At 56.4% G+C, this 57,671-nt stretch carries 44 protein-coding genes (2 of these 44 running past the window's edge); 20 read left to right on the top strand and 24 right to left on the bottom strand.

Annotated features, from left to right (window positions below; translation table 11 throughout):
- The 4 genes from AVCG78_RS18270 to AVCG78_RS18255 form a co-directional block, all read right to left on the bottom strand.
- Window positions 1-309: the beginning of an aspartate aminotransferase family protein gene (locus tag AVCG78_RS18270; RefSeq protein ID WP_071206901.1), read on the bottom strand. It extends 1,152 nt beyond the left edge of the window; the window shows 309 of its 1,461 coding nt (coding positions 1-309); the start codon lies at window positions 307-309; its stop codon lies beyond the left edge, outside the window.
- Window position 310: 1 nt separating this feature from the next.
- Window positions 311-964, bottom strand: coding sequence for a class II aldolase/adducin family protein (locus AVCG78_RS18265; protein ID WP_071206902.1), 654 nt, complete (start codon window positions 962-964; stop codon window positions 311-313).
- Window positions 957-2,555, bottom strand: a complete 1,599-nt coding sequence (locus AVCG78_RS18260; RefSeq protein ID WP_071584491.1) for a xylulokinase — start codon at window positions 2,553-2,555, stop codon at window positions 957-959. The genes AVCG78_RS18265 and AVCG78_RS18260 overlap by 8 nt, the downstream gene beginning before the upstream one ends.
- Before the next feature lie 130 nt (window positions 2,556-2,685).
- Window positions 2,686-3,717: an AraC family transcriptional regulator gene (locus tag AVCG78_RS18255; RefSeq protein ID WP_071206904.1), complete on the bottom strand. Its 1,032-nt coding sequence runs from the start codon at window positions 3,715-3,717 to the stop codon at window positions 2,686-2,688.
- Between the two features lie 214 nt (window positions 3,718-3,931).
- Between AVCG78_RS18255 and AVCG78_RS18250 the strand changes: the two genes are divergently transcribed.
- The 3 genes from AVCG78_RS18250 (at window position 3,932) to AVCG78_RS18240 (ending at window position 8,480) form a co-directional block, all read left to right on the top strand.
- A complete protein-coding gene (locus tag AVCG78_RS18250) occupies window positions 3,932-5,305 on the top strand; it encodes an MFS transporter (RefSeq protein ID WP_234665021.1) in 1,374 nt (457 codons plus the stop codon).
- A gap of 12 nt (window positions 5,306-5,317) precedes the next feature.
- Complete coding sequence (locus tag AVCG78_RS18245) at window positions 5,318-6,763, top strand: coniferyl aldehyde dehydrogenase (protein WP_071206906.1); 1,446 nt, start codon at window positions 5,318-5,320, stop codon at window positions 6,761-6,763.
- 586 nt (window positions 6,764-7,349) lie between these two features.
- Window positions 7,350-8,480 (top strand): OmpP1/FadL family transporter, encoded by a 1,131-nt coding sequence (locus AVCG78_RS18240; RefSeq protein ID WP_234665020.1) that lies wholly within the window; start codon window positions 7,350-7,352, stop codon window positions 8,478-8,480.
- Window positions 8,481-8,539: 59 nt separating this feature from the next.
- Here the strand turns inward: AVCG78_RS18240 and AVCG78_RS18235 are convergent, their stop codons facing one another.
- Entirely contained in the window at window positions 8,540-9,706 is a 1,167-nt protein-coding gene (locus AVCG78_RS18235; protein ID WP_071206908.1) for an alanine racemase, read from the bottom strand.
- Window positions 9,706-10,995 (bottom strand): D-arabinono-1,4-lactone oxidase, encoded by a 1,290-nt coding sequence (locus AVCG78_RS18230; protein ID WP_071206909.1) that lies wholly within the window; start codon window positions 10,993-10,995, stop codon window positions 9,706-9,708. Before AVCG78_RS18230 ends, AVCG78_RS18235 begins: the two co-directional genes overlap by 1 nt.
- A gap of 204 nt (window positions 10,996-11,199) precedes the next feature.
- Here AVCG78_RS18230 and AVCG78_RS18225 point away from each other — a divergent pair, with 204 nt between their 5' ends.
- From AVCG78_RS18225 to AVCG78_RS18210, 4 genes are all read left to right on the top strand, one after another.
- Window positions 11,200-11,823 (top strand): TetR/AcrR family transcriptional regulator, encoded by a 624-nt coding sequence (locus tag AVCG78_RS18225; RefSeq protein WP_071206910.1) that lies wholly within the window; start codon window positions 11,200-11,202, stop codon window positions 11,821-11,823.
- 489 nt (window positions 11,824-12,312) lie between these two features.
- Window positions 12,313-12,834 (top strand): hypothetical protein, encoded by a 522-nt coding sequence (locus AVCG78_RS18220; RefSeq protein ID WP_071584492.1) that lies wholly within the window; start codon window positions 12,313-12,315, stop codon window positions 12,832-12,834.
- Window positions 12,835-13,023: 189 nt separating this feature from the next.
- Complete coding sequence (locus tag AVCG78_RS18215; protein WP_234665019.1) at window positions 13,024-14,469, top strand: acyl-CoA dehydrogenase family protein; 1,446 nt, start codon at window positions 13,024-13,026, stop codon at window positions 14,467-14,469.
- Between the two features lie 85 nt (window positions 14,470-14,554).
- A complete protein-coding gene (locus AVCG78_RS18210; RefSeq protein ID WP_071206913.1) occupies window positions 14,555-16,045 on the top strand; it encodes an MFS transporter in 1,491 nt (496 codons plus the stop codon).
- 190 nt (window positions 16,046-16,235) lie between these two features.
- Here AVCG78_RS18210 and AVCG78_RS18205 read toward each other — a convergent pair whose 3' ends face one another.
- Together AVCG78_RS18205 and AVCG78_RS18200 are read right to left on the bottom strand one after the other, a co-directional pair.
- Window positions 16,236-16,745 (bottom strand): flavin reductase family protein, encoded by a 510-nt coding sequence (locus AVCG78_RS18205; protein WP_234665018.1) that lies wholly within the window; start codon window positions 16,743-16,745, stop codon window positions 16,236-16,238.
- A 58-nt stretch (window positions 16,746-16,803) separates the two neighbouring features.
- Window positions 16,804-18,189: an NtaA/DmoA family FMN-dependent monooxygenase gene (locus AVCG78_RS18200; RefSeq protein ID WP_071584494.1), complete on the bottom strand. Its 1,386-nt coding sequence runs from the start codon at window positions 18,187-18,189 to the stop codon at window positions 16,804-16,806.
- A 251-nt stretch (window positions 18,190-18,440) separates the two neighbouring features.
- Between AVCG78_RS18200 and AVCG78_RS18195 the strand changes: the two genes are divergently transcribed.
- A complete protein-coding gene (locus tag AVCG78_RS18195; RefSeq protein ID WP_071206915.1) occupies window positions 18,441-19,376 on the top strand; it encodes a helix-turn-helix domain-containing protein in 936 nt (311 codons plus the stop codon).
- Window positions 19,377-19,454: 78 nt separating this feature from the next.
- On the opposite strand, the gene AVCG78_RS18190 is transcribed toward AVCG78_RS18195, so the two are convergent.
- The 3 genes from AVCG78_RS18190 to AVCG78_RS18180 all read right to left on the bottom strand — a co-directional run bounded on the left by AVCG78_RS18190 (window position 19,455) and on the right by AVCG78_RS18180 (window position 24,585).
- Window positions 19,455-20,252, bottom strand: coding sequence for a DUF3313 domain-containing protein (locus AVCG78_RS18190; protein WP_143049373.1), 798 nt, complete (start codon window positions 20,250-20,252; stop codon window positions 19,455-19,457).
- Window positions 20,253-20,407: 155 nt separating this feature from the next.
- Window positions 20,408-23,512: an efflux RND transporter permease subunit gene (locus AVCG78_RS18185; protein WP_071206916.1), complete on the bottom strand. Its 3,105-nt coding sequence runs from the start codon at window positions 23,510-23,512 to the stop codon at window positions 20,408-20,410.
- The gene (locus tag AVCG78_RS18180; RefSeq protein ID WP_071584496.1) at window positions 23,509-24,585 is read right to left on the bottom strand and encodes an efflux RND transporter periplasmic adaptor subunit; all 1,077 of its coding nucleotides are present in this window, start codon (window positions 24,583-24,585) and stop codon (window positions 23,509-23,511) included. Before AVCG78_RS18180 ends, AVCG78_RS18185 begins: the two co-directional genes overlap by 4 nt.
- Window positions 24,586-24,827: 242 nt before the next feature.
- On the opposite strand from AVCG78_RS18180, the gene AVCG78_RS18175 reads away from it, so the two are divergent.
- Both AVCG78_RS18175 and AVCG78_RS18170 read left to right on the top strand, forming a co-directional pair.
- Window positions 24,828-25,553, top strand: a complete 726-nt coding sequence (locus tag AVCG78_RS18175; protein ID WP_071206918.1) for a response regulator transcription factor — start codon at window positions 24,828-24,830, stop codon at window positions 25,551-25,553.
- Window positions 25,546-26,868 (top strand): ATP-binding protein, encoded by a 1,323-nt coding sequence (locus AVCG78_RS18170; protein WP_071206919.1) that lies wholly within the window; start codon window positions 25,546-25,548, stop codon window positions 26,866-26,868. Before AVCG78_RS18175 ends, AVCG78_RS18170 begins: the two co-directional genes overlap by 8 nt.
- A gap of 73 nt (window positions 26,869-26,941) precedes the next feature.
- On the opposite strand, the gene AVCG78_RS18165 is transcribed toward AVCG78_RS18170, so the two are convergent.
- The 9 genes from AVCG78_RS18165 to AVCG78_RS18120 form a co-directional block, all read right to left on the bottom strand.
- Window positions 26,942-28,021 carry an LLM class flavin-dependent oxidoreductase gene (locus AVCG78_RS18165; protein WP_012653613.1) on the bottom strand — a complete coding sequence of 360 codons (1,080 nt, stop codon included), beginning with the start codon at window positions 28,019-28,021 and terminating at the stop codon, window positions 26,942-26,944.
- Window positions 28,022-28,064: 43 nt separating this feature from the next.
- Window positions 28,065-29,000, bottom strand: a complete 936-nt coding sequence (locus AVCG78_RS18160) for an ABC transporter substrate-binding protein (protein ID WP_012653612.1) — start codon at window positions 28,998-29,000, stop codon at window positions 28,065-28,067.
- 57 nt (window positions 29,001-29,057) lie between these two features.
- Window positions 29,058-29,996, bottom strand: coding sequence for an ABC transporter substrate-binding protein (locus tag AVCG78_RS18155; protein ID WP_012653611.1), 939 nt, complete (start codon window positions 29,994-29,996; stop codon window positions 29,058-29,060).
- A gap of 53 nt (window positions 29,997-30,049) precedes the next feature.
- Complete coding sequence (locus tag AVCG78_RS27220; protein ID WP_081355275.1) at window positions 30,050-31,816, bottom strand: amino acid ABC transporter permease/ATP-binding protein; 1,767 nt, start codon at window positions 31,814-31,816, stop codon at window positions 30,050-30,052.
- Between the two features lie 45 nt (window positions 31,817-31,861).
- On the bottom strand, window positions 31,862-32,416 hold the full coding sequence (locus AVCG78_RS18140) for a GNAT family N-acetyltransferase (RefSeq protein ID WP_071206921.1): 555 nt from the start codon (window positions 32,414-32,416) through the stop codon (window positions 31,862-31,864).
- 3 nt (window positions 32,417-32,419) lie between these two features.
- Complete coding sequence (locus tag AVCG78_RS18135) at window positions 32,420-33,631, bottom strand: M20 aminoacylase family protein (protein WP_071206922.1); 1,212 nt, start codon at window positions 33,629-33,631, stop codon at window positions 32,420-32,422.
- Window positions 33,632-33,754: 123 nt separating this feature from the next.
- The gene (locus AVCG78_RS18130; RefSeq protein WP_071206923.1) at window positions 33,755-35,101 is read right to left on the bottom strand and encodes an LLM class flavin-dependent oxidoreductase; all 1,347 of its coding nucleotides are present in this window, start codon (window positions 35,099-35,101) and stop codon (window positions 33,755-33,757) included.
- A gap of 20 nt (window positions 35,102-35,121) precedes the next feature.
- A complete protein-coding gene (locus AVCG78_RS18125; protein WP_071206924.1) occupies window positions 35,122-36,117 on the bottom strand; it encodes an MsnO8 family LLM class oxidoreductase in 996 nt (331 codons plus the stop codon).
- Between the two features lie 626 nt (window positions 36,118-36,743).
- On the bottom strand, window positions 36,744-37,820 hold the full coding sequence (locus AVCG78_RS18120; protein ID WP_071206925.1) for a LacI family DNA-binding transcriptional regulator: 1,077 nt from the start codon (window positions 37,818-37,820) through the stop codon (window positions 36,744-36,746).
- Window positions 37,821-38,191: 371 nt separating this feature from the next.
- Here AVCG78_RS18120 and AVCG78_RS18115 point away from each other — a divergent pair, with 371 nt between their 5' ends.
- The 3 genes from AVCG78_RS18115 (at window position 38,192) to AVCG78_RS18105 (ending at window position 41,092) form a co-directional block, all read left to right on the top strand.
- A complete protein-coding gene (locus AVCG78_RS18115; RefSeq protein ID WP_071206926.1) occupies window positions 38,192-39,505 on the top strand; it encodes an MFS transporter in 1,314 nt (437 codons plus the stop codon).
- Window positions 39,506-39,582: 77 nt separating this feature from the next.
- Entirely contained in the window at window positions 39,583-40,524 is a 942-nt protein-coding gene (locus AVCG78_RS18110; RefSeq protein WP_197434934.1) for a dihydrodipicolinate synthase family protein, read from the top strand.
- 88 nt (window positions 40,525-40,612) lie between these two features.
- A complete protein-coding gene (locus AVCG78_RS18105) occupies window positions 40,613-41,092 on the top strand; it encodes a YhcH/YjgK/YiaL family protein (protein WP_071206927.1) in 480 nt (159 codons plus the stop codon).
- A 165-nt stretch (window positions 41,093-41,257) separates the two neighbouring features.
- Here AVCG78_RS18105 and AVCG78_RS18100 read toward each other — a convergent pair whose 3' ends face one another.
- The gene (locus tag AVCG78_RS18100) at window positions 41,258-41,452 is read right to left on the bottom strand and encodes a hypothetical protein (protein ID WP_041698435.1); all 195 of its coding nucleotides are present in this window, start codon (window positions 41,450-41,452) and stop codon (window positions 41,258-41,260) included.
- Window positions 41,453-41,942: 490 nt separating this feature from the next.
- On the opposite strand from AVCG78_RS18100, the gene katG reads away from it, so the two are divergent.
- Both katG and AVCG78_RS18090 read left to right on the top strand, forming a co-directional pair.
- Complete coding sequence (katG, locus tag AVCG78_RS18095) at window positions 41,943-44,126, top strand: catalase/peroxidase HPI (protein ID WP_071206928.1); 2,184 nt, start codon at window positions 41,943-41,945, stop codon at window positions 44,124-44,126.
- A 468-nt stretch (window positions 44,127-44,594) separates the two neighbouring features.
- Window positions 44,595-46,214: an ATP-binding response regulator gene (locus tag AVCG78_RS18090; protein WP_071207278.1), complete on the top strand. Its 1,620-nt coding sequence runs from the start codon at window positions 44,595-44,597 to the stop codon at window positions 46,212-46,214.
- Here AVCG78_RS18090 and AVCG78_RS18085 read toward each other — a convergent pair.
- The 3 genes from AVCG78_RS18085 to AVCG78_RS18075 all read right to left on the bottom strand — a co-directional run bounded on the left by AVCG78_RS18085 (window position 46,185) and on the right by AVCG78_RS18075 (window position 50,659).
- The gene (locus AVCG78_RS18085; protein ID WP_071206929.1) at window positions 46,185-46,847 is read right to left on the bottom strand and encodes a response regulator transcription factor; all 663 of its coding nucleotides are present in this window, start codon (window positions 46,845-46,847) and stop codon (window positions 46,185-46,187) included. The genes AVCG78_RS18090 and AVCG78_RS18085 overlap by 30 nt on opposite strands.
- Before the next feature lie 234 nt (window positions 46,848-47,081).
- Window positions 47,082-47,609, bottom strand: a complete 528-nt coding sequence (locus AVCG78_RS18080; protein ID WP_071206930.1) for an invasion associated locus B family protein — start codon at window positions 47,607-47,609, stop codon at window positions 47,082-47,084.
- Entirely contained in the window at window positions 47,609-50,659 is a 3,051-nt protein-coding gene (locus AVCG78_RS18075; RefSeq protein WP_174089734.1) for an autotransporter domain-containing protein, read from the bottom strand. The genes AVCG78_RS18080 and AVCG78_RS18075 overlap by 1 nt, the downstream gene beginning before the upstream one ends.
- A gap of 743 nt (window positions 50,660-51,402) precedes the next feature.
- On the opposite strand from AVCG78_RS18075, the gene AVCG78_RS18070 reads away from it, so the two are divergent.
- The 5 genes from AVCG78_RS18070 to AVCG78_RS18050 form a co-directional block, all read left to right on the top strand.
- Window positions 51,403-53,055 carry an ABC transporter substrate-binding protein gene (locus AVCG78_RS18070; protein ID WP_071206932.1) on the top strand — a complete coding sequence of 551 codons (1,653 nt, stop codon included), beginning with the start codon at window positions 51,403-51,405 and terminating at the stop codon, window positions 53,053-53,055.
- Window positions 53,056-53,079: 24 nt separating this feature from the next.
- Window positions 53,080-54,090 carry an ABC transporter permease gene (locus tag AVCG78_RS18065; RefSeq protein ID WP_071206933.1) on the top strand — a complete coding sequence of 337 codons (1,011 nt, stop codon included), beginning with the start codon at window positions 53,080-53,082 and terminating at the stop codon, window positions 54,088-54,090.
- Complete coding sequence (locus AVCG78_RS18060; RefSeq protein WP_071206934.1) at window positions 54,087-54,935, top strand: ABC transporter permease; 849 nt, start codon at window positions 54,087-54,089, stop codon at window positions 54,933-54,935. The genes AVCG78_RS18065 and AVCG78_RS18060 overlap by 4 nt, the downstream gene beginning before the upstream one ends.
- Window positions 54,914-56,635, top strand: a complete 1,722-nt coding sequence (locus AVCG78_RS18055) for a dipeptide ABC transporter ATP-binding protein (protein ID WP_071206935.1) — start codon at window positions 54,914-54,916, stop codon at window positions 56,633-56,635. Before AVCG78_RS18060 ends, AVCG78_RS18055 begins: the two co-directional genes overlap by 22 nt.
- Before the next feature lie 72 nt (window positions 56,636-56,707).
- Window positions 56,708-57,671, top strand: partial view of an LLM class flavin-dependent oxidoreductase gene (locus AVCG78_RS18050; RefSeq protein WP_071206936.1) — the 5' portion only. Its footprint extends 140 nt past the window's final position; only the first 964 of its 1,104 coding nucleotides appear in the window; its start codon is at window positions 56,708-56,710; its stop codon lies beyond the right edge, outside the window.

Raw genomic sequence — 57,671 nt, 5'->3', positions numbered from 1 at the left:
AGTATAGCGATTGCCGTCCGCATCCCACATATAAGCGCCATCGACTTTGGTGGCTGCAATGGGAAACGGATAATTGAACGCGAGATTATGCTGGACCCCGCCCGGAATAACCTCCGCCGCCCGTGCGGCCCAGGCCTTGGAGGTCTGGCATTTCTGTTCGAAATAATCGAGCACCTTGGGCATATTGGTCTTGGAGATGCCTTTGGGCGGCTGCTTGAGCAGAGCGTTCAGCCGGTCCATGAGGTCTTTGTTATCCGGCCAGGCGCTGATGCTGTAGGAAAGTTCAGAGTTACGAGCTGCCATGTTCATTTCAAGCTCCCTTGGTCTCAGCCTTGTCCAGAACGTTCAGAATGAACGCCTGGAGTTGCCGATCCAGATTGACGTGTTTGTTGATGCGTTCGCGCAGGTGGGCGGCGGCAGCGGCTTCGATTTTGCGGATCATGCCCGCGGCGGTCTTGAGATCGGCCCCCGCGCAGATGACGCCGTGACTGGCCAGAAGATATGCAAAGATGTCGGGCCGCAGGGACTTCGCAAAAATCTTTGCCAGCATTCCCGTGCCCGACGGCCTATAGGGAATAAGCGCGACGTGGGGACCCAGTGCCCCAAGATCGCTTCCCCTTGGCCAGGGCAGGATTTCATGCAGCAGGGCGACAGCGCTTGCGATAGGCTGGTGTGTATGAACACTGGCATGACGGTTAGGATGCATAAGGAGCATCCTGGCATGCAGTCCTTTTTCAATGGTCGGCGTCTTGTCGCCTTCGACAATGTCGAGGGTCTCGATATCGAGGATCACCACGTCTTTCGCCTCGACCGTGTAGTAGTCGGAGGCCGAGGGAGTAACCGCCATCAATTTTCTGTCGACGCGGACGCCGATATTGCCGCCGGTTCCGGCAAAATAGCCATTATCCGCGAAATAGCGGCACATATCGGCAATCTCCTGCCGCTGAGCCATGAATTTAGCCATGAATCTTGCCCTTCGATCCGTTCAGACGTTTGTAAAGCGGCGCCAGGCGCCGATGGAGTTCCGTGAAGATACCGAAGCGCTCGTCGTAGAGCCGCTGCGTTGCCGGATCAGGATCGTAGACCCGGTCGATCACCACATGGCGCGCGACGTCATCGAACTGGAGGAGGCCGAGCCCCACAGCCCCGATGAAGGCCGCACCGCGTGCATTGGCTTTCATCGGATCATGTGGCTGGCGGATCTGGACGCCCAGAACATCCGCGAAGATCTGGCACCAGGCGGGCGACATCGCGCCACCGCCGATCATGGTGATTGCCTCAGGCCTTCGGCCAAGAAAGCGGGAGACCGGCTTCATCATCCAGCGTGTATTGAGCGCCACGCCTTCGAAGACCGCCCTGACAAGGGTTTCGCGGTTATGCTCCATGCTCATGTTGAAGATCCCGGCCCGAAGGGTTGGGTCATCCACGGGGCAGCGTTCGCCGAAAAGCCAGGGCAGATACATCATGCCCGCCGCTCCGGCAGGTGTACGGGCGGCAATCTCATCGAGAACCCTGTAAGTATCAGGCGTCGGTTCGGAATCGATCAGGCCATCGTCATGGAAGACAATGCGGTCCTTCAGGAAGGCGATATTGCTCGCCCCGCTCGATTGCATGGCGATCATCAGATATTTCGACGCAACCGGACAAGGAACCGATGTGATCTGGTCCATCACACTGGTTTTCTTGAAAGGCACATGCGCCGAGATCCAGGACGATGACCCCATGTAAAGATGGGCATCATAATCGGCCAGCGTTCCAGCGCCAATCGCGGCGGCTGAATTGTCGATGGCACCGGCAACGACCGGCGTTTTCGGTGACAGGCCCAACAGATCGGCAACCGAAGGAAGCAGGGTTCCAACGATATCCGTACACCTGACGAGATCGGGAAATTTCGCCTTGTCGATACCGCTGGCACCGATCAACCCGTCATCATAGCGGATATGGTTGACATCGCGGTTGTCTGTCACCCAGGAGGTGAGAATGGAATCCTGCGTAGCGCAAAATCGGCCCGTCAGCCGCAGATTGAAGAAATCGAGAACGTTGAGAAACTTGTAGGTCTTCTCGTAAATGTCAGGGAAAGCATCGCGGATCAACAGCATGTGGCCCGCTGGGTCCTTGCCGGACAGAGCCGGGGCGCCGCCACATAGCCTCAACCATTTCTGCAACTTGATCGCGTCATAGCCTGCGACCTTCATTGCACCGCGCATTTCCTTCTTCAGATAGCGGGCGCCGCGCATATCGAGCCAGATAATCGCGTTCATCAGCACATTGCCGTCACGGTCAACGGCAACAGTTCCCTCACCTTGGGTAGATGAGCAGATGGCGACGATATTCTCACGCAGCGCGGCACTCTGGCTGAGCACATCCTGGCTTGCTTCGATGAAGGCGTTCCACCACTGAGAGGGATCCTGCTCTGCCCCGATCGTATCGATGACCTGGAGCGGCACCGACCGGAATGCCCAGGCAACCACGTGTCCGGTAATCGACACCAATCCGACTTTGCAGCCACTGGTGCCAAGATCGATCGATAAAACATATTGGTCAGACTTGGCCATCTATCGCCATGCATGCAGCCTGAATGCAATCCAGGTTGCTCCCCATTTTTATTGGATATTGCACCTATAATAGGGGAAAAACCAGCCATTTGCGTAGCGGTGAAGCTGTCCTTTGAGGGGTCTTTACCGGTCAAATAGGCGATAGATCCGCACGAAGCGCGCCAGGCGTGGTGCCAGTCCAACGGCGGAAAGCTCGCCGGAAATTATGAGGGTCCGAAAATCCGACCGCAAATGCGATCTGCTCGACAGACATGTTCCTGTTGCCCAACAGTTCGAGCGTGCGGTTCTTGCGAAGATCATCCAAAAGCGATTGGAAGGAAACCCCGCTTTCGGCAAGTCTGCGACGCAGGGTGCGCTCACTCATGCCTAGCGCGCGCGCCACCTTGGAAATATGCGTGCGACTATGCAGTTTCTGCCGGAGAACCCTTTCGACGGATTCGATGATTTCGGCAGCCTCGCGGCTTCTGGCCCGGTTATAGGCCATGAATTCAAGAAGCTGGCGGTGGCTAAGAGGATCGGATGTCAGCAGCGGTTGCTTGTACCAGGCGGCATCATAGATGAAGGCGTTTTCCATCTGGCCAAATCGGACCGGACAGCCGAAAACCCGTTGATATGCTTCCGTATGCGCTGGCGCAGGGTAAGCAAAGTCGACCCGGACCGGCTTGAAACTCTCCCCGACAAGGCCGTGGGCGACCCCCATGAAACTGGCAAAAGCCTCTTCCACCAGGAAAACATAGATGTCGGGATCGTGAAACCGGCTCGCCGCCGTGACGACGACACCCTCCGGACTTTCCCTGGTGTCGAATTCCAACATGCTGCCGGTGTCTTTTTGGAGATCGAGGCCAAGTTTTACCGCGTCACCAACGGTTGCTGCCGTTACCATCACATAACCGACCAGGCCCACAGAGGTAATCTTTTCGCGAATCCCGGTCTCCAATCCAAGCGCCTTGCCCTTGGTCATTTTCATGGCCCGCAGGATCGCCTCACGTCCCTGGCGAAAAGAAACCCGACAGGCTGGGTCGGCAAGATCCTCCATTGGAATGCCGAGGCCCGCCGTTAATCGCGAGGCGTCGAGACCAAAATCCGTGAGCGTCATCACGAGGCTGCGAATGAGAAACGCCGGGATATTGGCAGTCACGTAACGCGCATCGACTGTCTTCATCAGACCCCCCTTATGACTTAACCTTCACGTCCATTTCTGCTGCGACAGCCATGTCGGCACCCTGCTCCATTCTCCTCCAACAGAGCCGGTTATGACCGGAAATATCAGGGATTATGCGGCATTTGCCCCAACCGTACAATATTCCTCCGCATACTGTTGTCCATTCGGGCCGAGTATATCCGCTGCGCGGAGCATGAGATACAAAGACACCTCCATGACGACAGTCAATGCCAGGGAGGTCTTGGGAGATAGATTGGCCGGAGATGACACCACAGTGTCCCCGAACTCCCTTGTGGTGCAGTGTCGTCCTCCTATTCTGAACTTCACCGCGCTCTTTAAGGGCCGGACAATAATAACAGGCGGAACAATGGGTATGCGAAAAGCTGCCCGGCCTCTCTGGGGACCAACCTCTCCGGGGGCGTACTTCTCTGGGAGAATGACGATGCTTTTGTGGATACTCGGCTTGAGTGCTGCCTATGCGGTAGCGCTGAATGGGACAATGGTCATGCCCGTCGTCGTTCTATCGATGAGCAAACTGACGGGCTATAACGAAGCAATGGCGACAATCGTCGCCAGCGCAGAACTCGCGGGCATTGCGTTTTATGGAATATTCTTACCCAAACTGGCGCTCAGATCGTGGAAAGCCGTGGCGATTGGCGGCATTGTCGCGGTCATGATTGGCGAAGCGCTGAGTTTCTGGCTTCAAAACCCTTACAGCCTTGCCACTGCAAGATTTGCGACCGGACTTGGCGAGGGCGCCTTGTTCAGCCTGGTTTCGATGAGCCTTGCCTCGCTTGCCAATGCCGAAAGATACTGGGGCGCGCTTAGCCTGATTGGCGGAACCGCCATGGGGTTGCTGCTCTTCGTGGTATCACTCGTGCCACCGGAAGAAGCGGGAGCGCCTGTCTTTCTCATGTTGGGCGCGTTTACCGCCATCATGGCGCCGCTCCTGGTTTTCGTTGCCAGGCGCTCATCCCGGCTCCCTGTGGCAAGCAGTCACACCAAACTCAACAATGGGAAAATGCTGCTTGCAATGATGGTTGTATTTCTCGTTTATGGGGTGCAGGCGGCGCAATGGGCAGTCTGCGGTTATGTGGGGGAAAAAGTGGGGCTGAGCAATGGTGAAGTTGGCTTCTATCTCGCCCTATCGTCGCTGGTGGGCTTCCTGGGAGCGATCATTCCTTCTTTCACCCATGACAAGGCCAAAAGACTGCCAGCCGTGCTGCTGGGTTTCCTGATCATGGCGATGTCGATCTATTTCCTGTTCACCATGCTAACACCCCTGATTTTCGTCATGACACAGGTTCTGGTCAATATCGGTTTCTATATCGTGACCCCGTTTATCACAGGTATACTGACCGAAAACGACCCCGACGGGTCAGTGATGTCACGAACCTTAGTGGTTGCCGTCGTGGGGGGCACGCTGGGAACCGCAATTGCCGGGCCAATCTTTGAAGGCTACGATTCGAGCCTCTTCGCCTGGTCCTGTCTCTTGCCCCTGGCAATCGCGGCGGTCTGTGCAGCAATCATCTTTGGCCATCTGCACCGTAGCTTTCCAGCGACTGTAATAAACAAAATAGCGGAGTGAAACTTGTTCGATATGGCCATTGAAACTCTCCAGTCTATTCTGGAACGCCAGCGTCAATCCTTCCAGCATGACAGTTATCCGTCACTGTCCTTGCGCCGCGACCGCCTGAACCGGATCGGCCGATTGCTGAAGGAGAACCGGCAAGCGCTGTGCGATGTGGTTTCGCGGGATTTTGGTCATAGGTCCGATCATGAAACGGTGCAATTGGAGATTGCTCCGCTCATGAGCGCGCTTCGCCATACACGGTCCCATCTACGCAGATGGATGAAACGCGAACGCCGTGGACGCTCGATTGAGTTTCTGCAGCTTGCAAATTGGGTCCAATACCAGCCGCTCGGGGTGATTGGTATTATGGTGCCGTGGAACTATCCGCTTCTACTGGCCCTTGGGCCGCTTATCGATATTCTGGCTGCGGGAAACCGGGCGATCATCAAGCCATCGGAATTGCTGCCGGAAACCTCGGCTCTTCTTTCAAAGCTCGTCGAGGCTTATTTCGCCCCGGAGGAAGTTGCCGTTATCGAAGGAGGGGTGGAGACTGCCGCAGCATTTTCTGCCCTGCCCTTCGATCATCTGATTTTCACCGGTTCAACGGCAGTCGGTCGCAAGGTTATGGCGTCAGCAGCTGCTAACCTGACACCGCTCACCCTGGAACTGGGTGGCAAGTCGCCCGCACTCATCGCCCCGGATTATCCCATTGCCGATGCTGCCCGTGACATCGCCTTTGGAAAGCTGATGAACGCGGGCCAGACTTGCATTGCACCTGACTATGTTCTGGTCGAGAAATCAAAACTTGGAGACTTTGCATCCGCCCTGATCTCTCAGGCAGAGGTTTTTTATCCACGACAGGCGGGACCACAACATGCGGGGCCACAACACGCAGGGCCACAACACGCAGGGCAAGAACAGTATTCAAGCCTTGTCGGCGCTCGAGCGCATGAACGGTTGCTCAAAGGCCTTGAGGAATGCCGCGCCCGTGGGGCCAAACTCATCACTGCTGACATCGCCATGCCCTCTCAAGGGCGCGTGATCGCACCCACGCTGGTAATCGACCCGCCTGCGGATTGCTTGCTGATGGAGGAAGAAATCTTCGGGCCAATCCTGCCCCTTATTCCCTATGAGGATTTTGACACAGCGTTGAAATTTGTCCGCGAGCGCCCGCGCCCTCTGGCGCTCTATATCTTCACTGGAAACCGGGCGACCGAGAAAAATGCATTGACGAACACGATTTCCGGCAATGTCACCATCAATGGTACGCTTCTGCATATCGCTCAAAATGACCTGCCGTTTGGGGGTATCGGACCAAGTGGCATGGGGGCCTATCATGGGCATGAGGGCTTCAAGCGTTTTTCGCATGCCCGTGGCATTGCAAAAGTCCGTCTTTTCAATCCTGCACGCCTCGCCATGCCTCCTTACGGGCGTTTGGCACAATTGCTGGCCAGGTTTATGACCCGCAACTAATGTGAAGGGTCATTTTCCATAACTTCTCGTGTCATACCGGTGAATGTAGGGTCCACTGCGGCAGACTACTGCGTAAGCTATCGGTTTCCTTGAAGACGGATCATGGCCTTGCTGCTTCATTGGCTGAAACAAGTGCCTGAACCCAATACCGGACAAGCGGCATTGTCCTGCCCCTTAGGTAAGACTTGGCCTCATATGACACCAATATGACCAGGTTTTCCCTTGATGGAAATGCGGTCCAATTTATCGTTGTTAAATTGTGGAACCGCCATATGCTGAGCAATTTCAGTTCGCTTTGACGAGGGAGAAAGCAACGAATTACCAGTCTTTGATATGTTGCAGTTCGGCCATCCCTCCGCTGGAGGGATCGACCTGTTTAAAGACATGAATCGAGACAGGCACCGCATGAATAGCGCCCTAAACAATACCAAGGGGTGATCGATACTGAGAATGCAGGCAAGCATCAAACCGAAAACTGGGAAAAATAATTTCGGGAACTCGATGTCGTCGATGCTACATAAAAAAAGGGAACGAAATGAGCAGTCAATATTCTTGGCGAGCGCCTCAATTTGCGCTGGCAATATGGGTGGGTGCACTATCGTTTGCGCCTTGCGTTGCAGTCGCGGGCGGCTTCAGCAGAGGCGAGGCCGATACTGATATTCTGTTTACGGATGGAAACTATAGTTTACGGAGCGGAGCAATATATGTTTCACCAAGCCGCTCATTTTCAACCCTGAACGGCGCAAAGGCCTCTGACAAAGCCTATTCGGATGAGTTTTGGATACCAAGCGTCGCCGTCAAGGCAACACTTGGTTCCGGTATTGCCTGCGCTTTGACTTACACACAGCCATTTGGTGCATCCGCAACCTATGGAAGCGAGGCGCAAAACGCCGAATATACCACAGCTTCGAGCCAGGGATTGGCACTCGTCAATCCAACCTCAAAAATGCAGTTTTCGACGGATGAATACGGTGCAACCTGCGATGTGCGGGTGGACGCCGGGCCGGGCCGCTTTTACATGATCGGTGGCGTCTTTCTGGAAAGCTTCGAATACAAAGAAAACACCCTTTACGGTAACATTCGGCTGAAGGATGACGGTGCGTTAGGCTACCGAGTGGGCGCCGCTTACGACATTCCTGAATATGCCATGCGCTTCCAGCTCATGTACCGGTCGCAAGTCTCGCATGATGCGGAAGGGACATTCACGCCCTCAGCGCTGGCCGCCGCCGCAGGTGTGACAGACACTGCTCCGGCTAACGGAACCGGAACCCTACCGCAGTCGATCAAGCTCTCTGCCCAGACCGGCGTAGCGCCGGGTTGGCTGGTTTACGGTTCCTTGGCCTGGACAGACTGGAGCGTTCTTCAAAACTTCAGATATGACGTCACCGGGCTTGGCACAAGCAACAAGGCCTTCAATTACAAGGACGGCTACACGGTCCAGATTGGTGTGGGTCATGAATTTACAGAAAACCTGTCTGGAACGGTTAACGTGACCTGGGATGAAGGCGTAGGGACAGGAGCAGACATTACGACCGATACATGGTCGCTTGGACTAGGCGCAGAGTACAAAACCAAATTCGGTAAATTCGATCTCGGAACCTCCGTCTCTTACCTCACTGCCGGTTCACAGAGCGTCAGCGCCGGAGCGACTTATGACGCAACCGCCAAGCATGATTGGGCGGTCGCCGTTGGATTGGGGTATCTGATCGAATTCTGAGCATGTCAATGGTCGTTTGGAATAGAACCCAAGTCTAAAAGGATCACAAACCTCTTCCGTCAACCCGGCGGAAGAGTGGGCCAGGTTTCGATAATCCGGCCTTTGGAAAGAACGTGAATTCCATCGAAATGTTGCAGCACCGCCTCGCTCTGCGTCGGGCGAAAGAAAGCAAAATCATCAGGTTTCAAGGTGCTTTCGTAAGGCAGAGCCATCATTTGCTGATTGGATGAAAGCCCCCAGATCTTGTTTTCCCGCATGCCTTTGGGAAAAACCGGTTTGGCCATCCACTTGCCGCCATAGAGAAAACACCCCTTGCGCGGGAAAAGGCCGATAGCCTGCATTAGACTTGTCAGCAACGGAGGCCCCGGCAGGCGAACCTCCTCCACTTTCAACACAGGCGTGGCAATAAAGACGGCAGGCTGCACAGCCTCAAGAGACGGCATATCGAAATCCGTCGGCTTCAGGAAAGCCGAGCCCACGGAAACTTCATTCGCGGCACCGGCATCATGATAGGAAAGCGCAGTTTTACTGCCACCCGTATTGGCGATGGCGCACGTGCCATGCGGAAATACCGAAACAAATGCCCTGATGCGGGATATGACTTTCTCCCTTTCCGCAGCGCCTCCGATGAGGTGAGCAACCTCCGGGATATGCGCCTCATAGCCAACAAGACCCTCTATTCTCAATTCCTTTTGCTGAATGGCACGTGCGCAGATGGCAGCCAGCGCATCAGGCGTTTCGAATCCACCGCGATGCATGCCGGTATCCGTCTCAAAAGCTATTCTGATTGTTTGTCCAGCTTCGCGCGCCAGTGCCGCATATTGGTCGAGCCGGTCCGGGCTATCGATCAGAAACACCGTGCGTCGCAGAAGATCCTCCACCAGATGCGGAGAAGCGAGCCGCATCCATGCCGCAAGCGCTCTTGTAGGGAGCGGTTTGCCGTAAAGAATTTCTGCCTTCGGGAAGGCTTCCAATACGGCACAGGTCATCGGCAGATGGAAGCTCATCAGGCTCATCGTTCCGGCTTGTGTCAGAATGCGCTCGAGCAATGGGATTGATGACAGAGATTTATCAACGACCCGTAAGCCAAGACCCGGCGCGAGACCGCCCGCAATCGTGGCAATATTTGCATCGAGCCGATCTCGGTCGACAACAAGCACAGGACGAAACAATTCGGCTTGAGAAAGCGCTTCGGAGAGCATCCGAAAATAATCGGCATCAACCATTATCGAACCCCAAGCAGCGTCGCCATGTAAGGCGAGATAAAGCGATTTTCGGGATCTATTTCTGATCTGATCTCCATTGCATCCTTAAATCGCGGATAGATGCCGACCAGATCGGCAGCCCTGAGGTTATGCAATTTACCCCAATGCGGTCGCCCACCCCGCTTGCGGAACACAGCCTCCGCAGCAAGGAAGAACGCTGCCGGATTTTCACCGATGCCGTGATGAATGGCTATGGAACACGTGTCACGCTTGTAGAAGGGACTGAGCCAGAATTCGTCCCCTTTGACACTGCGGACTTCAATGGGAAAGTAGATTTCCGGAAAGCGCTTCTCAATCAGTTCGATGATCTCCGCCAGAGCTCCGGCTCCCTCTTCAAACGGCAGATGATATTCCATTTCATTGAACTTGGTCTGGCGGTCGGTGACATAGACCTTCATCCATTCACCCACGGCTTCCTCGTCAGACAGCTTCGCCATGGCATTGCCGATCAATTTGCGCCGCAAGCCGGGAAACCACCGCAGAAAGGTTCTGAGTTTCTTCAGCGTCGCAAGACCGTCTTCGTCCTCCGAGGTCACTTGAAAATCACCCGTTTCGTCAGTGATATCCAGTGTCTGAAAAAGCGCATGATTGGCAAAGGGAACAAAGAAAATCTCCGCCGATCGATGGGCTGACATCAGGGTTTCGAAGTTTTCAAGCGTATTACCAATCGACAGCATTGTCCGCTTGCGGCGTAGATTATAAGCCGGGACATTCTGAAAGGTAACGGCAGTCAAGGCTCCGAAACTACCAAGCGTCACGCCGGTCGCATGGATCATCTCGTCATCACGTCCGGCTGTAAATTCCCGGTGCGTGCCGCGACCATCGATGAACTGCATGCCTTTCAGCAGGGTGTGATAAGCCCCCAGGCCAAGGCCCGAGCCATGCGTTGCCGTACCGAGGGCGCCAGCGACAGACTGCTTGTCGATATCGCCCATGTTGGGCAGTGCTTGACCGATCCCGGCGAGCAATTCTGTGAGACTGCCAAGCTTCGTCCCTGCTCCAATCGTTGCTGTCAGAGCGTCACTGTCATGATCGATCAAGCCGGATAGAGCCGATAGATCGACAATTGTTCCAGGGGTCGAGACAAGCGGCGTAAATGAATGGCCCGAGCCAACGAGCCTTAGCGGTCCCGGCGCCGAGCGGATCACATCCTGTAGCTCCTCCTTGGTCCTGGGACGAAGAATTGCTTTCAGTTTGGTCTCCACGCTGCCCGACCAATTACTCCAAGACAGATTGTCGCCTGGAATCATCGTAACCTCCCCTGTTTATAAGAGTCCTCTTTGGCCACGCCGACAGGCAAGCCTTGAGGCCATAGTCATGCAACTCCAATCATTTTCGCTTTCTCGCTATGCATCGGCATGCCATTTATTATGGTAATTGAGAAAAGCTGACACTGTGTCAATTTTTACTTTGGCGTATGTCACAAATTTGTCAACTCGAAAGCGGAGCACGCTATGACGAGCGACCAAAAGGCATTGCGGAGGCAGCCCCGCCAGGAGCGCAGCAGAGACCGTATTGACGATATCCTTTCGGCAGCAATGCAGCTCATTGGTGAAAAAGGCAGCGCTGCTGTCACCATGCGCGGCATTGCCACTGCAAGCGACATGTCTCTGGCGACGGTCTATCATTACTTTCCAAACAGAACCGCAGTCATCGCTACGCTTTTCGAGCGATATTCAAAGGGAACGCGCGAAGTCATCGATACGGCTCTTCAGGACATCAAGGATGCGTCTGGTATTGGGGATGCTGCCGAAATGATCGTTGATTTTTACTATAACCGCCTTCGGGGCGATCCAGCCGTGCAGGACCTGCTGGATGCCATTCATGCCGACAAAGCGCTTCATGATCTCGATATCGAGGAAACCCATAAGCAAGCCGATCAGTTCAGTCGGAGCACACAGGGATTTCTGGCGGAAAGTTGCAGGCAGGAATATGCGCGCGCCGTCTATTTGCTGTTCCAGCTCGCCAGCGCTGCAATTCGTTTGGCTTTGCATGAGAGTGAAGAAAAAGGCGCCGTGATCATTGATGATTATCGGCGTCTTATTCGTGGCCGGTTCAGCCAATTCGAACAGCTATAAGATCTGGAATAGGTCGACCCTTCTGTGTTTTGACAGCAAACTGACGAACACCAAAAGGTGGACAATGTCTATGTCGGCGCGCCCATAGCCTCACCAGTAAACGCTCGGCACGGCGCTGTTTTCACGAGGGCCAACGCCGGCAAAAAGCGCTTGACATTTCTGTACTGTACCGTTTAGATCAGTTTCGGAGGGATTGATCTAAAAAGCGCCTTTGGGTGCGATCAATCAAAGGAGGAGTTCAAATGTCCACACAGTCGCGCAATATGCGCCCTATGCTTGGTAAGCCGTGCGTTGTCCGGCGATGCCCTTCAGCTGAAATGCCAGTCAATATAATTGACCGGATTGAATCGCGACGTCCGCGAAAAGCCTAGGACAAATCATGACCCACTATGCCGACGCCGTGTCAAGGTGAGCGGATTTGTGCGCCGACTTAGATGTCGTCATTGCGCTTTAGCGCCTTACAATACCAGAAATAAAGGACCCAAGACAGTGAGCGGATTCACAATTGTCAACGGCATCGCTGAGATCAGCGATCCTGCTATCTACACGAACTGGCTTGACAACGAAGAGTTCAAAGCCGCGGTCGCGGCGGATCCATCGCCAGAGCGCACAGCGATCAAGCGCTTGCTGATCGAGTTTGAAGCCGATCTTTCCCGGATCGTCCGCGACAATGTCGTGAAAGAGCGGGTCGTTGAGGTGATGACGAAGTACATCGCCGAGGACTACATCCAGCACGACCCGAATGCATTTGGCCATGGCCGTGAAAAACTCATTGAGCAGTTCCGACTGGTGCCGATAGCCGGCTCGACTCCGCCGCCCGTGGTGAGCGTCATTCTCGACGGAGAGGTCGGTTGCCTCATGATGCGCGAACTCGCGCCGGATCCGGTCGTGCCGGGTGCGGTTTACGAGTGGAACATCCTGACTGTCTTCCGGGTCCACAACGGCAAGATCGCGGAACATTGGAGCACCTTCCGCAAGGTCGTCCCCGGTCAAAACCCGATGGGGAATTGAGAATGTCGAAACCGATCGCAGCCCGGATCTAAGGACGCCTTGTGCCGGGGGTCGCAGACATCGCCGATGAGCGTTTGCCTTAGGAAAAGTGAAACCTGATTTTTCCGAAAAGACAAACGAAAACAAGAGAACCGAGAGTTTGTTCGGTTCAATATGAACTTGACAGACACTCGTAACGTGGAGCAACCGATGACCTTGCAAAACAAACCACCTGTAGGGGGTCTTCCTCCGGAGTTTCCACCGCAGGCAGGCGGCCCTCCTCACCAGCCGAAATTTCCGGACTCGCCGTATCTCAGCGACGTTGGGCGTCGGATACGCGACGACATCCTCGATATGCTGCCGCTGTTGCGCAAACATGCGGCTGAGAGCGAACAGCTCGGCGCGCTTGCGCCAGCGACGCTAGCGGCCGTCGATCGCTCCGGTGCCTTCAAGATCACCATCCCGGTCGAGCTTGGAGGCTATGCACTGGGCGCACGCGATGCTGCGGAAATCGTCAAAGCGCTCGGCCAGGGCGATGCTTCCGCCGGTTGGCTGGTCATCGTCTCGAGCGCAGCCAGAAACGCTCTGGGCTTCGATCCAAAGGCCCGCGACGAAGTCTTCGCCAGCATCCAAGACTGGGTTGGGCCAATCATGTTTGGTGCCACCGTCTTCGCGCCAAAGGTTGGCGATGGCCGCAAGGTCGACGGAGGCTACATGGTGAAGGGCAAATGGTCCTTCGGCAGTGGTTGCAAACATGCTGCCTGGGGAGCAGTCGGTTTCGAATATGACGACCCGGCAAGCGGCGCACGGCTGCGCGCCATGGGTATCCTGTCACGCGACCAATATGAAATCGTCGATGACTGGCATGTCATGGGCCTGCAAGCGACAAATTCAAACAGCGTCCGAGCCGACCAGGAGATTTTTGTTCCCGACTACCGCGTCGTACACACCAATGACCTGCCGCGGGTCATGGACTCATTGAAGGGAAAATATTCCGGGCTAGCCTTCAAGCACAGCCCGATTGGCGGCATGGTCGCCATGACATGCACCTTTGCGGCCCTTGCAGTCGGTATCGCGCAAGGCGCCCTCGACTCTTTCCTCGAACAGGCAAAGAAGCGACCGCCCTTCAACCTTCCCTATAAGACGATGTCAGAAATGGCCTCGATCCAAATGGTTGCCGGTAAAGCGCGGGCCGTCATCAATGGGGCGAACGCCGTGCTCTGGCGCCACGCCGACGAAATCGACCGGCGTGCGATTGCAGGCGAAGACTTCTTCCCCTGGAACGAACCCGAGATCACCATGGACCTCGTCCACCAGATCCACGAATGCCTGCGCGTGGTCGACGGGCTCCTACTCGCACTTGGGTCTTCGGCTGTCGTCCTCAGCAATCCGTTGCAACGCGCCTTGCGCGATATCCATGTGCTGGCGACGCATGGTGCGTTCCGGATCGATCCAATGGCAGAAATCAACGGACGCGACATGTTCGGTCTCGAACCTTTCCCGATGATTGCCGCCCTGAGTTCACCTCCTCCGGGCTCACCTCCTGCTGGTAAGGGTCCATCGCATATGCCTCCTCCGGGCATGACACCTCCAGCAGGCATGGCCCCACCACCAGGTATGGCGCCCCCACCAGGTATGACACCGGCGCGAGGTTAAGCCTCCCTACCGGTCGCCATCATCAATTTCGGATAGCGCGGTCATCACCGTCGGCGTCCGCCTTCACTGAGTTCAAGGAGTTCCGATGTCTCAAACGGATCTATCTATGGCGAAGGGGATTCCCACTACGCCCTATTCAAGTGGAACAATGCCGGCGCGCGATGGCGCTCCGCCGAAAGTCAGCTGGAAACAGTATATCGCCGACTTCGTAAAGGCCCCCAGCCGAGCAAAGGCCGCACTTGTCGGCAGTCTTCTTCTTGTGGCCATGGGGCCGGCTGGCCTCTCGGCACTCACTCCGTTCGTGGTGCCCGCATTCGCGATGAAAACCGGGACGCCGCTGCCGGAAGCTATGCTGATGTTTGTCGCTTTGCCGCTGATTATCGGTCCGCTCGTCCTGCCTTTCGCCGGACAATGGGTCGATCGGTTGGGTGCCCGACGTGTCGCTCTTCCCGGTATCGTCCTCTATGCACTTGTCACGGCGATCATACCACTTGCTGCCGGCAAGCTCTGGCTGATGGGAATACTTCTCGTTCTCGCGTCGATTTTTGGATTCGGGTCCAGTTTGGGTATAGCATTCAAGGTGATTTCCGAGTGGTTCCCCAAGCATCGGGGCGTCGGTTTCGGTCTTATCGGGGTCGCATCCAGCCTGTTCAGCGCCATCTTTTCTCCCCTGTTCCAGTGGCTCGTAAACGGCAATGCGCCGGTGTCACTACCAATGATGCCGGGCATGGGCACTGAAGCCCCATCCAAATCCGCAGCGATGGTTGCAGCCATCGACCCCGGCATATATGCCGGGCTCGGCTGGAACGGCGCCTATTATGTGATCGCAGTCGCGATCGCCGTCATCGGTATCCCCGCTGCCTTTTGGCTTATCTCCGAACCGAAGGTGAGCACGGCTGCGGAAGTGCCGAAGACCGTGGATGTCAATCTGCCCGGCGTCCCGTTCAAGGAGGCAATTCCGACACGCGCCTGGATCTCGATCACGCTGTTCATCGCATTTGCCGCCGCCGGGCCGATTGCCATGCGCCAGAACGCAGTGGACTTCTATGGCCAGACCGGCATCGATCCGGCGACCGTGTCTCTCGCGCTGTCTTTGTGCTTCAGTACGTCGGTTATCGGGCTGCTCGCCGCCGGAGCAGTTCTGGATCGGGCAAACCATCCATGGGTGGTCGCGGTTCTCCTGGCGACAGTGCCGATCGGTCTGGCACTTGCCCTCGTCAATAGCGGCAATCCTGCGCTTCTCTACCTTTCCATGGCGCTTCTCGGCTTCGCAACCGGCGCAGAATCCACTCTCGGTCCGACACTGATCGCCAGGTATTTCGGACTGAAATCCTTCGCCGCCCTGCAGGGTCTCAGCCTCGCAATCACCTCTCCGGCTCTGGCATTGGCCCCATTCCTCGTCAGTGTGGTCAAGACAAGTTCGGGCAGCTACGTCGGTCCACTGCTGATGCTAACTGCAATCGCCCTGGTCGCGGTCATTCTCGCAGCCATGCTGCCGAGATACCCGAAACCATGGGTACTCCACCAGCCCTCGGCAGACACAGGGCCCAACCGGGCGACAACGGCAACCTCGTAGGCCATATCTTGCTCAACCGGGCTAACCCAGCCGCAGGGCTTGTTTCACAATGCCAAGGGTCATTAAAAATGACCCTTGGCATTCCTTTAAAAATCCATCAAGCCACTGATGCGGCTGAGGTATTTTCTCTCTTCAAGGCGGCAACGCATTAGTATCTTCAATGCCTTGACTTAAGAAGCGACCATGCGGTTCACGCTACTTTCGCCAGGGGCATCATGTTGCGGTCGAAATAGATCAGCGGCAGCTTGTCCTTGTCACCGGATGCGACATGGACATTGCAGATGAAGATCGTATGCGTGCCTGACTGCATTGTTTCATGCACAGAACAGGTGAAGCGCGCGCATGCACCTTGAAGCGATGGCTGCCCAAGGTCGTCCTCAGTCCACTCACCAAGATCAAACCGCTTTTCCTGCGCAACCTTGCCGCCAAAGGCCATCGCGACATCCTGCTGGTCGGTGGCAAGGATGTTCAGCGTTAGCCTGCCATTCTGCTGCAAGAACGGATGCGCCGAAGCGGTTCCGTTCACGCAGACCAGCAGTCGCGGCGGCTCCTGGCACACCGAGCAGGCAGCGGTTACGGTCAGGCCCGCCCGCCCGGCGGGACCATCGGTTGTCACCACTTTCACGGCTGCGGCCATCATCGCCATTGCGTCCTTGAACTGCACGTCATCCGCAGCCCCTATATGGATTATCTCAGACATTCCGTCCCTCCAGAGTTGATAGGCGGGGAGCGCAGCGTCGGCAGGCTCCCCTGCGAAATTATTCAGCAGCAGCCTGGGTGGATTGGGAAAACGCACCGCGATGTGCCGCCCCGGGATGGTTATCTGGAAGACGCGGGCCGTGACCGAACAGTTTTTGCCGCAAAGGGCCTTCGGCATAGTCTCGCTGGGCAAGGCCACGATCCTGCAAGACCGGCGTGACGTGATCTATGAAGTCGATATAGGTGTCGGGGTGCAATTGGCAGATCATGTTGATGCCATCAATGCCCGCATCCTGCCAAAGCGCCAATTCATCAGCGATACTTTCCGGCGTGCCGACAATACGGCAATTGTAGGAAAGCGCGTTTGCGACCTCCTTGACAGTGGCCTTCTCGCCATTGGGCTTGCCCATCTCGATCATGCGTGCGTAACCTTGCAGGCCATCGAGACCGGACTCATCGACCGGCTTGTCCGGGTCGAGATTGGAGAGATCGACACCCATGTCGCGGCTGACATGCGCGGCAAGGCCTTCATAGCTGACCCATTCGTCGATCTCCGCAGCCTTCCGCTCCGCCTCTTCCATCGTGCTGCCGACGACGAAGGACAGGCCCTGAATGAACTTCAGGTCTTCGGCACCGCGTCCCACCTGCGCCGCCACCGCCTTGGTGCCAGCAATCCCGATCCGGGCACCGTCGACATTCGGATAGAGAACGAAAGTTCCTTCTGCGTGCTGCGCCGCGAACTGGCTGCCACGCTTTGAGGCACCGGCTTGGTAGAGCATCGGCGTCCGTTGCGGAGAGGGGCTGACCAGATGCGGCCCCTGAACCTTGTAACGGTCTCCGACATGATTGATGCGGTGCACTTTGGTATGATCGCTGAACACACCGCTTTCACGGTCCGCGAGCATCGCGCCGTCCTCCCAGGACCCTTCCCAGAGCTTGTAGAGAACGGACATATATTCGTCCGCCCAGTCATAGCGCTGGTCATGCGGAACGATCTTGTCATAGCCGAAATTGCGGGCGGCATTGTCCGTCACGCTTGTGACAATGTTCCAGCCGATGCGGCCACCGCTTATATGGTCGAGGGTCGAGGCCTTTTTTGCAAACGCGAAAGGATGCTCGGACAGGATCGAACTGGTGAAAACGAGACCAAGGTTTTTCGTGACGCCTGCAAGGGCCGCGCACAAGGTGAAGGTATCGTTGCAAGGCATATGGAGGCCTTGCTCGAAATAAGCATCCCACTTGCCATCATAGGCCGGATCGATGCCGAGAATGTCCGCAAAGAACATCGCGTCGAACCGCCCCTCTTCCAGTTTTGTTGCCAGCTTTGACCAGGTCTCGAACTCATTGAAGCTGGCGAGCTGATTTTTCGGATGCCGCCATGTCCCGTGGTAGATATGCGAGGGAACATTCATCGTGAAGCAATTGAATATAAGCCGTTTGCGCATGTCTGCTGCTCCTGTTGATCTTTGTTGCTCCTCCCAGGACAAAGACTATGAGACAGGTCGCGTTGCGTCTTGGCTGACAGTGAACACCGACTATGCTGACCGTGCAGAGAAGCCGTCAGCCTTTAGAATTCGCAGCACTGCCATTTGCCTGCGCGTTCCCAAAATTCACCATCGCCTCTCGTGAGTGCTCCACGAGCTGATTGGCATGATAATTGCCTTAAATTCGGGAATAATGCCCCGGAGGCGATGACATGGCAGTCTGGAACGCGAACGAAATGCCGGAGCGGGACCGCTTTCCCTATTGGCGGGAGGTTCTGTGCGAAGCCTATATTGCCCTCAATCCCATTCTTGAGGGCGAGCAGCGCTTCAAGGGAGAGGTTCGGGCTAATCTGCTCGATTGCATCAACGTGACAACCATTTCGTCAAGCCGGCAGAAGATACACCGCAGACGTCTGGATATCAGCCGTATGCCGCACGAAGTCTACTTTCTCAATCTTCAGGTAAAGGGACAGTGCCGGATGATGCAAGGATCGCGGGAAGCGCTGCTGGAGCCGGGTGATTTTTCGCTTGTGGATTCAACCGAGCCTTATCTCAACGATTACTGTAGCGATGACTGGACCCAATATTCCTTCCGCATCCCGCGAGCCATGCTGAAACCATTGCTGAAACAGGCAGACAAGCAAACGGCAATCCGCTTTACCAATGCGCATCCCATAGCGTCTGTTGCCATCGACTATATGAAATCCGTCGCGCAGAATGCGGAACACATCGGGACTGCCTCGACACCGATTGCAAATCACATCGTCGATCTCGTCGCCATGGCGGCAGGCGTGTCCACGACCGAAGAAGACCGCGCCCGTGGGACACTCAGGTCGCAACTTTCACGGTCGGTTATTCAGTTTATCGGCGCGCATGCCGCAGACCCCACACTGACCCCCGCCAAAGCGGCACAGCACTTCAAAATATCGGTCCGCTACGTCCACCGTCTTCTTGAGGAAAGCGGCGAGACCTTCAGCCGCCTGCTGCTCAAGCGGCGTTTGGAGCGATGTGCCGACGATCTCCGTGCCGAGGCCGCAATTTCGATCAGTGAGATAGCGTTCCGGTGGGGATTCAACGACCTTTCACACTTCAGTAAAACCTTCAAGCACCATTTCGGAGTGGCTCCTCGCGACTATCGGGGCCAGTAGGCGGCGCTTGCGGCACCGCCTACTGGCCGAAACAATCGACAATGGCGCCCATCTGGTTCACTCAACCAAAAGCAGACATCACTTGGTTGGATGATCTGTCCAGGACGGTGGAGCACCAACGACACCAGACAGAACACCACCGAGACCCGGCGCCCGCCCAAACACCTCACACGCCGCATTTTTAGGCTTTCCACCCAGCTGCGATTTCATTTTTTGGCCTGAGGGCAAGGAAAGGTCCAAACCAGAGGGCTTGCGGCCTTTTACGAGTATCTCTGAGAACTGGCTGGCAAATGAAGATGCAAGGCCATAGGCGTCACCGACTTCTGAAACACGCGCAGTATTGGTGATGGAATTTGCACCGCGGGACCAGACGATGGCCGCTCGTTGTTCCCCTTTTGCATCAACCGCTTCCGCCTCGACAGCCAGGCCTCCTAGTCCGATCGGCAGACGCGGGACACCCACGGGAAGAACAAAGGAGGTTCCCAGTGTGACTGCGGTCGACAGGCCCGCCACGGCTTTGCTGGTCGGGACTATGTCGGTTATTACAGCGTGAACAGTGAGATCAGCCGCCTCTCCGGGACCAACAACCCGGTATTTATCACTGAGATCGATACACATTGCGCGATCCAGAGCATTGGAGACCAGCCTGTCATTCCCGGCGTCATGGAGCCTCGAAGAGGCCAGCGGCGACAACCGTGTGGGAGCAATGGAAACCGTTTGCGCCGCCACTATAGCCGGGGTATCCGCGAAACTGCGCGATTTGCTGAAGCGACCTTCAACAGGCCCCAAGCCTTTATAGGACGACAGCGTACCGGACTGAGTGAGCGGAACGGAGCTACATCCAGCCAATGCCAGCACAAGAAGGAGACCTGCCACCGTCCCCTTTGCTGAATGACCATGGCAAATAGGTGAGTTGGGAGCTTTGCTATCGGCAAGGTATGTCTGCATTTTCGTGACTTTCATGGAATGGATAGCAGGGGAATGGATGGTTTTTCGAAATTGCGTTTCCGGCAGATGTCGAGCGATCGTCTTCACGGTTGAACCTCCGCTTTGCCGTCCGGATCAGTTTTCGATCGCGACTTTTGTTCGGCATTCAGCAACAACGACATCGCACAAGGCAGCAGCGTCAGGGTCAGCATGGTTGCCACCGCAAGCCCGCCAATGATCGCAAAGGCCATGGGGCCCCAGAAAATCTCGGCTGCAATCGGGATCATGCCGAGAATTGCGGCACAGGCGGTCAGAACAATCGGACGGGCGCGATGGATCGAGGCCGCGATGATGGCGTCTTTTGGCGATTGGCCAAGCGCGACGTTCTGGTCAATCTCCTGAATGAGGATAACGGCGTTGCGAATGATCATCCCGGACAAGGCGATGACACCGAGTTGCGCAACAAAGCCCATGGGCGTGCCGGTCGGCCACATAGCTGCAACCACGCCAATGAGACCAAAAGGCGCCATGAACACAGCCAAGGCCATTCTGGAAAAGCTCTGCATCTGGACCATCAACAGAACTGCAATGGCAAACAGCATCACAGGAATAACGGCGTAGATTGACGAATTGCCTTTCTCGGATTCTTCCGTAATGCCGCCTGCAATGATGGAGTACCCCATGGGAAGCTCTGAGCGCAGAGCATTGAGCTGGGCATCGGCCTGCATGGCGACTGTGGCGGCCAGTGCATTCTTTTGAACGTCAGCCTGAACAATAATCATCGGCTTTCCTTGCTGGCGCCAGATGATCGGGTCTTCCATCCCATAGGCGACCGAAGCGACTTGCCGAAGCGGCACATAGTTTCCATCGCCGGTGCGCAGTTCCAGATTGCCGATGGTCGAGACCGAGTTACGGTCAGCCTCAACCCCTTTGACCATGACATCAACGAGTTTGTCTTTGTCGCGAACCGTGGTGACTTTCGACCCCGAGAAGACCGCCGCGATCTCACTGGCGATGGATTCCGAACTCATGCCTAAGGCACGCGCTTCGATCTGGTTCACCTTGATCGTCACGCTTTTCTGCGGTTCGCCCGCCGTGAGATTGACGTCACGGGTATCTGGATTTTGACCGATGATCGCAGCGACTTTTGCCGACAGGGCACGGACCTGCTGATAATCCGGCCCCGAAACCCGAAACTTCAGCGGCCATCCGACGGGAGGACCGAGTTCAAGAGGCGACACGCGCGTGACGAGATCCGAAAAACGCTCATTGAGCACAGCTTCGATCTTGCGGCGGACGGCCTCCCGTTTTTCGACGCTTTTGGCGACGACGACGGTTTCCGTCACATTGTCGTTGTCGAGTTGCAGGTCCATCGGCAAATAAAAGCGAATAGAGCCTGAACCAACATAGGTGATGAAATGATCGATGTCGCGGTCGGTCCGCAAAATCGCTTCCAATTCGCGCGCACGAATGTCTGTTGCGGCCCGCGATGCATTTTGCGCAAGCGTGAGACTGACCAACAGTTCCGGTCTGTCGGAAGCCGGGAAGAATTGCTGTTTCAATTGCCCAAGCCCAGCAAGGGACAGGGCAAAAGCGGCAATCGCAAGCAGGATCGTCAGCCACCGATGCTTGAGGTTCCAGCCCAGTATTTTGCGATAGGTGGCCATGATGATACCCGTCTTCTTATGGGTATGCGCAAGGCTGCGGGGCAGTATCCAGGTGCCCAGGATCGGCGAAAACAGCACCGCAACGATCCAGGAGGCCGACAGCGCAATCAGGATCACCATGAACAGGGAGAGGGTATATTCTCCAGCACTTGAGGCGGCAAAACCCACCGGAATGAAGCCGGCAATCATCACCAATGTGCCAGTCAGCATCGGAAAGGCAGTGGTCTCATAGGCATGGGTTGCCGCAACCAGACGCGACTTGCCCTTTTCAAGGCAGGAGACCATGCTTTCGACGGTGATCATCGCATCATCGACCAGCAGGCCCAATGCGATGATCAATGCGCCCAGCGAAATTCGCTGAAGTCCAACGCCGGTCAGCTCCATACCCAGGAATGTCAGGGCAAGAACGATGGGAATGGAGGCCGTGATAACCAACCCGGCCCGCACTCCCAAGGATAGAAAAGAAACGGCCAGCACGATGATGATCGCCTCTATCAGAACTTTCATGAAACCGTTGACGGCATCCTTCACGACCGTCGACTGATCAGCGACCTGGATCATCTCGATCCCGTAGGGAAGCTTGGAGGCAATCGCGTGCATGCGATCTTTCAGTGCCTCGCCGAAAGAGAGAAGGTTTCCATCCTTTGCCATCGAAACGGCCAGAGCGATGACCTCCTTTCCGTTTACGCGCACCGAGGCGGCGGGCGGATCTGTGATCGAGCGGGAGATCGTCGCGATAGAGTCGAGCCGGAAATATCGGCTGCCAAGCTTTAACGTGATGTCTTTCAGGCTGTCTTCGGAGGCAAAGGCTCCGGTGACGCGAACCGAGATCTTTTCTTCACTGGTCTGGACGGTTCCAATCGGATTGACGGAATTCTGGGCTCTGATGGCTTCGATTGCGGCAGACGGATCGATACCCAGACTGGCCAGCTTGCTCTGCGAGAACTCGATGACGATCTGCTCGTCCTGGGCACCGAGAATGTTGGCCTTGCCGATATCTGGCAAGGACAGGATTTCCCCACGGACTGCCTCCACGCGGTCGCGCAGTTCACGTTGGCTGATCCCCTCTGCGCGGAAAGCATAAATGCTACCATAGGTGTCACCGAATTCATCGTCGAAGAATGGCCCCTCAACCCCTTCGGGCAATGTCGAGGTGATATCCGAAATCTTCTTGCGAACCGTGTACCAGATACCATCGACTTCAGCGGGCGGCGTGTCATCACGCAGGTTCACCATGATGACCGACTGGCCGGGCCTCGTATAGCTTTGGGTATAATCGAGATGTGGCGTCTCGGAGAGCTTCTTTTCAAGTTTGTTGGTCAACAGGTTCACAGTGTCTGCGGCACTGGCGCCCGGCCAACGCGCCCCGACGACCATCGTTTTAATCGTGAAAGGTGGATCTTCGTTGCGCGAGAGCTTTTGATAGCTCAGAATGCCACTGATGATCGCGGCAAACATCAGGAAGATAACAAACGACTGATGGCCAAGAGCCCATTTCGATAAATTGAACCGGGCATGCGACTGGGGGGATTGTTCGCTCACGATTGCGCCCCCTTCTCAACAGTAACCGCCTCGCCATCGCGCAATTTGCTGACCCCGGCCGTGGCGACGATGTCGCCATCGGCCAGTCCTTCTGAAATGAGCATGTTGTTTTCGCCATATCGTTCGATCTTGACCAGGCGAGCCTGGAGTGCCCCGGTTTCCGGCAGGTAGACGAAAACCGCCTGGTCCTGCCCCCGGCTGGTCAGTGCAGATGCCGGGACCTTGAAAAGACGCTTTGGCGAAAGGGTTACTTTGCCGGCAACCGCGGCGCCCAGAGGCGCGCCGCCCAACGCGCCATCCAGCGTGACTTTGACCCGGTAGGTCCGCGTCGCCGTGTCGGCGGAAGGCGTGACTTCACGAACCTTTCCTTTGGCGGTAAGGGTCGGATTAGACAGGAGACTGACCTCCACGTCGCTATCGTTCAGATTTTCGATCAACATCTGTTCCGGCACGTCGAAGACAGCATCAAGTTCAGTATCGGAATTGAGGGTCAGGACCGTTTGCCCCGTGGTCACGACCTGACCCACATTGATGGAGACGCCTGAAACGACCCCGTCTCGTCCTGCTTTCAGATCCGTATAGGAGAGGTTCTGTTGCGCGCTCGCCAAAGTCGCATTGGCGACTTCAAGCTTTGACTTCGCCGCTTGCAGATTGGCATCGCTCTGCTGGACCTGGGCGCGCGACACCGCATTCTTGGCAATAAGTTCCCAATTACGGGCTGCGGTCACATCCGCCAGCGCCAGATCCGACTTTGCCGCATCGACTTGCGCGGATGCGGACGCCACATTGATCACGGCCGGCGTCTTTTCTACCGTTGCAAGCACATCGCCCTTTTTCACGGAGGATCCCATCTCGACGCGAAAAGCCACCAGTCCATCGATCCTGAAGCTCATCGGCGTCTCATAACGTGGACGGATCTCGCCGGTCTGGCGAAAGACTTCCCCGATAAGTTCCGATTTGACTGTGACCCCTTTAATGGCGCGAGGTGTCTTTGGCGTGCTGGCTTCATCCGAACAGGCGGTTAGAAACACGGCAAGAACGCCTGTGGTACATAGGATCATTCGTCTCAGCATGAGCACTCCAGTGTTTGCTGGCGTGCCTCCGATAAAAGAGGCAGCAGATTGACTGCCGTTCTCTCCCACATGGATGATCGGTTGGGTGTTTCATTCTGTTAAGTTTTGTTAAAGGTCTGCCGTCAGGTCCGGTCGAGCCCAACAAATCTTAATATATAAGACGTCCGAAGCCGGAAATGATTATGGTAAGAGAATGTCTTGAAGGGGAAGCGACCCTTTTTACAAGCGACAATGGATAAGCGATGTCGGAAGCGCCCAAGATCCTGATTGTAGAAGATGACGAGCAGATTGCCGGCATGGTCCGCGATAGCCTCAACGAGCAAGGAATGCTCGTCGAGGTCGCCTCCGATGGCGCAGCCATGGACGCCAAGATGCGCGCACTGGAATTTGATCTCGTCGTCCTCGATGTGATGCTGCCTGGAGAGGACGGGTTCAGCATCTGCCGGCGGCTGCGAGGCAGCGGCGATATTCCCATCCTGATGTTGACCTCGGTGAGCAGCGATATCGACCGTGTCGTCGGCCTGGAAATCGGCGCTGACGACTATGTCACAAAGCCTTTCGTCCTCCGGGAGCTGACGGCACGGATCAAAGGTCTTCTCAGACGCTCCAGAGTGACCTCCCAGCGGCCAGACAGTTTACGGAAAAGCTTTTTCCGCTTCGATGGATGGCAGGTCGATCCGGCTCGGCGGCAGCTTCATGATCCAAGCCATGCGCGCGTTGCGATGACGACCCATGAATTCGATCTGCTGCTGGCCTTCTGCCAAAATCCTGGACGGGTGCTGACCAGGGAGCAGTTGCTGAGCGCGACCCATGCGGGCCTGGCAGGCCCGATCGAACGCAGCATTGATGTCCATATCAGTCGCTTGCGACAGAAGATCGAAAAAGACCCGCGTGATCCAGCGCTTTTGAAAACCGTTCGCTTGGGTGGTTATGTCTTCACTGCCACTGTGGAAGAGGTTCATGTTTAGGAATCTCCGTGCGGTACCAAGAACCCTTCGTGGCCAAATCACCGTTATCATTCTCTTGGCATTGGTCACCGTCATCGCGACCGGCAGGGCATTGGAAAATGTTGCGCAGAATGATTACGCCATTCCCAATCTGGAAAGCACCGCCACACAGGTCAGGACCCTCGCCCTTCTTTTGGCACAGGCCTCTCCTGAAGAACGCACCTCCATTCTAACCAATGCGCAACGCGCAGGCTTGGAGGTCTCGCTTCAACCGATATCGCTGGCTGACAAGTTCAAGACCTCCCCGGAGTTCCAGGGCTTTGCCGAGACATTGGTCGATTTTCTGTTTCCGCCTGATGGAGAGCCGCCCCTTGGCGGCTGGCGCGCTTTTTTGGATGGCCGTCGTGTGTTTGCCGAGAAAGTGGATGACCGGACAATGCTTGTATTTTTCGGTCTTCCCGATACGATTCTGACGACTTCGTTTCTCAGTCAAACGACATATTACTTTATCGCCGTGGTCGTCTTGATCGCTTTTTTCTTTGCCTTTGCGATCAGGGCGGTAACCGAACCGATCAAGAGAATATCCGAGGCTGCAATAAAATCGGATATCAACAATAGCTCCCAGATCTTCGAGGAACGTGGCACAGTCGAGATCGTGTCGCTTGCCCGCGCGCTAAACGGCATGCGAAACCGTATTCGCATCATGGTGGATGGCCGGACCCGAATGCTGAGGGGGATTAGCCATGATGTTCGCACTCCCTTGACGCGGCTCAGATTGCGCTCGGAGCGCATGGAGGCCGGTGCCTTGCGGGAAGCCCTGCTGACGGATATCGATCATATCGATGATCTTCTGACCGAAAGCCTGAACTATCTCCGGGACGATTTTGCAACCGAGGGCATTGAACGCGTTGATGTTGCGAGCATCCTGCAAACCGTTTGCAGTGACTTTTCAGACATAGGCTTCGATGTCGAATATCAGGGGCCGAACAAGCTGATCGCCAACTGCCGACCGCTCTCAATCATGCGGGCAGTCACCAACCTTTGCGACAATGCAACCAAGTTTGGAAAGACCATCCTCGTCAAACTACAGGTCAGTGGAACGGTTTTTTCGATCTTGGTGATCGATGACGGACCAGGCATTCCCAAAGATCTCAGAGAAAAAGTTTTCGAACCGTTTTTCAAAGGAGATGCTTCCCGCAGCAAACGCGCCGGTTTTGGCCTCGGCCTGTCGATTGTCGCAGATATAGCACATGCCCATCAGAGCAAAATTACCCTGCTGTCCAATCACCCGACGGGCCTTATTGTACGGATCGACATACCACAGCTCGCGCTTTAGGGACGCCGTGAGATGCGTGATACGGAATGGCATTGGAAATGTCCCTTCTTACCGTATGGTGAAGGGCTTTTCCTCAATGGGTCTGGCGTGCGCTCCGCGTATGGCTGTGATCCAGCGCAGACCCAAGCGCTTGCGTGCCATCTACATTACGGGCCTGCCATCCCAGTCCCGGCGCAATTTTGGTGACAAAATCCTGTAGAATCTGCCGGTATTCGTCCTGCTCGAACTCATAAGGCAGTTCAAGACGCAGCTCCGTCACCTCGCTCAGGATCGGGTCGGCATGGAGCCATTCGAGAATATCGTCGGAACTGCCAACCAGATCACGCGGGAAAAGCGTACGGCGCTCCCCATTCGGGTGCAGCGTTCGCTCCAGGCGCCCAGCGGCAAAATCGAGATATTTGCGCCGGGTCGGTGCATCGGCACTGTCGAGCGGCACGATCACCCGGCCTAGCGCCACCCGGCTAGCACTCCCGCCTGCTGCACGGTAAAGACTGAGTTGCCGGGCCTGCGCCTCATAGAAATTGTCGGTGTCCTCACCGGACGTGACATTGCCGATCAGCAGGTTGAGACCGTTGCTGCCTGCCCATCTGGCCGAAGCGATGGAACCGCCGCCATACCAGATCCGGTCGATCAACCCTTTCGCATGCGGTTGCAGCCGGGGGCGCTGCGGACCGAACGGCGTTTTCAGCCTTGTATCTTCGCCGCCAAGATAGTCGCTACGCAGATTGTCGATCAATCGCAAAACACGGTTATGGGAAAAATCATAGGTCGTCCAATCGCCATCGAACACCTTTTTGCCGATCAGTTCAAGATGGGCGGGCAGGCCAGCGCTGACGCCGATATTCAACCGGCCAGCGGAGAGCACATCAGCAAGCGCCAGATCTTCCGCCAGCCGAAAAGGACTTTCATAGCCCAGCGGAATGACCGCCGTACCAATCTCGATCCGGCGGGTCCGCTGACTGGCGGCAGCCAGGAAAACCGCCGCAGAGGAAATACCCGGCTCCAGATGGCGATGGCGCACCCAGGCCGAGTCGAAGCCGAGATGCTCGCCGAATTCAAACAGGTTCAGCGTGGTTTCCAGACCGGACAATGGGTCCCTTTCCGGATAATTACCCGGGATCAGGAAACCGATATGATTGATCGCAATGGCCATGGAGCGGTCCTTTTACGCGAGAGAAATGAGCGCCGCAGGCGCTTCAATAGCTTGGCAGGCCAGGCGGATTGACCTGCGATTGCGTCAGTCCTTCCTGGGAAAGACCCCAGCGCGACAATGCTGCCTGATATGTCCCGCCAGCAATCAAGTCGTTGATGGCAACGGCGATCGGTTCCGCCAGACCGCTGCCCTTGCGGGTGGTTACGCCGACATCTGCTGTCAACGGCCAGCCAGCATTGACGGTGCCTACCAGCCGCTTGCGGTGCAGCGTTGCCGCCTGCCAGGCCTGCATGGCATTGGGTCCGAAATTGGCATCGGCCCGGCCCGATTGCAGTGCCAGATCGGCGGCAGCCTCGTCATCGTAATATTGCAGTTCCAGCGGTTTCAAACCGTTTGCCCTGTTCTGCTTGTCCCATTCCAGAAGAATGCGCTCCTGGATCGTGCCGGAGGCGACGATGATCCGCAAACCGGCAACATCCTTCTGCTCTTTCAGCGCTGTGATCGGGCTGTCGTTCTTGACGTAAAAGCCATGCAACCCGTACCGGTAGGTGGAGAAGTCGAATTTCTGTTTGCGCTGCTCGGTGACACCGACATTGGAGATAACCGCATCATATTTGCCAGACGCTAGTCCCAGCGGCCAATCCGCCCAGGCGACCGAAACAAGGTCCAGCTTCAGACCAAGGCTTTCCGCCAACAGAAGGGCAAGATCTGGATCGAAGCCAACCACCGTGCTGGCGTCGGTTGCATAGGCCGCAATCGGCGGCGAACCAACTGCAACGGCAACCGTCAAGGTTCCAGGGGAGACGAATTTATAATTCGCCGGAAGAGCGGCTACGGCCTTTGCATCCCGTTCTACATGCAGGCGGCCCGGCTGCTGCGGCGACAGATCGAAGGGTTCGGCCAAGACTGGCGAAATCGCTTGCAGTAAGAGCATCAAGGCGGCAAGAGCCCGGCTTATCCGCCGCGTGGCATGGTTCATGGAAACCTCCTGAAAAAATATGGGGCGGAGCTGATGACCGCCCCAAAGCTGTACAGGTTACGAACCGCTCTTCGGCAGGCCAGGCGGGTTGGTGCGGCTTTCCGGAATGGCTTCCGCCGTCAGGTTCCAGCGCTTCAAAACTTCGGCGTATTTGCCGTCTTTGATCAGAGCGTTTGTGGCAATGGTCAAGGCATCGGCAAGTCCCGCATCCTTGCGGGTCACGGTGGCGATATCCGCCGTCAACGGCCAGCCGCCATTGACATTGCCGACCAGCCGCGTGTTGCCCTTGATCAGCGAACCGTAGGCCTGGCTGGCATTGGTGTTGAACCGCACATCGGCACGTCCCGACTGGAGCGCCAGATCGCTCGCGGCGCTATCCTCGTAATATTGCACCTCGATTGGCTTCAGACCGGCGGCGACATTCTGGCGATCCCAGTCCAGAATGATTTTTTCCTGGTTGGTGCCGGATGAGGTAATCAGCTTCAGGCCCGCGACATCCTTCGGCTCCTTGATGTCGGTAATCGGGCTGTTCTTCGCGACGTAAAAGCCCAGCAAGTCACGACGATAGGTGGAAAAATCATATTTCTCCTTGCGCTGCTCCGTCACGGTGACGTTGCTGATCACCGCATCATATTTGCCAGAAGCGATGCCGAGCGGCCAATCCGCCCAGGCGACCGGGACAATTTCAAGCTCTAATCCCAACGAATCCGCCAGCAATTGGGCAAGATCCGGGTCAGCCCCAAGGATCGTTTTGGCATCGGAAGCATACGTGACGACCGGCGGATCGAAAGGGCTGACAGCCACCGTGAATTTGCCTGGTGTGGTGAATTTGAACCCGGGCTTGATCGCTGCAATCGCCGCCTGATTTTTCTCGGCCCGCACCCGGTTCGATATGTCAGGGCTCAGATCGAATTTATCGGCGGCAAAGGCGCTGTTTGCCGCAAATGCCGTGAATGCCGCCAGTGCCAGGCCCGGCAGGATTTTCCGAAATGTCATGCTGCTCTCCAGTCAGAAATGAGGTTGATGAGTTTGAGTTTCAGTGCGAACGCTCACAGCACCTTGGCCAGGAATTCCTGGGTGCGCGGGTGAGCGGCATGGCTAAAGATCCGTTCCGGGGTATCGACTTCCAGCACACGTCCGCCTTCCATGAAGACGACCGTATCGGCGACTTCACGGGCAAAGCCGATTTCATGCGTGACGATCACCAGCGTCGTACCGGTGCGCGCCAGTTCCTTGATCACGTCAAGCACTTCTCCCACCAATTCAGGGTCAAGTGCTGAGGTCGGCTCGTCGAACAGCAGAACCTTGGGCTTCAACGCCAGCGCCCGGGCAATCGCCACACGCTGCTGCTGGCCGCCGGACAATTGCCGGGGATAGGCATGGATCTTGTCGCTGAGGCCGACACGGGCCAGCAGGTCCTGGGCCAGCAGAATGGCCTCGTCGCGTGGCAGGCCAAGCACTGCAATCGGTGCTTCGATCAGGTTTTCAAGCACCGTCAGATGCGGAAAGAGATTAAAGCTCTGGAACACCATGCCGATCTCAACGCGGCGTTTCAGGATGTCCTTCTCCTTCAACTCGTAAAGCACATTGCCGCGTCTGTTATAACCGACCAGTTCGCCATCGACCGAGATGAAGCCGTGATCGACACGCTCCAGATGGTTGATGCTGCGCAAAAGCGTCGATTTGCCAGAGCCTGAAGGGCCAAGAATTGCCGTGACGCTTCCAGCTTTCAGCGTCAGATCGACACCATCCAGAACCTTGAGATGGCCAAAACTTTTCGACACATTCTGGATGCGCACCACGCCACCCTGGCGAAGCGCTGTCAGATCCTTCAGGCCAGACCGGCGATTGGCCGTCACCGCTGGCAATGTTGTCAATGCCGCGCGCCCGAAGAACGCTCGGAATGGCAGGGGCTTCGGATTGCGCAGGGCACCTTTGGAAAAATACCGCTCGATATAGTGCTGGGCGACCGAAAGCACCGTCATGATCACCAGATACCAGGCCGTGGCGACCATCAGCAGCGGAATCACTTCCAGATTGCGGCGATAGATGACCTGCACGGTATAGAACAATTCCGGCAGCGCCAGCACATAAACAATGGAGGTGGCCTTGGCCAGGCCAATGATCTCATTGAAACCGGTCGGTAGGATTGTGCGCATCGCCTGGGGCAACACAATCCTGAAGGCCTGACGACGGCGCGGCAGGCCAAGAGCAGCCGCCGCCTCCAACTGCCCCTGATCGACCGAGAGAATGCCGCCGCGAACGATCTCGGCAAAGAAAGCCGACTGATTGAGCGTCAACCCGATAAAGGCGGCGGCAAATGGCGTCAGCAATTGTACGGTCGGGTAATCCACCAGCACCTGGCCGGTAAAGGGTACGGCAATGTGAATGGTTTCATAGAGATAGCCGAGATTATTGAGCACCAGCAACAGTACGATCATCGGGATGGAGCGCAGCAGCCAGATATAGCCCCAGGATAGGCCAGACAGCAGCGGTGAGCGCGATACCCGGGCCAGTGCCAGCGCCGTCCCCAGGACCGAGCCGCTGATGGTGGCGAGCACAGTCAGCAACAGGGTCCGGCCCAGCCCGGCCAGAACCGGCTCCGCAAAGAACCATTGCGCAAACACGCTCCAGCCCCAGCGCGGATTGGTGAAGGTGGAATAGAGCCCGGCAATGATGACAACAGCCGCAAACACCGTGCCGATGATCCTGGCAGGGTAGCGGGCAGGAACGATCTTCAACCGTGAAAGATCATGGGGTTGATCGCTGGCGACATCCACATGCCGGATGCCTGGAAAGTCCGAAGTGAGAGCCATGACGCCATCCTTTCTGAAGAGGGTGGGCTGAAAGGTTGAGAAGAACTATACGGAAACCGCACGGCGCTCCGGGCGAAGCTGCGGCTTTTCATCGCCTACGGCGAGATGGCGGATGTCCTTCTCGAAGGGCAGCGTCCGATGGATTTCGGGATCGACCGCCGGATCGAACAGGGCGCTATAGCCATTCTTCAGGTAGAGCCCGACCGCCTCCGGCTGGCGAAAACCGGTGGTGAGGTAGATGCGTTCATAGCCCTGCCGCGCTGCCTGGGCTTCCAGTTCGGCCAACACGATGCGTGCAAGCCCCTGGCGCCGATAATTGGGATGGGTCCAGATGCGTTTGAACTCGGCGGTGGTCTCGTCATAAAACTTGAAGGCACCCCCGCTGATCGGCTGGCCATCGCGCAGCAGCAACAGGAAAGTGCCGAACGGCGGCTGAAAAGCTTCCGCAGGATAGCGGTTGATTTCCTCTACCGCGCCCTCCGCGCTGAAAAACGTTCCGTAGCGGCTGTCATATTCACGGATCAGATCGTCGATCAGCGGCTTTGCTAAGGGATCGAGCGGCGAGGTGTAAACGAATGTATCGGTCATGGCGGTGCACATCCTCTAGAGAGTGGCGGTCGAAACCGGGGATGACAGGTAGCTCTCCACCAGCCGCACCCAATAGTGAGCGGCGGGCAGAATGATCTCGTCGTTGAAGTCATAGGACGCGCTGTGCAGCGGAGCGCTGTCGCCATTGCCGACAAACAGATAGCTGCCGGGCCGCGCCTGCAGCAGAAAAGCAAAGTCCTCGCTTGCGGTGCGCGGTTTGAAATCGGCAATCACCCTGTCATCACCGAAGGTTTGCACCGCCACCTGGCGGGCAAAGGCGGTTTCATCGGCATGATTGAGAACGGGCGGAAAACCGAAGCGATAATCGACTTCTGCCCTCGCCCCGAAGCTTTCGGCCTGAGCGCGGGCCAGTGCCGGGATGCGTTCGCTGAGCTGTTGCCTGACATCTTCGCTGAACGTGCGCACCGTCAGCTTCAAATCGACACTTTCGGGAATGACATTGGACGCCGAACCGCCATGGATCGAGCCGACAGTAATTACCGCCATTTCACGCGGATCGACATTGCGCGACACAATGCTTTGCAGGGCGGTGATCAAAGAGGCCGACGCCAACACTGGATCGACGCCCCGATGCGGTTCCGCCCCATGGCCACCCTTGCCGACCACGGTGATATGGGCCTGATCGACGGAGGCCATGGCGGGACCCGGCACGAAGCCGAAATGACCGGCGGGAACATCCGGCCAATTGTGCAGACCAAACACCGCATCGACGGGAAAGCGCTCGAACAACCCCTCGGCCAGTAATTTCTTCGCGCCCGCGCCAATCTCTTCGGCGGGCTGAAAAATCAGCCGTACCGTGCCATCGAATTCACTTGTCTCGGCCAGATAGCGGGCCGCCGCAACCAGGATGGCGGTATGCCCGTCATGGCCGCAGGCATGCATCACATCCTTGGTGCGGCTGGCATGGGCAAGCCCTGTCGCTTCGTGAATGGGCAAGGCGTCCATATCAGCGCGAAGACCGATGATACGGCTGCCACTCCCCTTTTTCAGGCTGGCGACGATACCCGTTCCAGCGATGCCATGCTCCACCTGATAGCCAAAAGAGGCCAGATAGGAGACGACCAGATTGCTGGTGCGCTTTTCCTGAAAGGCCAATTCTGGATTTTGATGGAGTTCCCGCCGAAAGGCGATGATCTCATCCAGATAAGCACGGATTTTCTTTGCCACCCGGTCTTGCCCCAGGTGGCTGTCAATGGCGATGTTCATGGGTTGCTTTCAGCTGGTGCGCTTAGAGCATTTCCAGCAAAAGTGCGGTGCGGTTTTGCGTCCGGAAATGCGTTAAAAAAACAGTTAGAGTATTCATGCGTTTCCAGGAAACGCGGAAATGCTCTAGCTGGCTGCCCTTGTTGTGGCCTTGTCAGCTGATGTCGCCGCATAGCGGCTTTCACGGAAAGGCAGGCCGAGATGATCGCGCAACGTGTCACCCTGTAGAGTGCGATCAAAATAGCCCCGCGCTTCAAGACGTGGCAGCACATGGGCGACAAAGTCATCCAGTCCTTCCGTGATGACCGGAAAGCCCAGAATGAAACCATCGGCAGCACCGCCATCGACCCAGCGGATGATCTCGTCAGCAATCCGGTCGGGTGTGCCGACAAAGGTGCTGCGCGGCGTTGCGGCCTCCAGCGCCACTTCGCGCAAGGTCTGGCCCTTTTCTCTGGCGTTTTTCTTGATCTTGTCGGTGGTGGAGCGGAAACTGTTCTTGCCGAGATCACCAAGCTCCGGGAAAGGCTCATCCAGCGGATACTGGCGGAAATCATGATGATCGAAGAACCGGCCCAAAAACAGCAATGCTTCTTCAATCGTTACCAAGGCGCTGATTGCCCGATATTTTTCATCCGCTTCTTCCTGCGTTGCGCCGACAATCGGCCCGATGCCGGGGAAAATCAGCACATCGCTGGCGCTACGGCCCTGGGCAATGGCGCTCTGCTTGACTTGCTTGGCAAAGGCCTGCCCTTCTTCGAAACTCGCGCCATTGGTAAAGACGGCGTCGGCATGTTTGCCCGCCAGATGAATGCCTGAATCCGAAGACCCAGCCTGAAACACCACCGGTTGACCCTGCCGGGAGCGACCAATATTGAGCGGACCCTCGACGCGGAAGAAGCGGCCCTTATGATCCAGCCGATGCAGCTTTTCCCGGTCAAAGAACGCACCCGTATCGCGGTCGCGCACGAAGGCGTCATCGTCCCAACTGTCCCAGAGGCCCTTGACGACATCCAGATATTCCTCGGCAATCTGGTAGCGCAGCGAATGCTCGGGATGTTCGCGGCTGTAATTGCGACCAGAGCCTTCCAGCGGCGTTGTCACCGCATTCCATCCGGCCCGTCCGCCGCTGATATGATCGATAGAGGCAAATTGCCGGGCGACGGTAAACGGGTCCGAATAGGACGTGGAAATCGTCCCGACCAGCCCGATTTTCGAGGTGGAGGCGGCCAGCGCCGAGAGAATGGCAATCGGTTCGAACCGGTTGAGAAAATGCGGAATGGAATGCTCGTTGATATACAGTCCGTCGGCGACAAAGGCGAAGGCGAGGCCTGCGGCTTCCGCCTTGCGGGCCGTCTCCACATAAAAGGAAAAGTTGACGCTGGCGTCGGCGGGAACGCTTGGATGTTTCCAGGCATTCATGTGACCGCCCGGACCGTGCAACATCACGCCAAAATTGATGGATTTCTTGCTCATGGGAACATCTTTCTCTAAAATCAGGCGGCAAGAGACAGGCGCGAACCAGCAATCAACTCAATGGCATTCAGTCGAAGAGCCGACTGCGGAACGGGGATGTCGATGATGAATTCGCTCACTCCAAGCGTGGCATGAAGGGCATCGAGTTCCTTGCGGACTTGCTCGCCCGTGCCTGCCAGAACATGCGGGGTTTTTTCTTCAACCCGGTAATCCGACACGCCGGACTGACGAGCAAACTCGGCGGCCTGTTCGGGATTACCGACATTGACGCTTTGACCATTGGCCAGAATCACCTTGAAGATCTTGATGTCAGCGACGAGGCTTCTCGCCGTCTCTTCCGCGTCGGTCGCCAAAGCGGCCAGAGCCAGAACGGGAACCTTGCCGCCGGTCTCACGACGGTAAACATCAAAGGTCTCCTGCAGATTATGCTGGTCACCATTCAAATGACCGGCGAAAACCAGCGTCCAGCCTTTTGCCGCAGCCAGCTTTGCGCTCGCGACACTGGCACCAAGCAGGAAACGCTCTGCCGGAACGGGCGGCACCGGCGTTGCCAGCAAGGCATTGGCAGCAGCGGCATCCGCCAGCAGATAGCGGTTCAAATCCTCAAGCTGTTCCTCGAAATCGGCAGGGGCAGCCGCTTTCCGACCGGCTTGCAGGGCATGGGTGGCGTAGGGAAATCCACCCGGTGCCTTGCCGACACCCAGATCAACCCGGCCCGGCGCCAGGGCTGCCAGCAGGTTGAAGGTTTCTGCAACCTTATAGGCGCTGTAATGCTGAAGCATGACGCCGCCGGAACCGATCCTGAGCCGCGACGTCCTGGCCAGGAGATAGGCAATCAGCGCCTCTGGTGCCGAACTGGCAAGCGCCGGCAGGTTGTGATGTTCCGCAAGCCAGAAGCGCCGATAGCCAAGGTCTTCGGCGCGCAAGGCAAGAGCGACCGTGGCTTTCAAGGCATCGGCGGCAACAGCACCCGGTTCGACCGGGCTTTTGTCAAGCAGGCTAAGGGCATAGGTCATGGTAGATCGTCAGCTCCAATTCTTATTTATCCATTAAATAGGTAGATTTAATGTTTTATAAGAAATGGTTTTTCATTTTTTCCCGTGATGGTGGAAAATTGCAAGGGAAAAAGAGGGTGTGGAAAACCGTTCAAGAGAGACGACAGGCAGCATTGAATGTGTTGAGGGCCAGAGCTGCGCCATGGAGTTGCATGGTAGAAGCCGCCGGCAAGTGTCCAAACTCAACAGAGAACCGATCAAGTTGGCTCGCTCGTTACCGATGTGAGCACGAGCGGTGGGCCAAATCACTCGGCATCCGATAATGGCATCGGCTGAAACAGAATTCAATCGGCACAGTACAATCGTCATGAGCAATCAGACCGGTCTACAGGGCAAACAAATTGTCACCCATTCCCATAACGGCAATTCTGCTGCTCGTGCATCGATCCAAACGGAGGCTTCAGCCGAGTTTGGAAAAATCGATGCATAAACAAAAAATGAGTGCACGAAAGCATGAACGAAGTGAATGCGTGGGTGCACGAGAGTCTGTCAGGTTTAGATTGACCGGCCATTCCTCTTTGTATCGTTGGCCGCTCCGGGCAATCACCATCGATTGGCAAGTCCGTCACCCGGCCCCCTGATACAGTCTATCTCATTGGCGGGGCCGCTGTACTTTCCCGAATATGCAAGCTGACCGATATTTCCCGGGATTGAGGCGAGGCTATCTCGCCTCCAAGACACAGAACGAGTTGTTCTGCGGCAATGCGACCGATTTCCTTATTATCGACAAACATCGTGGTAAGTGCCGGAGACAGTCGGGACGAGAGTTCCAGATCGTCGAAACCCGTCACCGAAAAATCGCCGGGAACGCTTGCTCCCATCTGTGCCAGGCCCATCAGCACGCCGAGTGCCAGAGTATCGTTTCCACAAATGATCGCAGTCGGACGGATGTCCGTTGGCTCTTGCGCGAGCCGCTTGGCGCTTTCGATGCCAAAATCCAGACTGGCCTTATCGCTGATCAAATGATCGGGCGAAAGCTCCAATCCTGCTGCGCTAAGAGCGGTTGTGATGCCACTGAGGCGCGCTACCACGCGGTCATTATTGTCTTTGGGCTGCATGACCACAGCGATGCGTCGATGGCCAAGGCCTAGCAGATAATCGGTCATCCGGGCAAAGGCTGCGGCATTGTCGAAGCCAACCATGGCATGCGAGGCGCCCTGTCGATAGGCATAGGTCAGCACATAGGGAATGCCGAGATTGTCCAGATTGTCGTAGAGCGCCTGAGGATGGGATTCGCCAGCCAACGCCAGCGCCTCCACGCCGCGCTCGATCATGGCTTTTGCCTGTTGGAAACCCAGTTCAGGATCGTAATTCGAACAGGCGATGAGAAGGTTCAATCCGTGTTCGGCAAACACCCGCTGCATTGCACCAACCTGATGGGAGAAGATTTCATTGTCCAGCGTTGGAATGATGACACCGGCAATATGGGTGCGGTTCGATGCCAACGCCCGGCCCGCAGCATTGGGAACCCAACCCAGGGCCTTGGCGGTCGAGAAAATCCGCTCGCGTGTTTCAGGAGAAACCCTTTCGGGCGTATTGAACGCACGAGAAACCGTGGCTGTCGAAACGCAGGCCCTGCGTGCAACCTCCTCCAGCCTTGCCCTGCCGCTGCCTTCACGGGTGCGTTTCACAGGTGATCCAGGCTGCTCGGGCGTTCCAGTCATTGCGTCTTCCACTTATACCAAGCGTCGAAGATGCTTCCGCATCCTCGCCTTGAAGGCATTACCGTATATCGTTGCGGGAAAGCCGGTTTCCACTTTTCCTTTGGAAACTCTAGCTTGAAAAACATCCGCCTGAAATGCCACCGCATCTGAAGGTGGCACAATACTAACCGATTTAAAGTCGAACGCCGGTCTTTTGGACCAAAAAGTCCGTTGACAGATTTCTGAAATAATTTCATGTAAGCGCTTACATTCAGTCGCGGGGAGGAGCTTGCGATTGCCATGGGGGAGATCTTTCAATCCCAACAGCACGGTAATCCAAAGGCGACGCGGGATACTCCAACCGCAACGGACATCCAAGGAGGAGAGACGTCATGAGCACCATTGTCAGTTCCGAGCCCTCGGCCCCGCTGGGGTCGACCCAAGCCAAGGCACCGCCGCGTGTCCGGCGCATGCAGATCACCTCGCTTTGCCTGCTGGTGGTGGCTGGCGTCATCAATTACATGGATCGTGGGACGCTGGCGGTTGCCAATCATCGGATCACCGAAGACATGGGTTTGACCCTCGGTGAAATGGGCCTGCTGCTCTCGGCATTTTCCTGGAGCTATGCGCTGGCGCAGCTTCCGGTTGGAGCAATGGTGGACCGTCTCGGACCGCGTCGCCTTTTGGGTTTCGGTCTGGTGTTCTGGTCGCTGGCCCAGGCCGCCGGAGGTTTTGTCACGTCCTTTACCCAGTTTATCCTGAGCCGTATCGGTCTGGGCATTGGTGAGGCGCCGCAATTTCCGTCGGCTGCCCGGGTTGTCAGCAACTGGTTCCCGGTGAGTAAGCGCGGCGTGCCAACAGGCATCTTCAATTCAGCCTCTCCACTGGGCACAGCTATCGCGCCTCTGCTCCTGACACAGCTTCTGATCGTTCTGGATTGGCGCTGGGTCTTCATCATCACCGGTGCCGCTGGCCTTGTCATGGCCGTGCTCTGGTTCATGCTGTATCGTGACCCAAAGGATATGGGGCTGACCGCTGAGGAACGCTCGTACCTCTCTTCGGAGACGGAAGAAAAGCAGCAGAAGGTGACGCTTGCCGATTGGGGCCAGCTGTTTTCCTATCGCGCAACCTGGGGCATGATCCTTGGCTACTTCGGCAATGTTTACCTTAACTGGGTTTATCTCAGCTGGTTGCCATCCTATCTGGTCAATGAACGGCACATGAGCCTTGCCCGCACCGGTTTCATGGCCTCCGTCCCGTTCTTTTGCGGCTTTATCGGCTGCCTCGTGGCTGGCTGGCTTTCCGACAAGATCATTAAGAAAACGGAGGCTTCACCGGTCCGTGGTCGTCGCATTCCTGTTGTCATCGCCATGCTCGGCATGGCCGCCTTCACCGTGCCTGCGGCGCTGGTTGCCGACAATAACATTGCGATTTTCTGCATTTCCGTGGTGATTTTCCTCACCAATGCCGCCTCTGCCTGCTCTTGGGCGCTGGTGACAGCCGTTGCTCCGAAAAACCGGGTGGCGTCGCTGGGGTCGCTACAAAATTTCGGCGGCTTCCTGGGTGGCTCGCTGGCTCCGATCGCAACGGGTTTCATTGCGGAATACTCGTCTTTCGTGCCTGCCTTGCTGACGGGTGCTGCTATCGCCTTTGTGGGTGCCGCCAGCTACTTCTTCCTGGTTCGTGAACCGATGGACCAGTCATGAGGCCAACCGCCTTTTCCTGACATACCGCTTTCCGGGAGATCCCGGAAAGCGCATTCGAAATCCAATAACGGACATTGATGATGACCAGCAAAGCTCAATCTATCCAAGGCATTATTCCCGTCATGCTCACGCCTTTTCTTGAGGATAGGCAGATCGATTACCCCGGTCTGGAACGCCTCATCGAATGGTATGTCGCCAACGGCTCCGGGGCCTTGTTCGCAGTGTGCCAGTCCAGCGAGATGATGTTCTTGTCGCTGGATGAGCGTATGGCGCTGGGTCGTTTCGTGGTGGAAAAGGCAGCGGGTCGCCTTCCAGTCGTTGTGTCCGGCCATATCAGCGACGATCTGGACAAGCAGATTGAGGAATTGCAGGCCATGAGCCGGGTTGGCGCAGATGGGCTAATCCTCGTGACCAACCATCTCGACCCTAAGAAAGAAGGCACAGCTGTCTTCAAGGCAACGCTGGATAAGCTGCTGTCCGTGCTGCCGGAGGACCTGCCGCTTGGTCTTTACGAGTGCCCGGCCCCTTATCGCCGTTTGCTGAGCGATGAGGAACTGACCTATTGCGCCCACACCGGTCGTTTTATCATGCTCAAGGATGTGAGCTGTGATCTTGACACGGTCAAGCGTCGCCTCGAACTGACCAAAGGCACACCGCTGAAAATCCTCAATGCCAATGCGGCCATTGCCTGGGATGCGATGAAGGCTGGCGTGCCGGGCTTCAACGGCGTTTTCACCAATTTCCACCCCGATCTTTACAACTGGCTGTGGCGTGAGGGTGAAAAGCATCCACAGCTCGCTGAAGAGCTGGCCACCTTCCTGGTGCTGTCGGCTGTTTCGGAAGCTCTCGGCTATCCGGCGCTCGCCAAGCTTTACCACCAGCGGATTGGCACCTTTGGCAGCATTCGCTGCCGGGTGATCGATTATGACATTCGGGAGCGCTTCTGGGCACTGGATGCCGTGCTGGACAAAATCATCGACGGTACCGAGCATTTCCGCAATCGGATCGCCAAACTCTGAGGCGAGTGCCGTCATCGGGATCAGAAGCGCCAAATGTATTCTGATCTCGGCTCCAACCCGCATTCCCTATTATTTCAGGAGATTTCCCATGATCACCGGCTCTCTTCATCATTGGCAATTTTACCGCGCCACTTTGCCGGCCTGTATCATCAGCGCCATAGAGGCCGTCACGGCTCTCGATCTGCCCAACCTGCCCACGGGACGACATGAGATCGACGGCGAGGACATTTTCCTGCTGATCCAGGAACTGTCGACCAAACCGGCCAACCAGCTTCGGCCAGAGGCTCATCGCCGCTATATCGATATCCAGATCCTGCTTGAGGGACGGGAAGCCTATGGCGTGGCCTTTCCCGACCCACACCTTGTTCCGATTGACGACCGGCTGGAGACGCAGGATATCGCCTTTTATCCCGCACGACCCAGTGAGTATTCTGTGGAGCTTAATGCCGACGATTTCATCGTGTTCTTCCCGGGAGAGTTTCACCGTCCCTGCTGCGAGATCGGAGCCCCCTTGGCAATCCGCAAAGCAGTCATCAAGATCGATGCCAGGCTGCTGGCGTCTCATTAACTTTTTCAATGATCCAAGCGGATGATAGAGCCATAGCGCGCAGGCTATAATTTCGTCGCACAAGGCACCGCTTGTGCGACAGCGTCTTAGACGCCTGTTAGGTTCGCGCTGAACCAGACAGGCTCTACTGGTTAATTAAAGCGGCCTTACCAATTGCTTGCCGGATCAGGAAACGCGATTGGAGTAGTAGAGTCCGAAATTCAACGCCAGCATGACCAGCAAAATTCCGATCGCCACCACAATAAAATAACCGATCCTTTTAAGAGCACTCCACGGTTTGTTCTTTCGGCTGAAAGCTGCAAAACCAGCAGCGCCGAGTGAGATACCAAGAATGGCGGGGAGTGACAGCATTTTCATCATCTTTCTTCATTTCTAGCACCGGTTTGGTTTTATTCAGTGCACAAACCAACTTACTGGCGCATGCTGTCCGCAGCCTGCAGAATGCCGACTTGCGGAAGCTATCTGTCCATAGGTGTGAAGTCCCCCGATACCCCCTGTCGTGCGCAATAACGCGGTGGGTGGAAAGCGGCAAACGGAAATTTCAGCCGAACGCATCTCGGTACGAACAACCAATTCTGATCACGCTGGTTGCAAAAGAATGGAGCAGTTTTAACATAACGCCGCTGATAGGTTTTGCTTATCGTGCCTATCAATAAATCCAACTTAAATTTAACATCGACCTCCTCTATGAAGAGGCTAGGGATAATTTCCGTCAGGCCCTTTATGCCATTTCCCGGTTAAAATCGGGCGAGCCGTCATACGAGAGCACATTGTCGACACTACGAAATTGAATGGTCGACGGAAGATGCCCCTGATTGAATAAAGTATGAGGATATCAAGGGAGAATCCTATGGATACCAAGGTTGAAACTGCTGGAAAATGTCCGGTTGCGCACGGGCCAGCTGGCGCGAAGGGTCGGGGCAACCGCGATTGGTGGCCTGAACAGCTCGATGTGCAGATCCTTCACCAAAAGAACAAAATCGCCGATCCAATGGGCCCTGACTTCGATTATGCCGAAGAATTCAGGAAGCTCGACTATGAAGCCCTGAAGAGCGATCTTCATGCGCTGATGACCGATTCTCAGGATTGGTGGCCAGCCGACTTCGGCCATTACGGCGGCCTCTTCGTCCGCATGGCATGGCACAGCGCCGGCACCTATCGCATCACCGATGGCCGCGGCGGAGCAGGCGCCGGGCAGCAGCGTTTCGCGCCGCTCAACAGCTGGCCGGACAATGCCAATCTGGACAAGGCACGTCGTCTGCTCTGGCCGATCAAGCAGAAATACGGCAACAAGATTTCCTGGGCCGATCTCTTCATTCTGACCGGCAACGTTGCCTTGGAATCCATGGGCTTCAAGACCTTCGGTTTCGCTGGCGGACGCGCCGACACATGGGAACCGGAAGAACTGTTCTGGGGTCCAGAAGGCACCTGGTTGGGCGATGAACGCTACAGTGGGGAACGCCAGCTGTCTGAACCGCTTGGCGCCGTGCAGATGGGCCTTATCTACGTCAATCCGGAAGGCCCCAATGGCAATCCTGATCCGATTGCTGCGGCGCGTGATATCCGCGAGACGTTTAGCCGTATGGCAATGAACGACGAGGAAACCGTCGCATTGATCGCCGGCGGCCATACGTTCGGAAAAACGCATGGCGCAGGCGACCCATCCTTGATCGGAGCGGAGCCGGAGGGCGGCGCACTCGAAGACCAGGGCCTTGGCTGGAAAAGCAAGTTCGGCACTGGTTTCGGCGCAGACACGATCACTGGGGGCCCTGAAGTCACCTGGACGCAGACCCCGACTCGCTGGAGCAATTTCTTCTTCGAAAACCTCTTCAACTTTGAATGGGAACTGACAAAAAGCCCGGCTGGCGCCCATCAATGGAAGGCAAAGAACGCCGAACCCTCCATCCCGGATGCCCATGATCCGTCCAAGAAGCATCTTCCAACCATGCTGACGACGGACCTGTCGCTGCGCTTCGATCCGGCTTACGAAAAGATCTCGCGCCGCTTCCTGGAAAACCCCGATCAGTTCGCTGATGCTTTCGCCCGCGCCTGGTTTAAGTTGACCCACCGCGACATGGGGCCAAAGGTTCGCTACGTCGGTCCGGAAGTGCCGTCAGAAGATCTCATCTGGCAGGATGTCATCCCTCCCGTCGATCATCCGCTTGTCGACGATAGGGATGTGGCCGATCTGAAAGCCAAGGTTCTGGCGTCTGGTCTTTCGGTGCAGGAACTGGTTTCGACAGCATGGGCATCGGCTTCGACCTTCCGGGGTTCCGACAAGCGCGGCGGTGCCAATGGCGCCCGTATCCGTCTTGCTCCGCAGAAAGACTGGGAGGTCAACCACCCTGCGCAGCTTGCCAAGGTCCTTGGCGTTCTCGAAGGGATCCAGCAGGAATTTAATGCTGCGCAATCCGGGGGTAAAAAGATTTCCCTGGCCGATCTGATCGTGCTTGCCGGTGCAGCCGGTGTCGAGAAAGCAGCCAAGGCTGGCGGTCACGATGTCACCGTTCCGTTTACCCCAGGCCGGACAGATGCGTCGCAGGAACAGACCGATGTCGCCTCCTTCAATGCATTGAAGCCACGCGCCGATGCTTTCCGCAACTATCTGAGCGGGCATCAATTCATGAAGCCGGAAGAAGCACTTGTCGACCGCGCTCGGCTTCTGACCCTGACGGCACCTGAAATGACCGTTCTCATCGGTGGTCTGCGCGTGTTGAAGGCTGGCCAGCCGGAACATGGTGTCCTCACCCGCAATCCCGAGACGCTGACGAATGATTTCTTCGTCAACCTGCTCGACATGCGTACACAGTGGGCGCCAGTTGCAGGCCAGGAGGGCGTCTATGAAGGTCGAGATCGCAAGAGCGGCGAACTGCTTTGGACCGGGACGCGCGTGGATCTGATCTTCGGATCGCACTCGCAGCTTCGCGCCTTGGCGGAAGTCTATGCGCAGTCGGATATCAAGGAAAAGTTCGTCAAAGACTTCGTTGCGGCCTGGACGAAAGTGATGAACGCTGATCGTTTCGATCTGGTCTGATCGATGACATCGATGGGACGCGGCAGATGCCGCGTCCCATCAGATTGCCGGCAGACCTGTCGGACGTCGCGGTAATGCCGCCTTTGAAAAATGCAGCGCCTTATCGCATCCCTCCCCTTTTGCATCCCCCCTCACATTCAAAGCCAAGCGCACCGTTTACTGCCCGGCCGAGTGGACGCGCATTGCTGAGCCGGAAAGGTGTTTGCAGCAATTTTCTCCAGTTACCCGCAATTGAGCATCAGCGCTTGAAGACGCACTGGCAAACCGGGCACACCATCCTCGATAAGCTACACTTTAGCGGTACAGCAACGCAGCAGGTTACGTCGCCATTGAATCCTGATTGCACAAAGGGTTAAACAGGAATAGCGCCATGCCTGTTGGGCAAGAGACGACACCAAAGCGGATATTGTAGAGTCAACCAAACGGAAAAATGATTTGAAATCCAACGGTTTTATTCGGCTTTTCGGCATGCGCAACGATGCTTCATTCGATACCGAGCGGGCGCAGGCAATCATGCGCATTGCCGTTATTTTCATAACCGCCACCTATGTCATGCCTCTGGTTGCAAATGGTGCGACGCCTCCAGAAGGGCAAAGTTTCTATTGGCTGTTTGCGATCTACATCCCCTATTCCTTCTTGCTGCTCCTGTGGATCGTTCTGCGGCCAGGCGTCAACATGCTGCGGCGAACCCTCGTGACGCTGCTCGACTACACGTTCACGACGTTTGCAATGTCCGTCGGCGGGGCGCCACTTTTCCCGATTGCAGCGCTGGTCGTCTGGCACACGGTTGTCAGCGGCTTACGTTTCGGCCCCAGGCATTTGCTCCCAGCGACGGCATTAGCGTTGAGTTCATTCGCAATAGCCACCTATTTCAATGTCTATTGGCAGCAGAACCCTTATGTTGTGCTGACATTCATCATGATGGCAATCCTCGCCCCGTCCTACACGCTGGCATTCTTGCTTCGACTTCAAAGTGCCTATGCCGCCGAGCAGGAAGCAAACCTGTCGAAATCGCGGTTCCTTGCCCATGCAAGCCATGACCTTCGTCAGCCTATCCATGCCATCAGCCTGTTTACGGCTTGCCTGCGCGACGCAGGGCTGAAACAGGAAGAACTGGCGATGGTCGACAATATCGATCGATCGCTGCAAAGCGTGTCACGACTGTTCAAATCCTTGCTCGATATTTCCACCCTGGACAGTGGCAAACTGATCCCGCAGATGGAAACGTTAGCGATTGCCGATATTCTCAACGAGGTTGTCGATCAGAATATGGAGGCCGCGCAAAAGGCTGGCTCACAGTTACGGCTCGTCAATAGCACGCATTTTGTTGCGGTTGATCGGTCGCTGCTGAATACGATTCTGCAAAATATCCTGAGCAACGCAATTAAATATGCCGGGGGCCGTAAAATCCTGATCGGCTGCCGCCGCAGGGGCGGCAGCCTGACCATTCAGGTCTATGACCAAGGCCCCGGCATTGCGCCAGAGCATCACCTTCGCATATTTGAGGAGTTTTATCAGGTCCGTGAGCGTGGCGACAAGGATGTCGACGGGGTCGGCCTAGGCTTGGCAATCGTCAAGCGCCTCGGCACCCTGATGGGGTTGCAGGTCTCATTACGGTCGGTCGTAGGAGCAGGAACGGCAATCTCCGTGTCGGGATTAAAGATTGCCGTCCCCATGAAAGTTTTGAGCGCGGAGCAGATAATCTCGCCCGTTGCCAATCCGGCTCATGGCCTGCGCGTACTGCTGGTTGAAGACGATGAGGCCGTGCTGCTGGCCACAGCCAGTCTGCTGCGCAAATGGGGGTGTACGGTTCAGGCAGAAACAGCGATACCCTCCGTGCTGCACCATTGCGATCTGCTGATAACGGATTTTGACCTCGGCGGACGCATGACAGGGACGGAATGTATCGCGAGGGTGCGCCAGCTTGCCGGTTGGAAAGTACCGGCCGTGGTGATGACGGGACACGCTCCGTCGAGAGTGATCGAGGATATCGCCGACAGTGACATACCGATCCTCTCGAAGCCGGTTCGCCCCGCTGAGCTTCGCTCGGCAATCCTGTTACCTGGAATCGGAGTTCCGCTCCGATGAGCCAGGAGAGGTCGGCACCAATCCCATGGCAATCCCCTTGGTCACGGCCCCGGCGCGGGTCGCCACGCCAAGTGCGCGGAAGATAGCCGAGACATGGATGCGAACCGTGAAAGGGGAAATACCAAGAATGATGGCGATCTCCTTATTGGTCCGGCCCTCGGCAAGGAGGTGCAAAACGTCGAGCTGGCGTTGGCTTAGCGCCGGGCTGGCATAACTGGCAATGGCATTCGTCGATACCGGCACCTGAACAACGACGTCACCTTCGCGAACCGCCCGCAGGATTTCCTTTATCTCATCCGGCAGGGCTGCTTTATTGATGAACCCGTTGATCCCGGCATTCATGACGGTATCGACCAAAGCTTTGTCGCTGGCCATGGTGACCACGACAATCGACGCCAGGCGAAACTCTTCGCGAAGCGCGCGCAAATTCGATACGATACTGTTTCCCTCAAAAAACAGGTCCAGGATGAACATGCTGGGCGGGAAAGGATTGGCTCTTGCAATTTCAAGGGCGGCGTCGAGAGTATCGGTGGACGCAATTTTTGAATGCGGCAAAAGCTGCCGAACCAAAGCGAAAATGCCCTCCCGGAATATCGGGTGATCATCAGCGATAATAATGAATTCGTCAGTCATATAAATTTATGATCCGCTTCATCTCCATGTACACCAGGGCTTGAAGATGCTTGCGCATCCTCGCCTTAAAGGCATTGCAAATATCTCAAATGCATCAGGTACTTGAGATATCCGCAAAGAGAATACGAAGTGTGCTTTCAATGACTCTTCGCATTACACAACGCGTCTCGCTGAATGTCCATTCCTGTCGGATGAAAACAGCCGGGCGTGTCCTTTGTATCATATGCGACACCTTCATTTCGACAGGACAGCGATCCTGTCGAGCCCGCTTGCCAGACCTTTCAAGGAAATCGTGAACGGAACCTCTGCACCGCCACCATATGCGTAAGCAATGAGTTTTAACGATTTACCACTTTTCAATGCGTTAGCCCCCTTATCTGTAAAGGTCAGGGATACGAGGCAGCCGGAGGGAAGGCATGTCGAGAACCGCGAGGACTTGCCAGGCGGCGTATCGTCTATCGCAAATGCGACCCCCTTATCCAGGTCGAGCCCAAAAGGCAGAACGAGCGAACCCTTTATACTCTTGTCGGCGGCAGGCGTGAGTTCGATACCAAGAACCTGCTGTCCGTTTTGCTGCACCTGTCGTTGAAATGTCGAGCAGACACGGCTTTCGTTGCGCTTCGAGCAGGCAACCGTCCAGTCCTCATAGGTTTCGGAAAGCGAAGACGGAGCATTGGGGCGACCATTGCTGTCTTGTGAAAAAGCGACGGTGGACGCAACATTCGCGGCCACCATGATCGCAACAATTTTGGCGATCTTCATCAGAAACGCACATCCAGCTTTGCGTTGATGCTGTTTGAGGTTTCATTGCTACCGAATTCACCGGAATAGCCAATGCCGATCGTTGCGGTATCGCTGACCCCGACATCGAGCCCGAGTTCAACAACGGCCGCATCCTTGGTCAAAGGTGTACCTGATACAACGTAGCTCTGGCTGCCGACAAATGCCAGGCGTGAGGTTGGGTCGGTATCACCGAAGGCGTGCTGCCAACCAAGCATGCCTCTGGCCTTTGCGATATAGCCGCCCAGCATGAAATCGGAAGAGGCACGCAGGCCAAGGGTCGTCAGTGTCGTGTCCAGGCTGTCGCTTGGGCTCGACAAGGCTGCAATGCCACCACGCTCATTAAAGCCGTCTCTCTGAACATTGACATGGGTGAGGTTGGCGAAGGGCTCGAAAGCCACGGTGCTGACATCGATGCGGTAACCGAGTTCACCAAAGGCCTGGAAGCTGCCAGCGTCGTAATCAGCCTTCAGATGGTCGTTGAAACCGGAGAATGCCACGGATCGATTGGTCGACACCTGATGCCAGGTATAGGTAAGGCCTGAGCGGAAGGACAATTCACCATATTGCGCTCCGGCATACATGCCGAGATGATAGTTATCGCTATGGCCAAAGGATGAGCGGTCATTGGCATCGAAGCTGGACCGGCTATAGCCGCCGACGGCACCCAATCTCCAATCGGCGGAGACCGGAACGTCGAGACCCGCAACAAAACCGCCGGTGGACGAACTCAGGTCCGCAGCATTGCCATTGCCGTCGATGCTGTTCCATGTGCCGAAGCCCTGGCCCCAGGCCGTAAATAGGGGGATGTCCTTGTAAGCCGTATCGAACTTACTATCACCCTCCGCATAGGCCATGACCGGTGTCGGACGTGCGCCCACCGTGTTGAACGATGCCCGCATCCGGTCATTGACCGAATTGCGCAGCAACGTGCTGCTGGTGACCAGCATATTCATGGCAGATGCGTGGACCTCGCCGGAAAGCGCTTCGAAGGCATGACGCGCTTCTTCCGCGCTCAACGGCAACAGGCTGTTATAGAGCGCAAGCGACTGCCCGCTCTGCTGCAAGGTATTGAGAGCCCGAGCGACATTGCGCTGATTGCCGGTTACGGCGACAGAATCGAACAGGCCAGGCGATGGCGTGCCAGGATTGGGTGTTCCGGGGTTTGGAGTTCCCGGATCGGGATTGCCCGGATTGGGTGTTCCTGGATCGGGATTACCCGGATTTGGGGTTCCTGGATTTGGGGTTCCTGGATCCGGATTACCGGGATTAGGTGTTCCAGGGTTGGGCGTGCCTGTATCCTTGACTGCGATGGTCAGATCGACCTGGTTTGACGTTTGAGCCAATGCCACATCCAGAAAGGCCGACTTCGAAACCGCTTGAGCGAATCGCCCCTGGATACCGCCAGCCGATGACAGAATCGTATAGGTCTGGCCATTCTGGTAGCTTGTTGCGGCATCGAGAGCCGTCACCTGGACGGACACATTGTTGTCGATGAAGGTTTTACCCGCGCTATCCACATAGGTCGGATTATTCTGGGCATCGGTTCCGGTCCAGGCCTTGAGGGTTTGAACGACGATTTTGTCACTGGCCCCGTTTCCGGCAATATCGACATCGTAAGCCGAGCCTTCCCCGAAAGAAATGTTGCCGTTCACCGTGAAGGTGCCGATGGCATTGTCGGAATTTCCGGGTGAAATCAGCGCACCCTTTTCAAGCGTGACATTGCCGACGGCTCCAGACCCGATCAGCCGTCCGAATGCCGTACCAGCATTCCGATCGCCCCAGACATCGATATTCGATGAAAAATATTCGCTTCCAAGGAAGTTCTTCCTGATAGCACCCGTGTCGGCTTTGACGTTGAAGGTGCCGTTCTTGACATCAATATTCGTCTGCCATGCGAAGACATTGTCGTAATTGGTAACGGCTGTTCCCAGATTGCTCGCCAGAACCAATGTACTGCCACCATCGACAATGATTCCGCCGAGATTATCGGTGGCCTCGAACTTGCTGAGATCCCCTGTCAGGATTGTTTCGCCCGACATGGACTTGATGTTTCCGTCACCGGTCAATGCATTGGCAAAGACATAGCCGGTTTGGGTGTGGTTAAAATTCAGGTATGCCCTCTCGGATGAACCGAAGGAAATAACGGCGTCGGGATTGATATAACCAGCGGCGGCAGCCGCTTGGCCTTTGGGCTCGCCTCCAAGGGCCAGATTTCCCAGATCGATCTTGCCGCCAATGGTCAGGTGACCGCCGGTTGCCATTGTGATGCCGTTCTTGACATTCAAGTTGGCGCTATCGGCGATAGATATATTCGAGTTAGGCGCATACCCACCATTGACCGTCAAAGTCCCATTCACATCCATGCGGGATTGGGCGCCGGTGACCACGAAATTCTGAAAGCTACCGCTTGTGCCGATTCCAACATCCTGGGCGACGATAGCACCGCCGTCTTCGATGCTTGCATTGGCGCCAACCGTCAAAGTTCCCGTGCTCGTCACCTTCGAACCAGCGCCGCGGACAACAAAATTTGCAAGGCTGTTATCCGTGCCGTCCGCCGGGAGGCCACTGAACTCTGCGTCAATCGCATTGATCGAGCCCCCATTCGCGATGAGGACCGTTCCGGAATTGGAAATGCGGTCCGCAGTCAAGGTCGAGCCACTTCCAGTCACATTCAGCTGCGACGTGCTCGCGAACGTAAAATATTTTGCGTCAACAGTACCGCCATTCTCGATATTGAGAGTGCCGTTTTGATTGACCGCAATATTATTTGCCAGGACGTAATTGACCCTGGGAATGATCCAGGACGAACCGGGGCCGCTCACAGTGACAGTCCCTGAACTGCCAACCCGGTAGCCTACATAACCATTTGTGCTGTACACTTTCGCGCCATTGGCAATCGTCAGGCCGATGTCTTTGTTGTTGTATCCGACATAGAGATCACCATCGACCAGCGTATCACTCGTCCAGGTCGTGTTACCGCTATCAAGCACGACATCTTGAGCAAGACTGACGCCTGAACAGGAAACCACGGCAGTTACAGTAATAGATGGGAAAACAAGGGATTTTGAGAGGTATTTAACGATGCCAGGAAAGATGTTCTTATGTTTTAAGAGTGTACCGCCAAAATTCTTGCTGGATATCTTGATCATTACGTCGCCCCGTATTCCAGTGAACATTTGCAAGCAACATTGTTTTCCACAATAACAATATTGCCTATATTATTTGTCGACATGTCTATGTCGCATTCAGCACAGAAACAGAGCAGAGGCCATTAGTGCAGATGTGCTATACGCGACATCGAACCCGGCAGAATGATCGACCTTTGCATGTCCGGGCCTGCGTCGGAGCCGTATTTTTGAGGTTTGGGCCGCTGGAAATGGGTCGGTTTTAGGCCTTAAAGAAGAACCTGAAAGACCGCGACAGGCCTTGAGCCACGCGCTGATAAACGGCCATCGTACGCGCTCGATGCGCTTTAGCGGATGTCCGCATTTCTCTTCACCACATTGAGAGAGGAAAAAAACCAAGCTACAGGCGCATCAATTGAATAATTAAAATCTATAAAATCGATAGATTAAGAATGATAAATCTTTCCCTGATTTCCATGCTCGTCTAGCTTGTTGTTACAGCTTCTCACCAATCAAGGCAGGAATGCACCGTGACAATCGCAGCGACAAAGCGTGCCACCTGTTTGCGCTCGCAATCAAAATAACTTCCGCAAACGAGGCTGTCCGTCCGTCCCGACATAAGACGCCACCCGACCAGGACCTATTTCATGATCAAACATTCCGATTCTATGGCTCTTTCTCGACGCAGGTTGCTGCTTGCCGGTTCTGCAATCCTCTCTGTCGCTCTTGTTGCATCAACTGGCTTGAAGCCCGCTCATAGCGCGGGCAATGCGAAAGACGGCGGCGATATTACGTTCCTGATCGACTCGTTGGGCAATACTTGGATACCCAACAACAGCGCGATCTCCAGCTTTCAGGGGCATGTCTGGGGCCACGTGGCCGACAAGCTCGTCTATGTCGATGCCGATGGCAAAGTGAGCCCGTGGATTGCTGAGCGCTGGGACCAGAATGAAGGCGCAACGGAGTTCACCCTCCATCTCAAGACCGGCGTGACCTTTTCTGACGGCACGCCACTCGACGCGGCCGCTGTCGTTGCAAATCTCGACATCTGGTATGCAGGCCGCAAGAGCGAAGGCATCAACCCGATCGGCCTGTTTCCCAAGACCTACGATCATGCAGAGGCGATTAATCCTTCCACGGTGAAAGTCGTCTTCAAAAAGCCGACGCTCGGCTTCATTCCAACACTCGGCTATCACGGCTCGATCCTGATTTCCCCCAAGACCATCAGCCAACCTGCGACACAGCAGGCAGATCTCGGCAAGACCTCTGGCAGCGGCCCTTATGTGGTTGAAGCCTGGAAGGAAGGCGATTTCGTCAAACTGGTGAAGCGCAAGGATTACAATTGGGGACCGGCAGCTGTGGGCCATACCGGACCAGCGTTTCTGGATAGCATCACCTACAAGCTGGTCTCCGAACCATCGCTTCGGGTTGCGGCAGTTCAATCCGGGCAGGCCGATATTGCCTATAATGCCTCGCCCCAGGAGTTGAAGTCGCTCAAGGACGAGGGCTTTACCGTTGCCACGCCACGCTATCTCGGGTTCGTCAATGGCTGGGCGGTGAATACCAAGCTCGAGCCCTATAACGATGTCAGGGTGCGCCAAGCCCTTCAGTCTGGCATCGATCGCCAGGAAATCATCGATACGGTCTATACATCGGATTGGAAGCTGGCGACCTCGTTTATCCAGAGCAATGTGCCGGGCGCAACCGACCAGAGTGCGCTTTTGGCCTATGACCCTGCCAGGGCGGAAAAGCTGCTGGATGACGCAGGCTGGACGAAAGGCGCCGACGGCATCCGCGCCAAGGATGGCAAGCCGCTTCTGCTGACGCTTTACTCCAACCCCTATCTTGCCACGTCGAAGGCGGTGGATGAACTGATCGCCCAACAACTCGGCAAGATCGGCTGGAAGGTCAATATCCGCACCTATGACGTGGTGACCTTCACCGAAAAGGTCAAGTTCGCAGGCCCAGCGGTCCCAGCCTATGAAGTCACCCGCAGCTTTATCGATGCCGGCACCGTGGCCAGCATTCTGACCGATGCCAATAATGGCGAAAACTGGTTCGCGCTGGACCAGAGCGACCAGAAGATCAATGAGCTACGCGATAAAATTGCAGGTGCCCCTTCGTTAGAGGTGCGTGATCCGCTGCTGAACGAACTACAGAAATACGTCATCGAGCAAGGGTATTTCATCCCTCGCACCCAGATCGTTCAGCGCATTTATGTTCAGTCCCCGAAGCTTTCGGGTGAGGTCTATAACGGCATTGCCTATGCCAGCTACTACACCGCAAAAATCAGCCAATAACCGGCAATGTAAGGAGGCTCCGGCATGCGCAACGCCTACTTGACATATGCTGCAAAACGACTGGCCCAAGCTTTTGTGGTCATCCTGATGGCCTATGTCTTTACATTCGTGGTGGTCAGCATTCTGCCGGGCGACCCGGTCACCTCCGTCCTGCGTGATCCGCAAAACGGCTTCACCGAGGCGGAGATTGCCGAGATCATCGCCGCCCAGGGATTGGACAAGCCGATTTCGGTCCAATTGTGGACGTCACTCTCTCACTTCGTCACCGGCGATTTCGGCCTGTCGATGCGCTCCAGCCGCCCGGTGGCGGCGCTGATTGCCGAAGTCCTGCCCTCAACGCTGATCCTTGCATCGACGGCCCTTGCCTTCGCGCTTGCCCTGGCGCTGGTGATTGCCTACGGCACGCAGTTTCTGCCAAAACGGTTCGGACAGGGCCTGCTGCGGGGTTTTCCCTCCCTGTTCCTATCGGTCCCGAATTTCGTCATCGGGCTGGCCCTGATCCATATTTTCGGCTTCCAGCTGGGCATTTTCCGGGTCATTGAACCGGATAGTGTCTGGGCAACCCTGTTTGCGTCAATTGCACTCGGCATTCCCGTCTCCGCCCAGATAGCGGAAGTCCTGATTGCCAACCTCGACCATGAAGCAAGCCAGGACTATGCCACTGTGGCGCGGGGTCGGGGTCTTTCCCAGGCGCAGATGTTTTTCAAACACCTGTTGAAGCCATCATCCTTGCCGGTGGTCACCGTGATCGCCCTGACCGTCGGCGAGTTGCTGGGTGGTTCGCTGATAACCGAAACGGTTTTTGGGCGAACGGGCATCGGCAGCCTGGTGCAGCGCTCGGTCACAACACAGGACCTGCCTGTTCTTCAGGCGGTCGTATCGCTGGCAGCAGTGGCCTTCGTTCTCGTCAACCTGATCGCAGACCTCGTCTATCCCCTGCTTGACCCGCGTGTGAAACTGCTTGGCGCCCAACGGCCTCGCACGTCCGGTGAGGACACAAGCTCTACCGAAACCTCCCGTGCGGTGACGATATGACGATCGCTTTTTCCTCCTCGAATGGTGGTGTGCAGGCAGCCAAAAAATGGTCGGCAGTCCACATGCCGCCAACGGTGTTCATCTCGTTCGCCATCATTGCCCTGGTGATCGCCTGGGCGCTCGCCCCCGGCTTGTTCACAAGCCATAGCCCCGTCATCGGCGTTCCCGCTCAAAAACTGCTGGCACCCAGCGCACAGCATTGGTTCGGCACAGACCAGCTCGGGCGCGACCTTTACGCCCGCGTCGTCTATGGCACGGCGTCTTCGGTGACCAGTGCGCTGATCGCTGTCGTCATTGGCGTTGTCGTCGGTGGCCTCATTGGCCTTCTGGCCGGCTTTCTCGGTGGCTGGGTCGATATCGTGCTGGCGCGCCTGGTCGATATGCTGCTGGCAATTCCCAGTTTTCTGCTGGCGATCATCGTCGTCACCGCACTCGGCTTCACCACCACCAATGCCGCAATCGCGACGGGCGTCTCCGCCGTGGCGGTCTTTGCCCGGGTGATGCGGGCAGAGGTGATCAAAACCCGGCAAGCGACCTTCGTTGAGGCATCGTTTCTACTGGGAGGCTCGCGTTGGTATATCCTCCTGCGCCACGTGTTTCCAAATGCGTCACGCTCGCTTCTGACGCTTGCCGTCCTGCAATTTGGCCTTTCCATTCTGGTGATCGCCGGTCTTGCCTTCCTCGGCTATGGCGATCCGCCACCCGCCTCGGATTGGGGCCTGCTGATTTCAATCGGCAAGGATTACCTCAAATGGCCGTGGCTGGTTTACGCGCCTGCGTTCGCCGTGATCGCAACCGTCCTCTCCGTCAACAGGATCAGCCGATGGCTCCGCAAGACAGACTGAACACCACCCTCCCCTGGTTTGCAACCGCTGCTCCAGCGCTCCAGCCATCCGCTCCGCTGCTGCGGGTGGAAGACCTGTCGGTATCCTACGGGGTTCGCCAAGTCGTGACGACTGTCGGGTTTGATCTGGACCGAGGCAAGAGCCTTGCGTTGATTGGAGAATCCGGCTCGGGCAAATCAACCATCGCACGGGCCATTCTGAGGCTATTACCCCAAGGCGGACATGCGACGGGAAAAATCGAGTTCAACGATCAGAACATCTTGAGCCTTGCCGAACGTCAGTTCCGGCCTCTGCGGGGGCGCGCCATCGGCTTTGTTCCGCAAGATCCCGGCAACGCGCTCAACCCGGTGCGCACCATCGGCGCGCAAGCCATGGAAGCGGCAGCCCTTCTCGGTGAACAGGACAAAGCCATCCGCAAGACGCTGATCCTGGACACATTCGCGGAGGTCGGCCTCGACAAGCCGGGTCGCGTCTACGATTCCTATCCGCATCAGCTGTCAGGCGGCATGCTTCAACGGGTGCTGATTGGCCTTGCCGTGCTGCCGCGTCCGGCCCTTTTGGTGGCGGATGAGCCGACCTCGGCGCTGGATGTGACGATCCAGAAGCGCATCCTCGACCTTCTGGCACGACTTCAGCAGGATCTGGATATCAGCCTCCTGCTGATCACCCACGACCTCGCAATCGCTTCCGAGCGGGCAGATCAACTGGTCGTGCTGAAGGATGGCGTTGTGCAGGAGGCGGGCAATACCCAGACTGTCTTTGCCGCACCGGCTTCGGCCTATGCCAGAAAGCTGCATGCCGATGTTCCCGCCCTCAATCCTGACCGCTATGCCAAGCTGCGTGATAGCGGGCTTCGTAACCTCGAGAATGCTGCGGGCGTTGATGCCAAGATCGAGGTCAAAGGTGTGACAAAGACCTTCACGGTCGATGGCAAATCCCTGACAGCTGTCGATAATGTGACATTCTCCGTACCATCAGGCACCACACACGCGCTGGTTGGCGAATCCGGCTCTGGCAAGACAACGACGATCCGGCTGCTTCTGGGCCTTGAAGACCCCGATACCGGCCAGATCTCGGTCGCCGGTGAGCAGTTTTCAAGCCGTAAGCCCCAGTCCAGACGGGACGTCTGGCGTCATCTTCAACTCGTCTACCAGAACCCTTTCACCTCACTCGATCCCACCTGGAAAATCGAGAATCTGGTACGCGAGCCGCTGGACCGGTTCAAGATTGGCACTGCGCGGGAGCGAAACGAGCGGGTGCGCGAAGCCTTGTCCAATGTCGGACTGGGCGAGTATCTGCTTGGCCGCAAGCCGGGCGCACTGTCCGGTGGCCAGCGTCAGCGCGTCGCCATTGCCCGATCGCTGGTTTTAAAGCCCGATGTTATCGTGCTGGATGAGCCGACCTCAGCGCTCGATGTCAGTGTCCAGGCCGATATTGTTGACGTGCTTTTGACGCTACAGGCCAATCTGGGTCTGACCTATGTGTTCGTTTCCCACGATCTCGCCCTGGTGCGCCAGTTGGCCCATAGCGTCTCGGTCATGCATCGCGGACGCATCGTCGAGCACGGCACCGTCAAAGCCGTCTTCGACACTCCCCGCCAATCCTATACCCGGTCGCTGCTGGCTTCGATCCCCTCAGGTAGCACCCACGCGACGCGCTCGGGTGCCCGTGCTGTTTTCAAACAGGACGAACTCGCGTGATCGCAACCGCGCAGGACAAGACCTCAGCATAGCGTTCACCAAAGACTCAAAACCAAATGGAGTATGCACAGAATGGCTGCCGAATTCATTAGCGCAAGTTTCGCCAACGGATCGAATGATCTTTGCCCCATCCCCGATGCGCCGGTGGATCCCGATTTCCTGCAACGCTACGCGCGTGCGCTGGACGATTACGGCTTCAACTACACATTGATCCCGTATTCTTCCGCTTCCTTCGATCCTTTCACGCTGGGCGCGACCATTCTGGCCCATACCAAGCAAATCAAGATCATTGTCGCCCTGCGTCCGAACACCGTCTACCCGACCGTTGCGGCGAAATCGCTGGCAACGCTGGACCAGTTGAGCGGCGGTCGTGTTGTGGTCCATTTCATCGCCGGCGGCAGCGATGAGGAGCAGGCCCGCGAGGGTGATTTTCTGACCAAGGAGCAACGCTACGAGCGCCAGGAAGAATATATCCGCATTCTGCGTCTGGCCTGGACCTCGACAGAACCCTTCGATTTCGATGGGAAATACTACCAGTTCAAACAGTTCCGCAGTGCCGTGCGCCCGACCAACGGCCTGATCCCGATCTCGCTCGGTGGCTCGTCGGATGCGGCCTATCGGATCGGCGGCTCGTTATGCGATATTTTTGGCCTTTGGGGCGAGCCTTTGGCAGAAACCAAACAACAGATCGACCGCATCTATGCCGAGGCAGCCAAGGCCGGACGCAAGGATCGTCCGCGAATCTGGGTCACATTCCGTCCGATCATTGCCGAAACGGACGAACTGGCCTGGCAGAAAGCCCACCGCATTCTCGACACGCTGAACGAAAACCGTGAGAAAGGCCTCAGCAGAACCCCCTTGTCCGCGCCGCCTCCAGCCAATGTCGGCTCACAGCGTCTTCTGGATATTGCCAAACGCGGCGATGTTCACGACCGGGCTCTCTGGTATCCGACAGTGACCGCCACCAACGCCAGCGGCGCAACCACCGCTTTGGTCGGTTCGCCTCGCACCATCGCCGATTCCATATTGGACTATA

Source organism: Gillisella vitis, assembly GCF_021559775.1.
In the GTDB taxonomy this organism is placed as follows: Bacteria; Pseudomonadota; Alphaproteobacteria; order Rhizobiales; family Rhizobiaceae; genus Allorhizobium; species Allorhizobium ampelinum.
This window is presented reverse-complemented; position numbering and strand designations above follow the sequence as displayed.

What these genes read in the sequence shown, in the direction of transcription:
- AVCG78_RS18265 (WP_071206902.1), bottom strand. Translation starts at nt 964, where the DNA reads ATGGCTAAATTCATGGCTCAGCGGCAGGAGATTGCCGATATGTGCCGC.
- AVCG78_RS18260 (WP_071584491.1), bottom strand. Translation starts at nt 2,555, where the DNA reads ATGGCCAAGTCTGACCAATATGTTTTATCGATCGATCTTGGCACCAGT.
- AVCG78_RS18255 (WP_071206904.1), bottom strand. Translation starts at nt 3,717, where the DNA reads ATGAAGACAGTCGATGCGCGTTACGTGACTGCCAATATCCCGGCGTTT.
- AVCG78_RS18250 (WP_234665021.1), top strand. Translation starts at nt 3,932, where the DNA reads ATGACGACAGTCAATGCCAGGGAGGTCTTGGGAGATAGATTGGCCGGA.
- AVCG78_RS18245 (WP_071206906.1), top strand. Translation starts at nt 5,318, where the DNA reads ATGGCCATTGAAACTCTCCAGTCTATTCTGGAACGCCAGCGTCAATCC.
- AVCG78_RS18235 (WP_071206908.1), bottom strand. Translation starts at nt 9,706, where the DNA reads ATGGTTGATGCCGATTATTTTCGGATGCTCTCCGAAGCGCTTTCTCAA.
- AVCG78_RS18230 (WP_071206909.1), bottom strand. Translation starts at nt 10,995, where the DNA reads ATGATTCCAGGCGACAATCTGTCTTGGAGTAATTGGTCGGGCAGCGTG.
- AVCG78_RS18225 (WP_071206910.1), top strand. Translation starts at nt 11,200, where the DNA reads ATGACGAGCGACCAAAAGGCATTGCGGAGGCAGCCCCGCCAGGAGCGC.
- AVCG78_RS18215 (WP_234665019.1), top strand. Translation starts at nt 13,024, where the DNA reads ATGACCTTGCAAAACAAACCACCTGTAGGGGGTCTTCCTCCGGAGTTT.
- AVCG78_RS18210 (WP_071206913.1), top strand. Translation starts at nt 14,555, where the DNA reads ATGTCTCAAACGGATCTATCTATGGCGAAGGGGATTCCCACTACGCCC.
- AVCG78_RS18205 (WP_234665018.1), bottom strand. Translation starts at nt 16,745, where the DNA reads ATGTCTGAGATAATCCATATAGGGGCTGCGGATGACGTGCAGTTCAAG.
- AVCG78_RS18200 (WP_071584494.1), bottom strand. Translation starts at nt 18,189, where the DNA reads ATGCGCAAACGGCTTATATTCAATTGCTTCACGATGAATGTTCCCTCG.
- AVCG78_RS18195 (WP_071206915.1), top strand. Translation starts at nt 18,441, where the DNA reads ATGGCAGTCTGGAACGCGAACGAAATGCCGGAGCGGGACCGCTTTCCC.
- AVCG78_RS18180 (WP_071584496.1), bottom strand. Translation starts at nt 24,585, where the DNA reads ATGCTGAGACGAATGATCCTATGTACCACAGGCGTTCTTGCCGTGTTT.
- AVCG78_RS18175 (WP_071206918.1), top strand. Translation starts at nt 24,828, where the DNA reads ATGTCGGAAGCGCCCAAGATCCTGATTGTAGAAGATGACGAGCAGATT.
- AVCG78_RS18170 (WP_071206919.1), top strand. Translation starts at nt 25,546, where the DNA reads ATGTTTAGGAATCTCCGTGCGGTACCAAGAACCCTTCGTGGCCAAATC.
- AVCG78_RS18165 (WP_012653613.1), bottom strand. Translation starts at nt 28,021, where the DNA reads ATGGCCATTGCGATCAATCATATCGGTTTCCTGATCCCGGGTAATTAT.
- AVCG78_RS18160 (WP_012653612.1), bottom strand. Translation starts at nt 29,000, where the DNA reads ATGAACCATGCCACGCGGCGGATAAGCCGGGCTCTTGCCGCCTTGATG.
- AVCG78_RS18155 (WP_012653611.1), bottom strand. Translation starts at nt 29,996, where the DNA reads ATGACATTTCGGAAAATCCTGCCGGGCCTGGCACTGGCGGCATTCACG.
- AVCG78_RS27220 (WP_081355275.1), bottom strand. Translation starts at nt 31,816, where the DNA reads ATGGCTCTCACTTCGGACTTTCCAGGCATCCGGCATGTGGATGTCGCC.
- AVCG78_RS18140 (WP_071206921.1), bottom strand. Translation starts at nt 32,416, where the DNA reads ATGTGCACCGCCATGACCGATACATTCGTTTACACCTCGCCGCTCGAT.
- AVCG78_RS18135 (WP_071206922.1), bottom strand. Translation starts at nt 33,631, where the DNA reads ATGAACATCGCCATTGACAGCCACCTGGGGCAAGACCGGGTGGCAAAG.
- AVCG78_RS18130 (WP_071206923.1), bottom strand. Translation starts at nt 35,101, where the DNA reads ATGAGCAAGAAATCCATCAATTTTGGCGTGATGTTGCACGGTCCGGGC.
- AVCG78_RS18125 (WP_071206924.1), bottom strand. Translation starts at nt 36,117, where the DNA reads ATGACCTATGCCCTTAGCCTGCTTGACAAAAGCCCGGTCGAACCGGGT.
- AVCG78_RS18120 (WP_071206925.1), bottom strand. Translation starts at nt 37,820, where the DNA reads ATGACTGGAACGCCCGAGCAGCCTGGATCACCTGTGAAACGCACCCGT.
- AVCG78_RS18115 (WP_071206926.1), top strand. Translation starts at nt 38,192, where the DNA reads ATGAGCACCATTGTCAGTTCCGAGCCCTCGGCCCCGCTGGGGTCGACC.
- AVCG78_RS18110 (WP_197434934.1), top strand. Translation starts at nt 39,583, where the DNA reads ATGATGACCAGCAAAGCTCAATCTATCCAAGGCATTATTCCCGTCATG.
- AVCG78_RS18105 (WP_071206927.1), top strand. Translation starts at nt 40,613, where the DNA reads ATGATCACCGGCTCTCTTCATCATTGGCAATTTTACCGCGCCACTTTG.
- AVCG78_RS18100 (WP_041698435.1), bottom strand. Translation starts at nt 41,452, where the DNA reads ATGATGAAAATGCTGTCACTCCCCGCCATTCTTGGTATCTCACTCGGC.
- katG (WP_071206928.1), top strand. Translation starts at nt 41,943, where the DNA reads ATGGATACCAAGGTTGAAACTGCTGGAAAATGTCCGGTTGCGCACGGG.
- AVCG78_RS18090 (WP_071207278.1), top strand. Translation starts at nt 44,595, where the DNA reads ATGCGCAACGATGCTTCATTCGATACCGAGCGGGCGCAGGCAATCATG.
- AVCG78_RS18085 (WP_071206929.1), bottom strand. Translation starts at nt 46,847, where the DNA reads ATGACTGACGAATTCATTATTATCGCTGATGATCACCCGATATTCCGG.
- AVCG78_RS18080 (WP_071206930.1), bottom strand. Translation starts at nt 47,609, where the DNA reads ATGAAGATCGCCAAAATTGTTGCGATCATGGTGGCCGCGAATGTTGCG.
- AVCG78_RS18070 (WP_071206932.1), top strand. Translation starts at nt 51,403, where the DNA reads ATGATCAAACATTCCGATTCTATGGCTCTTTCTCGACGCAGGTTGCTG.
- AVCG78_RS18065 (WP_071206933.1), top strand. Translation starts at nt 53,080, where the DNA reads ATGCGCAACGCCTACTTGACATATGCTGCAAAACGACTGGCCCAAGCT.
- AVCG78_RS18060 (WP_071206934.1), top strand. Translation starts at nt 54,087, where the DNA reads ATGACGATCGCTTTTTCCTCCTCGAATGGTGGTGTGCAGGCAGCCAAA.
- AVCG78_RS18055 (WP_071206935.1), top strand. Translation starts at nt 54,914, where the DNA reads ATGGCTCCGCAAGACAGACTGAACACCACCCTCCCCTGGTTTGCAACC.